The following is a 57,671-nucleotide window of genomic DNA, read 5'->3' on the forward strand; positions in this document are numbered from 1 at the left end:
TCCGTCCCCCTCCACCATTATTTATCTCGTAAGAGATCGAAAAGCCAATTCAGAAATGAATTGGTTTTTTTGTGTCTGTAAGAAATAAAACGTCTGATTCTCTTTTTATTTCTTGCTAAAACTACTGTCCAAATATACAGTTATTTTATTTTCGATAATATAAATAGAGGCATTAAAATGCACATAGCACAAACTCAAAAGCAGCAAGAGCCTTCACAATGGAAAACCTGTAGCTTATGTAATAAAGAGGCTCTTTGTAACCCATCGACTAGCGTAACAATGGCATGGATAAAAGCGGGCTTTGGACAACAGAAATGCACATGGCACTGTGATACATGCAAGCCTACGGCTAAGTTAATGAATTAACTTCTCTATCAAATTAATGGTAATATCATTGTATTAAAAGATCCTTTCTTCATAGGATTCAAAATAAAAACAAGGATTTTAACCATAATGAAAGTAATCTCATTCAACATAAATGGCCTCCGTGCTCGCCTTCATCAACTTCAAGCGATTATTGATAAGCACAACCCTGATGTTATTGGTCTTCAAGAGATCAAAGTACATAACGAAATGTTCCCTGTCGAAGCTGTCGAGGCGATGGGCTATAAAGTGTACTTCCATGGCCAAAAAGCACATTACGGTGTTGCTATGCTATGTAAAAAAGAGCCTATCTCTGTTCAGTATGGGTTTGATACGGATACCGAAGAACATCAAAAACGTATGATCATGACAACACATCAACGTGAAGATGGCTCACAATTCACGGTTATGAATGGTTATTTCCCACAGGGTGATAACATCAAGCATGAAACTAAATTCCCGTACAAACGCCAGTTCTATAAAGATCTCATGACTCACCTAAACACTCACCATAAGAGCGATGAAGAACTGATCATTATGGGTGACATTAATATCAGCCCTATAGATTCAGATATTGGTATTGGTGAACCAAATGCGAAGCGCTGGTTAAAAACAGGTAAGTGTTCATTCCAGCCAGAAGAGCGTGAATGGTTACAAACATTAAAAGACTGGGGTTTTGAAGACACCTTCCGTAACCTTCATCCAGAAGTGACCGATCAGTACTCATGGTTTGATTACCGCTCTAAAGGCTTTGTTGATAACCGTGGCCTTCGTATTGATGTGGTAATGGCTACACCAACACTTGCAGCTAAATGCACAGAGTCGGGTATTGATTACGAACTACGTGGCATTGAAAAACCGTCTGATCACGCCCCAATCTGGTCTACATTTAAATAACGATTTAAAGCCCTACCTTATATTCTAGCGTGGGGCTTTTTTAATAAGGAAGTAGTATGAAATTATTCTTATTTGAACATTGTCCGTTTTGTATGAAAGCTAAAATGGTTGCTGGTATTAAAAATCAGCCTATTGAATTCATCTATATGCAGAATGATGATGTAGATAGCCGAATTGAGAAAGTCGGTGCAAACATGGTACCTATTTTAGAGAAAGAAGACGGCAGCTACATGGCGGAAAGCTTGGATATCGCAGAGTTTCTGGATAAGCATGATCATCACTCTGTTATTGAGCAAGCGACTCACGCCGATGAGATTTCTGAGTGGTTAGATACAGCTCGTCCTTTATTCTTTAATCTTACCTTCCCTCGCTGGACTCAACTAAATTTACAAGAGTTTCAACGACCTGAAGCAATTACTTGGTATACAGAGAAAAAAGAAGCGTTTATTGGTATGCCCTTTGAGCAAGCGCTAACTCAAAGTAATGATTATATTAAACAATTAAATCCATTATTGGTTGATGTTAATTTCATTACGCTACCATCAGAAAAAGGCAATAAAATCACATGGGATGATATTAACTTTTTCCCATTTATTCGTAATTTGACTGTCGTTAAAGGATTAGACTTCCCACCTCATTTAAAGAATTATCTTGATGAGGTCAGTGAACTGACTGGTGTTAATTTATTTTTTGATGACGCAATATAGCCATCATTTTCAGTAGTGGTTATAAAGTAAAAAAGAGCACAGGACAGTGCTCTTTTTATACTTAGAACCAACGTTGGTACCAAAGAATTTCGCCATACTCAATAAAATCAAAAACGCTTAAAAATACAGCACAGATAATCGCTAATTTAACTAGTCTCACCAATAAAAACGATAATCCCATAATCACCACCTCAAAAGTATAATCTGACCATACTATCATGATATCTATCTGGATAAATATCTGACTATATACTTATGCGATTTGCTCTCATGGCACGAGTCTATATGAACAAAAAAGGAACACTTTTATATATTATTTATAAAAAAGGTTTAATGATAAGGCTAACTTAACGGCCTCATAAATCTAAGCAGTCGAGTTTCTAATTGCTTAAATACAAAAATGATAATAAACGTTAAGCACATATAGAATAAACCTGCCGCTATATATGACTCAAATGGCGCGTAGTATCGTGAATTCACTAGGCGAGCAGCACCTGTTAAATCCAATAAAGTAACGATACCTGCAATCGCTGAACCATGGAGCATAAAGATCACCTCATTACTGTAGGCAGGAAGCGCTCTACGCAAAGCACTTGGTAAAATAATGCGTTTATAGGTCTGAAATTTACTCATGCCATACGCTTTTGCTGCTTCTATCTCACCTTGCGGTAACCCATTAATTGATCCACGAACAATTTCAGCTGTATATGCGCCCGTATTTAATGCAAATGCCACTAAGGCACAAAATGATGCGTGCTCCCATAGTGTATCTTTTACCGGAAAAAACTGATCCATCCCATAATAAATTAGGTATAACTGAATAAGTAATGGTGTCCCACGGAAAAAGTAAATATACGCCCAAGCTGGCACCCAAATTAATGGATTATTACTGTTTCTCGCTATTGCTGAAGGGACAGCAATACATAAGCCAACAACAAGAGAAAGTGTCACTAACCAAACTGTAGTCCAAAGCCCTTCTAAATAAATAGGTAGGCTCTCAATAATGATTGAAAAATCCATGCTTACCTCATATGAATGCTGAACTTACACTCAACAAGTTTTAAAGCACCTGTTGATATAGCAGTAAATAGTAAGAAAATACACGCGACGGACATATAGAAAGTAAATGGCATTTTAGTCGTACCAGCAGCCATTGAACTGACTCGAACCATGTCTTCTAAGCCAATAATTGAAACCAGCGCAGTGGTTTTTAATAACACTAACCAATTATTACCAAAGCCCGGTAAGGCATGGCGAAGCATTTGAGGAAAGAGGATACGACGAAAAGCCATCGCTCCACTCATACCATACGCTTTTGCAGCTTCCATCTCACCACGGTCAACCGCCATAATGGCACCGCGAAATGTTTCAGCCATGTAAGCACCAAAGATAAAACCAATAGTTAAAATACCTGCAATAAACGGACTGATTTCAATATAATCTGGGAGGTAAGATATCCATTCATGGTCAGGATTAGAGTTGGTCATCCACTCATTAATCCATTCATTAGTTGCGTATAACCCATTATTAAGCAGCATTTGTCCGCCAAAAAATAACAGCATCATCAAAACAAGATCAGGAATACCACGAACAACCGTAGTATAGATAGTTGCAATACCTCTAGCCCAACGATAAGGTGCAATTTTAGCGAGCGCCCCTAATAGGCCTAAGAAAACGGCTAAAATAAGAGACAGTATAGCTACTTGAAGCGTAACCATGGCTCCGTCTAGGATGGAGGATTCATATCCTTGCAAATCTAACATACTGCTTCCAAGCTTTCGCTTTAATACCTACCCCAATACATTAGAGTTGCTCGATATATATTGGTGTAAGTATGACTATTAGAAATAATGGAAGAGACACTAAGTGTGCCTGCTCCCTTTAAAACTTAGTTTACATGTTTACTCACCATAAACATCATAGTTAAAGTATTTAGCGGCAATCTCTTGATAAATACCCTTTTCACGTAAAGATTGAATTGCTGCATTCAGCTGCTTAGTTAAATCTTTATCTTGCTTACGAGTTGCAATACCAAAACCGTCGCCAAACCATTTTGGATCGGTCAATGATGGACCAACAAACTCATAAGCTTTGCCGCCTGGTTTATTAATCAGCCCCTCTTCTAATGCTGACGCATCACCAAGAACCGTATCAATACGACCCGCTTTAAGATCCAAATACGCTTCATCAAATGAGCCGTAACGTTTAAGTTCAACACTTTCACCAAAATTATCAGTTAAATATTTATCGTGTGTTGTCGCACGCTGAACACCAACAGTGACGCCTTTAAGGCCCTCTTTAGTCATTACTAAATCAGTGCCTTTCTTAGCTACAAATTTATTTGGGATCAGTGCGTATTTTTCTGTGAAATCAATTTTCTTTTTACGTTCTTCAGTAATCGACATAGCTGCAATGATTGCGTCATATTTACGAGCCAGCAATGATGGAATAATGCCATCCCAATCTTGTGCTACGATTGTGCAGCGTGCTTCCATCTCTTTACATAAGGCATTTGCCATATCAACATCAAAGCCTTTAAGCTCACCTGATGGCTCTGTCCAACTAAAAGGAGGATAAGCTCCTTCAATACCAAATCGAATTTGCTTCCATTCTTTTGCTTGAGCTGCGCCAGTAACGGCTGTAGATGCAACAACTGCTGCTAATAACCATTTCTTCATTTCCTTGCTCCTGTAACTAACGATTTTATATTTATACTGTTTATTGTGTTTCTTTTCTTGCTCTGGCGTTTCTCGACTTCTAATAAATAGATGAGACAAACTGCTTTAAACGTTCAGATTCTGGATTCGTGAATAGCTTCGCGGGATCGCCCTGCTCTTCTACTAAACCCTGATGTAAGAACATCACATGATTTGATACATCACGAGCAAACGCCATTTCATGCGTCACTACTAGCATAGTTCGACCTTCTTCAGCAAGATCTCGCATAACCCCAAGAACTTCACCAACTAACTCAGGATCAAGTGCTGAGGTTGGTTCATCAAATAACATCACTTCAGGATCTACCGCTAATGCTCGTGCTATTGCTGCACGTTGCTGTTGGCCTCCTGATAAGTGCCCAGGATAATAGTCCCTACGCTCGTAAAGACCGACTTGTTTTAAAAGTTGTTCCGCTTTTTCAATGGCTTCGGCTTTCGGCACACCCAAAACATGTATTGGTGCTTCGATTACATTTTGTAAAACAGTCATATGTGACCATAGGTTAAAGCCTTGAAAAACCATAGCAAGACGTGAGCGTATTCGTTGAACTTGTTTTTCATTGGAGGGGATTGCTTCACCTAAACGATTGTTTTTCATCTCAATCAATTCACCATTGACCCAAATTTCGCCATGAGTTGGTGTTTCAAGTAAATTGATACAACGTAGGAAGGTACTCTTACCTGAACCAGATGAGCCAATAATCGAGATTACATCACCCTTATTAGCTTCTAGCGAAATACCTTTTAAGACTTCATTTTGTCCAAAATGTTTATGCAAGTCTTTCACTTCTAGCGCGACAGTATCCTTCATGCGCCATGACTCCTACTTCAATATACATTAATCGTTTGCTTTTCACTTCACACTTAGAATTTAACACTCAAAACCATCATAAGCAACAACTGATTAACCAAACTATCCACAACAGACAAAAACTAGACATGTATAAAATTTAAATTTAAATTTAAAGTAATATCATTCACTCTTGACCGTTATTTCATAACTTCCACTCAACTTTAGATTAACAATATTAAAGCATTTATTTTCTTTGTATTTATGTTTAAGTACAGTAAAGCTAGCACATAGTATATGTAGTACATGTAAACGAATTACTGCTATAATTTGTTTTTATTAAAAATTATTAACACATTCAATATTGTTGATACCATTGGTAAAATGCATCAAAAACACTGTAGAGAGTTGTTATTAAAAGATAAATTTAATAACAGCTCCATAATTAATGTAATAGCACCAGAGTATTAACCGTCTCATTTTGTAGTTTTCTTTCATATACAATTATATAGTGATCAAGATCAATCATTGGCTTAATTTTCGTATGCTACACTCGGCGAAAATAACGAGAACAACATCAATATCTACTTATTAATTTTTTAATACTTAAAATTCTATTATGAGGATTCTATGTCTATAGACAAAGAACAGAACGAAAAGAGCTATAGCGAGTTACATCGCCCAGCTTCTGAGTTCGATAGCCGTTCAGATTATCTAGATCATGAACTACAAATTATGAAACCACGTCGCTTTGCTTTAAACCTACCCGGTCGTGACTTTCGCTTTGAACTTGAAGATCTTGTTCCTGCTTTAGCCGGAACTATCGGTATCATTGCAATGTACTCTGCGGTAATGATGTCTTGGGCTGATGGCCTTACTCAAGCATGGCCACATATCAACTTAGGTAAAGAATTTGCCATTGAAGTTGCTCGTGTAGAAATGCTCATCCCTGCTTTTTTATTCTGTATTCTAGCCTCTGGTTTCTTTAATCCTCGCGCTAACCTTGCTGGTAACCATGGCCCAATGATCCCACTTATCGGTGCGATCGCGTTAGCTGGTGCACACCCTCTTGCTCTTGCCATTTTATTAGGTGTATTCGGCTTACTATTGAGTTATTTCAAAGGCGGTTCCAAGTTAGTCAACTTAACCTCTGAAGGGGTTGCCGGTGGTCTTCTTGTTTTCCTTGGCTTCAGTGGAGCAATGGGGCAGATTAGCAATATACAAGCTTGGTCTACCGGTCTTGAAGGCGAGTTAGGTTACATTGGCTTAATCGTATTAGCAGTAAACATTGTTCTATACGCTTACCTTGCTCGTATTAACAAACGCTGGTTAGCAATCCCTGCTTGTGCGTTTGCTGGTTTAGCCGTTGCGCTTGCTCTTGGTGCTGGTTTTGATCTTAAGTTTGAAACTGAGATAGGTATCCCTAACCTAAACCCTGTTTACTGGTGGGGTTCAACTGAAGAAGGTTGGATGCTTGGTTTACCAAATCTGCAGCATTTCTTAGCTTCTCTACCTTTTGCTATCCTAGCGGTTGCAATGTGGTCACCTGATTTCCTTGGTCACCGTATCTTCCAAGAACTTAACTACCCTCGTCGTACTGAAAAAGTACTAATGGACGTTGATGACACTATGACTATGTGTTCTATCCGTCAAATGGTAGGTACAGCTGTTGGTGGTGGTAACATCACATCTTCTTGGGGTACATATATGATCCCAGCAGCAATTGCTAAGCGTCCCATCCCTGGTGGTGCAATCCTTCTTGGTACAATCGTAATGATTATTGCTATCCTTGGCTTCCCTATGGATGTTGCGGTGTGGCCACCAGTAATGTGTATGGCTTTATTAGTGGGTGTATTCTTACCAATGCTTGAAGCCGGTGTTCAAATGGTTAAAGAGAACAAAGACGCGCAATCTGCAGGTATTTGTATCTTTGCCGCAGCAGTAACGAACCCAGTTTTAGCTTGGGCCATGACTATGCTTCTTGATAATAACGGTTTGATTGGTGATAAAGAACGTCCTAAGACGCTTTCTTTTGTTGACCGTATCGTTATTCCTGGCGGTGTATTAGTAATTTGTTTAATTGCAATGCTTGCAGTTGGCATGCTTGAAGGTCAATACGGCATCAAGGCACTACTATAATAGCGACACCTCACATATAATACTTATGGGGTAATAAAATAAATTACCCCATTTTATTAAAAAAATTGAAGATTTATTGATTTAGTTTAAGGTTTGCAAGAAAAGTTTAAGGTAGTATTGAAAAATCGAACGGTTAGTCGCAATATAAATGCTTATAGGCTAAATTTTATAATCATTTATATTGTTATTAAATTGAGTGTACTGTTTTACCTCTAACGAGGATGTGGGCAGCTCAAGCCCATTATAAATAGTACGTATTTTTTCTACTAAAAAGGTAGGTATATCATGGCAGAGCAATTTGCTAAAGCTTGGACAGGTTTTGCAGACGGTGAGTGGCAAAACGAAGTTAACGTTCGCGATTTCATCCAAAAGAACTATGCACCTTATGAAGGTGACGAAGAATTCCTAGTTTCTGAAGGTACTGAAGCAACTAACAAGCTTTGGGCTAAAGTAATGGAAGGCATCAAACAGGAAAACGCAACTCACGCACCTGTTGATTTTGATACTTCAGTTATCTCTACCATCACATCTCACGATGCGGGTTACATCGAAAAAGACCTTGAAACAATCGTTGGTCTTCAAACAGAAGCGCCTCTAAAACGTGCAATCATCCCTAACGGCGGTGTGCGTATGGTTGAAGGTTCTTGTAAAGCATACGATCGTGAACTTGATCCTATGGTTTCAAAAATCTACTCTGAATACCGCAAAACACACAATGCTGGTGTTTTCGATATCTACACTAAAGACATTCTAAACTGTCGTAAATCAGGTGTTCTAACAGGTCTTCCTGATGCATACGGCCGTGGTCGTATCATTGGTGATTACCGTCGTGTTGCACTTTACGGTATTGATTTCCTAATCAAAGACAAGCTAGCTCAATTCGCTTCTTTACAAGAACGTTTTGAAAAAGGCGAAGATCTAACTGCTACAATGCAACTTCGTGAAGAAATTGCTGAGCAACACCGTGCTCTAGGTCAAATCAAAGTTATGGCAGCTAAATACGGTTGTGATATCTCTGAGCCAGCAACTACTGCTCAAGAAGCAATTCAGTGGACATACTTCGGCTACCTAGCTGCTGTTAAATCTCAAAACGGTGCTGCAATGTCTCTAGGTCGTACTTCGACTTTCCTAGACATCTACATCCAACGTGATATCGACGCTGGTCTTCTAACTGAAGAACAAGCTCAAGAAATGATTGACCATTTCGTAATGAAGCTACGTATGGTTCGTTTCCTACGTACTCCTGAATACGATGAACTATTCTCTGGTGACCCAATCTGGGCTACAGAATCTATGGGTGGTATGGGTCTTGACGGTCGTACTCTAGTTACACGTACTAACTTCCGTTTCCTAAACAGCCTTTACACTATGGGTCCTTCTCCAGAGCCAAACATCACTGTTCTTTGGTCTGAGCAACTGCCTGTAGGCTTCAAACGTTTCTGTGCAAAAGTATCTATCGATACTTCTTCTATCCAGTACGAAAATGATGACCTAATGCGTCCTGACCTAGGTTCTGACGATTACGCAATCGCTTGTTGTGTATCTCCAATGATCGTTGGTAAGCAAATGCAGTTCTTCGGTGCTCGTGCTAACCTTGCGAAAACTATGCTTTACGCAATCAACGGCGGTGTTGATGAGAAGCTAAAAATCCAAGTTGGCCCTAAAGAAGCGCCAATGACTGATGAAGTTCTTGATTACGCTAAAGTAATGGATCGTCTAGATCACTTCATGGATTGGTTAGCAACTCAATACGTTACAGCATTGAACTCTATCCACTACATGCACGACAAGTACAGCTACGAAGCGTCTCTAATGGCTCTTCATGACCGTGATGTTCGTCGTACAATGGCTTGTGGTATTGCTGGTCTATCTGTTGCAGCCGATTCTCTAGCTGCAATCAAGTACGCTACCGTTAAACCAATTCGTGACGAAGATGGCATCGCTATCGATTTCGACATCGAAGGTGATTACCCTAAATTTGGTAACAACGACGCTCGCGTTGATGATATCGCATGTGAACTAGTCTCTACGTTCATGGGTAAAATCCGTAAGCTTACTATGTACCGTAATGCTATCCCTACTCAATCTATCCTTACTATTACATCTAACGTTGTATACGGTAAGAAAACTGGTAACACACCAGATGGTCGTCAAGCAGGTGCTCCTTTTGCTCCTGGTGCTAACCCAATGCACGGCCGTGATGAGAAAGGTGCTGTAGCATCACTAACATCAGTAGGTAAACTACCGTTTGCTGATGCACAAGATGGTATCTCTTACACATTCTCTATCGTTCCTAACGCACTAGGTAAAGACGATGACAACCGTCGTTCTAACCTTGCTGGCCTAATGGATGGTTACTTCCACCACGAAGCTAACGTAGAGGGTGGTCAACACCTTAACGTAAACGTTCTTAACCGTGAAACTCTAGAAGACGCAGTTAAGCACCCAGAGAACTACCCACAACTGACTATCCGTGTATCGGGTTACGCTGTGCGTTTTAACTCTCTAACTACTGAACAACAAAAAGACGTAATCGCACGTACTTTCACTGAAACTTTATAATTTCAGCGTTAATTAAGTAGCATTGAGCCCTGCCATTTTGGTGGGGCTTTTTATTTCCACTTTCCTTATAATTCACCTATTTCTCTCTGGTTTACCCTACTTAATTAGTTAAAAGTGTAATAAAATGACTACATAATTATAGTTCGGAGAAATGTCGTCATGTCTGTAGGTCGTATTCACTCTTTTGAATCTTGTGGTACCGTTGATGGTCCAGGTATTCGCTTTATCATCTTTTTACAAGGCTGCTTAATGCGTTGTATGTATTGTCATAACCGCGATACTTGGGATACCCATGAAGGTAAAGAAGTTACCGTTGCTGAATTAATTGAAGAAGCTAAAAGCTACCGTCACTTTATGAAAGCGTCTGGCGGCGGCATTACTTGTTCTGGTGGCGAAGCGATGCTTCAACCTGAATTTGTTCGTGATTTCTTCCGTGCAGCACAAGCTGAAGGCATGCATACTTGTCTTGACACAAATGGCTATATTCGTAAGCACACCGATGTAATCGATGAAGTATTAGAAGTATCTGATCTTGTTATGCTTGACCTTAAACAGATGAAAGATGACGTGCATAAAGAACTAATTGGTGTATCGAATACTCGAGTTCTAGATTTTGCGCGTTATTTACATAAAGTTGGCCAGAAAACATGGATCCGCTACGTTATTGTTCCTGGCTATACTGACGATGAAGAATCAGCACACCTACTTGGTGAATTCATTAAAGACATGGATAATATCGAGAAAATTGAACTACTTCCTTACCACCAATTAGGTGCGCATAAATGGGAAGCAATGGGACTTGAATACCCTCTTGATGGAGTAAACCCTCCTTCTAAAGAAACCATGGAAAAAATGGTAGAGATCCTGAGCCAATACCATAACAACGTGAAATTCTAAGCTCGAACTTCACCCTAAATTTATTCTAAATGCCCGACTATCGGGCATTTTTATTGGAAAAAATCATGTATCAATTAAGCTTTTCACTACAAGAGTTTCTCTCAGAATATTGGCAGAAAAAACCCGTTATCATCAAAGGTGGTTTTGAAAACTTTCAAGACCCAGTAACGCCTGAAGAGTTAGCCGGTTTAACACTAGAAAATGACGTAGATTCTCGCTTTGTTTCTAACTTAAACAACGAATGGAAAGCAGAACACGGTCCATTTAGCGAAGAACTATTCGATACGCTGGGTGAAACCAATTGGTCTATTATCGTTCAAGCCGCGAACCATTGGCACGAAGGTGCTGCTGAGCTATTTAAACCATTCAAACAAATGCCGAACTGGTTATTTGATGACATCATGATCAGCTATTCTGTGCCAGATGGTGGCGTTGGTCCACACATTGATCAATACGATGTTTTCATTATTCAGGGCCAAGGTAAGCGTCACTGGCGTGTGGGTGATATCGGTGAATATCAAGAAGAGCACCGCCATAGTGCATTAAAGCAAATCACTGGGTTTGATCCTATTATCGATCAAATCTTAGAACCTGGTGACATTCTTTATATTCCACCAGGCTTCCCACATGACGGCTATGCATTAGAACCATCAATGAGTTATTCTGCGGGCTTCCGCTCCCCAAAAGAACAAGAGCTAGTGAGTAATTTTGCGGATTTCATTATTGAAAATGAAAAAAGTGATGTGCATTACCACAATCCAGAGCTTAAAGCACAAACTCACGGAACAGAGATTACAACGCAAAGCTTTGAAGACTTAAAAACCATGATGTTAAATGCCATGTCTGATGAACAGAATCTTAAACAATTTATGGGTGAATATTTAAGTAACTCTCGCCATCATTTAAATATCCTTCCTGATTCTGAAAAATGGACAACTGAAGAGTTACTTGGTTACTTACAATCAGGTCAAGCTCTGATCAAAGTTGCAGGTCTTCGTGCTTTCTATCATGAAACAGAAGCTTGTGAAGATAACATGACGCTTTATGTTGATGGCGAAAGCTATGTTTTCCCACTAGCGGTAAAAAATGATGTCATTGCTCTATGTGAAACATCAGAATTTACACTACTTGACATTGAGAATTTACTGCAAGATCCACACTCAGTATCTAACTTACTGCAGTTTGTTAATATCGGCTACTGGTTCGTAGAATCAGAAGACGAAGAATAGCAATCACTATGCTAATCTGATTTTTTACCAATGTAATTAATTATACAGATTAAACAACAACGCCCATGAGTTTAACTTCATGGGCATTGTTATTTTCATAGCACAAAGCCCTAGACTTTAAACTGTGACATCAGCTCTTTTTGTTGCGTAGATAAAGAAGACAGTTCTAAACCAACCTCTTCACCTAAGTTCGCTTGCTCTAGCATCTTTTGGCTTGAATCTCTGATATTACTGACACTTTGATTAACTTCATTGGATACCGCTTGTTGCTCTTCTGCTGCTCTTACAATTTGCATATTCATGTCTTGTATCGTTACCACCGCATCACTGATTTGCTGCAAACTTTCTACTGATAATTTAATGGTTGATGCTCCATCTAGCGCTATTGTATTTCCTTCTGTTATTGCAGAAACCACGGATTTAGTTCCTGATTGCAACTGCTCAATAACCGTACGGATCTCATCAACAGAATCCCCAGTACGACTTGCAAGTTGACGAACTTCGTCAGCGACAACAGCAAAACCTCGCCCTTGCTCACCTGCTCGTGCTGCTTCAATGGCTGCATTCAATGCTAATAAATTTGTTTGCTCTGAAATACCTTCGATAACCGATAAAATCGTCGTAATATTAATGCTATTACTTTCTAATTCTTGGGCTACGGGAACCGCTTTTTCCATATTAGCGACTAAAGATTGGATCACCGACTCAGTTGTGAGTATTAACTCTTTTCCTTGGTTTGATGCTGATTCTGCTTGTTTAGCCGCATCAGCTGCTAATGTAGAGTGATCAACCACTAAGCTTGCTGTTTGAGTTAACTCCTCAACAGCAGTTGCAACCATATCAACTTCTTTAAATTGAACATCACTTCCTTCTTTAGACTCACTTGCAATAACACTCGATCGCGCAGCAACATTAGATAGCTCATCACTACTTTGAGCGACATCTTTAATTGTAAATTGCAGTTTTTCTAAGAAAGCATTAAACCAATGTGCCAGTTGCCCTACTTCATCTTTACTCTGTATAACCAAACGTTGGGTTAAATCCCCTTCACCAGAAGCAATATCTTTTAAGCGTGCCGCGACTAATGAGATAGGTCTAATAATCTGCTTTGTTGCAAACCATAAAGCCATCAACACTAAAAAGGTCAGCCCTAGGCCAGCACCAGCCTGCATAAATAAGAATTCATTGCCTTGGTCTATAAGTAATTGATCTAATTTCTCAGCATCAGAAAAAACAGTCTTTCTATCAACTTCAATAATTACTCCCCAATTTTGTGATTTTAAATTAATCGGCACAAAGACAAATAATTTATCCTGACTATCTGACCATATTAATTGTGTCGTCCCTTGGGAGACCCAAGAAGGCACAGAGGATAATGTACGATTGTAAGATCCAAGACTCTGACCAAAGGCTGCCTCTTTCTGATCAGATAAAATGAGTTGCCCTTTTCCGTTAACCACATAGATCGCCCCTTCACCATTAAATATCGCTTGATCGGCTTGAGTAATTAATCCCGATAATCGAGCAATATCAAGATCAATACCAACCATACCAATAATTTCATTCTCTTTGATTAATGGCGCAGTAATAGAACTAATTAATCTTGTTACGCCATCGCTGTCGTAATAATAAGGGTCCATAATACATAATCGATTTTCCTTTAAACTACAGGTAAACCAATGATTCGCAGCGTCACCATTAGACTTTGCAGCTGTATTACCTAGCTCTTTCTCTGTAAATACACGCATTTGAGCTTTATCAGAGGCCGATTTAAACCAGTAAGGAGCAAAGCGCCCTACTTTATTTGAACTCGCATAAGCGGCATCATGATAGTTAAAATCTTCGCCATCTAACATGTCAGGTAAATAAATACTGTAAGTACCGTAGATATTAGAATATTGCTCAACAGGCCATTTCATCATCTCACTTAAAGATTGGCGTAAATCACTGCTACCCATAAAGGTATCTTCTGCGCTCTTTTGAAAAAACAGCGCACTTTCAGCAAGCATCTCAGCTCGAAAAATAGCCTCATCTAAGTAAGTCTGTACTTGCTTCGATTGATTTTTTGCTTCTGCCATCAACAGCATTTGAGTTTGTTGAATAACAGAGTCTGACGTTTGTTTTTGCACAATCTTCTGGTTCTCAATAGAAGAATAGATTGAAAAACCAATCAATGATGATGCGAGCGTAATAAGTCCAATTGCAGCAGCAATGGTTATCTTCCACTGAAGGGATAACGAATGCATATAATATCCTTTTAATATGAGTTCATTTTTATATCGGCATCAATTAAATAATACTTAACTAATTTTATACATTTATACCATTTGAGTTTTAAATATAAAAAAAGCGCGATATAAATAGATTATCGCGCTTAAGCCTGTCACAGGCTGAATGATTAAAAACTGAAATTGCCATCATAATTAATCAATTTATAATGGCTTTTTACATTAGATATCGGTTACCGCTAAACAAGAAACGGCGTGTACATCTGTTCCTTTTAGCTCTGGTTTAGTCTGTGCACATATATCTGTAGCTTGAGGGCAACGAGTACGGAATACACAACCAGATGGTGGATTAATAGGTGAAGGTAAATCCCCTTCTAGCATATCAATCACTTTTGCTCTCTCAAGCTTTGGATCTGGAATTGGAACCGCTGACATCAGCGCTTTAGTGTATGGGTGCTTAGGGTCACTAAATAGCGCATCCGACTCACCTAACTCTACTTCATTGCCTAAATACATAACCAATACGCGATCTGAGATATGCTTAACGACAGATAAATCGTGGGCAATAAATACTAAGCTTAAGCCAAGCTCTTTTTGCAACTCTTTAAGTAAGTTTACTACCTGTGCTTGAATCGATACATCAAGTGCAGATACAGGCTCATCACAGATGATCATTTTAGGCTTTAGAATTAGTGCACGAGCAATACCGATACGCTGACACTGACCACCAGAGAATTCATGAGGGTAACGGTTGATTACGTTTGGTAATAACCCCACCTTTGCCATCATCTCTTTTACTCTATCTTTCACTTCATCTTTTGTCAGTTTTGGATAGAAAGTCTGTAGTGGCTCAGCAATGATATCGCCTACCGTCATACGTGGGTTAAGAGATGCCAATGGATCTTGGAAGATCATTTGGATCTCTTTACGTTTTTGACGCAAAGGCTCGTCATCTAATTTAGTTAAATCTTCACCCAGCCAAACTACTTCGCCTTCTGTTGCTTCTACCAAACCGATAATTGCACGAGCAAACGTTGATTTACCACAGCCGGACTCACCTACGACACCCAGTGTTTCGCCTTCATATAAGCGAACATTTACACCATCTACTGCTTTTAAGCTCGCAGGTTTAACCCATGGCCATACTGATTTTGATGCAATGCTAAAGTGAACTTTTAAATTCTTTACATCTAAGATTAAATTTTTATCTGCTGACATTACCACGTCTCCTGATCAGAAAAACAAGCACGTAATCTATCTTGACCAAACGGCAATAAGATCGGAGCTTCTTGCTTACAACGGCTCATTACTCGATGGCAGCGCTCTTGATAAGGGCAACCCGTAGGTAAACGAAGTAAGTTAGGTGGATTACCAGGAATCGTTGGTAAAATCTCACCTTCTTGATCTAAACGCGGAATCGCTTTTAATAGACCTTCTGCATATGGGTGACTTGGTTCATAAAATATTTCATTTACTGTGCCGTATTCCATTGTACGACCAGCGTACATTACAAGCACTTTGTCACATGACCCTGCAACCACACCCAAATCGTGGGTAATCATAATAATTGCCGTATTAAATTCACTCTTCAGCTCATTCAATAATTCCATGATTTGTGCTTGTACAGTTACATCAAGAGCGGTTGTTGGCTCATCTGCAATAAGTAACTTAGGACGACATAATAACGCCATTGCTATCATCACACGCTGACGCATACCACCTGAGAATTCATGTGGGTACATAGTAATACGCTTACGAGCTTCTGGAATTTTAACCGCTTCTAGCATTCGGACAGATTCTTCAAACGCTTCTGCTTTACCCATGCCTTTATGTAGCATTAATACTTCCATTAGCTGGTCGCTAACTTTCATGTATGGATTAAGCGATGTCATTGGATCTTGGAAAATCATCGCCATCTGTTCAGCACGAATACTGTTTAGCTCTTTTTCAGGAAGGTTAAGAATTTCTTTGCCTTCAAACTTTGCACTACCCGTAATAATACCGTTTTTAGCTAATAGGCCCATTAGTGCAAATACTGTCTGTGACTTACCAGAGCCAGATTCACCAACAATGCCTAATGTCTCACCTTGTTGAAGTGAGAAGTTTAAGTCGTTTACTGCGGTTACGTTACCATCTTGAGTTGTAAACTCTACACGCAGATCTTTTACATCTAATAAACTCATAATTCTTTCCTGCTCAAATTTGTTTAATAATTAACTGTCCACACAGAGAGTTATCTGTCTTTTGGATCCAGCGCATCACGTAAACCATCACCCACATAGTTAAAGCAGAATAAGGTAACGACCATAAATAAAGCGGGGAAAGTTAACTGCCAAATTGCCACTTCCATTGTTTGAGAGCCCTCTTGAAGCAAGGCACCCCAACTTGTCATCGGCTCTTGAACACCTAGACCTAGGAAAGATAGGAAAGATTCAGTTAGGATCATACTTGGAATAAGCAATGTTGAATAAACAGCAACAATACCTAATACGTTTGGTACGATATGGCGAGTGATGATGCCCCACTTACTCACACCACACACATGTGCAGCTTCGATAAACTCTTTGCTACGTAAACTCAGTGTCTGGCCTCGAACGATACGAGCCATATCTAGCCAAGCAATCGCACCGATAGCAACAAAGATAAGCACGATATTACGACCAAAGAATGTCACTAATACGATGACTAGGAACATAAATGGAACCGCGTATAAAATCTCAATGAAACGCATCATAACTCGGTCAACTTTACCGCCAACAAACCCTGATGTTGCGCCATAAAGAGTCCCGATAAGTACCGCAACTAACGCACCTAAGATACCAACCATCAATGAGATGCGGCCACCAACTAAAGTACGAACAAACAAATCACGACCTAAGCTATCGGTGCCAAATAAATGCTCTGCACTTGGAGCAGCATGCAGCGCATACCAATCGGTATCATCATATGCATATTGACTGAACATCGGCAGAAAAATAACCGCTAACGTCATTAAAGTAAGAATAAAAAGACTGATCATCGCCGCTTTATTTCGCATAAAACGCAGACGAGCATCCTGCCATAAACTTCGACCTTCAATCTCAAGATTTTCTGAGAACTTTTCGATCGCTTCTAAATTTTCTTTTTTAGTTAACATACGTCCGTTCCCTATTAATAACGAATTTTCGGGTCAATTATTGCGAGTAACACATCAACAATGGCGTTGAATAAAATGAATAGGAAACCAATTAAGATGGTCACCCCCATTACTAACGAATAATCACGGTTAAAGGCTGCGTTTACGAATAACTTACCAATGCCTGGTAGACCAAAAATAGTTTCGATAACGACTGAGCCGGTAATAATACCTACAAACGCAGGACCCATATAAGAAACAACAGGCAGCATTGCTGGTTTTAACGCATGTTTTAGAACGATATAGCGGTAGCTTAATCCCTTTGCTCGAGCTGTACGGATAAAGTTACTGTTAAGCGTTTCAATCATGCTACCGCGGGTAATACGAGCGAAAGTTGCAACGTAAAGAAATGACATACCCAAGATTGGTAAGAACATGTATTTGAATGAACCATCATGCCAGCCACCTGCAGGGAACCAACCAAGTTCAATTGAGAATAAATAAATAAGGGCTGGTGCCAACACAAAGGATGGCATTACCACCCCGACCATGGCGGTGGACATGATACTGTAATCGAGCCAGGTATTTTGCCTTAATGCTGCTAAGGTACCAATAGACACACCAAGTACAACGGTAAAGATAAAGGCAAAGAAACCCACTTTTGCAGATACAGGTAACGCCGCTTCAACTAGCTCATTAACTGTGTAATCTTGGTATTTAAATGATGGCCCGAAATCACCTTGCAGAATGTTACCAAGGTATGTTGTGTATTGTTCAAAGACAGGCTTATCTAAACCATACTTTGCATTGATGTTCGCCATTACTTCAGGCGGAAGTGGGCGCTCGGTAGAAAATGGGTTACCAGGAGCAAATCTCATTAAGAAAAATGAGATAGTGATCAAAACCAACATAGTTGGGATTGCTTCAAGAATCCGTTTGATAATGAATTGAAACATAATTCACTCTTCCAGTCTGTGACAAAAAATAAAATAAAGGTAGATCTAGCCACTACACGCAATTTTGCATGCAGCGGCTTTTTTATAGTTTTATTTGCTAATGATTACTTAGCTTTAATATATAGGTCTTTCGAGTAGATTTTCTCTTCCGCATTTCCTGTTGGGAAACCACCTACTTCTGGAGACAATAGACGAGAACGAACATACTGATATATAGGTGCGATTGGCATGTCTTCTGCTAAAAGCTGTTCAGCTTGTAGATAGATAGCAGTACGCTCTTCTTCAGATGTTGATTTTAGTGCTTTGTCAATTAATGCATCATACTCAGCACTTAGGTAGTGTTGACCACCTGTTGTGTTCTTACTTACCATTAAAGTTAAGAAAGAAGACGCTTCGTTATAATCACCACACCAACCGGCACGGGCAACTTCAAATTGACCTTGATCTTTTGAGTCTAGGTACGTTTTCCATTCTTGGTTTTCTAGTGAAACTTCTAGACCAAGCGTCTTCTTCCACATAGAACCAGCGGCAACTGCGATCTTTTTATGGTTTTCAGATGTGTTGTATAGAAGGGTAAATTTCAGTGGGTTTTCAGGACCGAAACCTGCTTCTGCTAGTAAACGTTTCGCTTCAGCATTACGCTCTTCTTGAGTCATCTTACCGTAAGCAGGAAGCTCAGGATTAAAGCCCGCAGTGATTTCAGGAGTTAAGAAGTAAGCCGGTTTTTGACCTTGACCTAAGATAGCACCTGACACGATATCACGGTCGATAGCGTAAGAGATTGCTTTACGAACACGTACATCATCAAATGGTTTCTTTTGAGTATTGAACGAGTAGTAATAAGTACACAGGCTGCCTTCAACAGATACAGACTCTGGTTCTTCTTTTTGAAGACGCTTAAAGTGCTCTGTTGGAAGCGTAGAAGTGAAACTGATTTCACCAGATAAGAAACGGTTCATTTCAGCTACTGGGTTTTCGATTGGTAAGAACGTTACTTTATCAAGTTTTGTATCTTTATTATCCCAGTACTGTTCGTTACGAACTAGCTCTAAGCGCTCGTTTACAACCCAGTTTTTAACAACAAATGCACCATTACCAACAAAGTTACCTGGTTTAGTCCACTTATCGCCAAATTCTTCAACTGTTGCTTGATGCACAGGCTTCACTGTTGTGTGGCCCATCATCATTACAAAATATGGTACTGCTGTATCAAGCTGAATCTCTAATGTATTTGCATCAATCGCTTTAACACCTAATTCACTCTTATCTTTTTTACCAGCAATGATGTCTTTTGCATTTACCATCTTAGTATATTCCATATACCAAGAGTATGGCGATGCTGTAGCAGGATCAACAGCACGTTGGAAACTGTATACAAAATCATCTGCTGTTACAGGATCGCCATTTGACCATTTAGCATCTTTACGTAAATGGAAAACAAAATTTTTGTTATCTGTCGTTTCCCAGCTTTCAGCCACGCCTGGGATCGTATTACCGTCAGCATCTTGATTTACAAGACCTTCCAGCAGATCACGGATTACGTGGGATTCGGGAACACCTTGCGATTTATGAGGATCAAGCGTTGCAACTTCAGTACCGTTACCACGAGTCAGTTCTTGAACGTCAGCGTAAACAACTTCTGTTGATACTGGTTTTTCAGCAGGTTTTGTTTCTTTCACTGGTTGCTCTGCAGGTTTATCTCCACAGCCAGCTAGTGTTAGTGACAGGCCACCAAGCAAGATTGCTTGTGTAATTTTATTCTTATACATGCATTAACTCCAATACATTCTATTTTGCATCCATGACATACTTCGGGCAGAACGACTTGCCAATCATTTATCATCTAAAAAACGTTAAATGCGTCTTAAAAAAGATAAATCCATCGAAGATTCGAGGGCAACATTATCAATCATTGAAGGAATTTGCCACATTTTTGTCACAAAACACCTGATAATTTTTAAAAATATCACAATTAACAGCATAAATGACCAACTTTTAAACTTATTGCGGATTGAATATATAGAAAACTATAAAAATATAGAATCCATCGCTAATCAACCTAAAAAACACTCATCATTTAGAATAAAAACCCAACAAAAATGCTACATGTCGCATTAAAAAACAATATAAATAAACACAAATCAGACAGATATTTATATTTTTAGAAGCGAAATAAGCCTAATGCATCTAATGCAATCTTTAAAAATCATAATTTAGAACCACCCTTCAAAAAAAATCATCGCTTACAAATTAACCTCTTAAATACTTTTAGGCTGCTGCCAAACAGCCACAGCCAACTGGAAGTTTATAAAATATGAATAATTATAAATAGCACTGCGAATATTTTGCGGTAATCCGTTTTTGGATTCATTATCAAGGATGTTATTTATGTTAAAGAAAAAACTTGGGTTTTGTTCTGGAGCTGTCGCTCTTGCTCTATCAATGCCTACCTATGCTGCAGCACCAGGCCAAGCGATTATCTCTTGGATGGAAACCGATTTTGCCATTATTGAAGTTGATCAAGCCGCAACATCATATAAAAATCTTGTCACAGTAAAAGACTTTGCTGAAGTCCCTGTTACTTGGGATCGCTGGTCTGGTGAATCTGCAGAAAAATGGCGCGTGTTATTAAATGGCGTTGTTGTTCATGAAGAAGCGATTTCTCCTACTGCTTCACAAAAAGCCTCTACGGTTCTACAAGTTCGTCAAGGTGGCCAATACGAAATGACGGTAGAACTTTGTAATGGTTCAGGTGCAACAGAAGAATGTAGCACCAGTGCAGCCAAAGCAATTGTTGTTGCCGATACTGATGGTAGCCATTTAGATCCGCTACCAATGAATGTCGATCCTGCCAATGGAAATTACACCACACCTGATGGAATGGTTTCTGGAGCTTATTTTGTTGAATGGGGGGTTTATGGTCGTAAATTTGCCGTTGACCAAATTCCAGCACAGAATCTAACGCATATTCTTTATGGGTTTGTTCCTATCTGTGGCCCTAACCCTTCTTTAGGTGAAATTGAAAATGGTAATAGTCTAGCTGCATTAAACCGCGCTTGTGCTGGGACGCCTGATTATGAAGTCGTTATTCATGACCCATGGGCTGCAGTTCAAATGCCACAACCTCAATCTGGCCATTCTTTTAGTACGCCTTATAAAGGGACTTATGGTCAAATGATGGCACTGAAACAACGCTATCCAGATCTTAAAATTGTTCCATCAATCGGCGGTTGGACTTTATCAGACCCTTTCTACGACTTTGTTGATAAATCCAAGCGAGATATTTTTGTCGCGTCAGTTAAACAGTTCCTTAAAACATGGAAGTTTTATGATGGTGTAGATATTGATTGGGAATTCCCTGGTGGTGACGGTGCAAGTGCAACCGGTGGTGACCCTGTTAATGACGGCCCTGCTTATGTTGCTTTAATGCAAGAACTAAGAGCAATGCTTGATGAATTAAGTGCCGAAACAGGAAAAACCTATGAGTTAACTTCAGCAATCGGTGCTGGTTATGACAAAATTGAAGATGTTGACTATGCTGCTGCATCGCAATATATGGATTACATTTTTGCAATGACATACGATTTCTTCGGCGGTTGGAATAATGTTGTTGGTCACCAAACAGCGCTAAACTGTGGAACACATATGTCTCAAGCCGAATGTGATGGTACAGGTCTTGATGATAAAGGCGAACCTCGTAAAGGACCTGCTTATACAATCACTAATGCGATTGACTTATTACTTGCTCAAGGTGTTGATGCTAAGAAGCTGGTTGTAGGTGCTGCTATGTATGCACGTGGTTGGACTGGTGTTACACGTGATAGCATGACCGATCCGACAAATCCAATGACAGGAGTTGGTAACGGTAAAGTTGCAGGCTCATGGGAAGCTGGCGTAATTGATTACAAAGATGTGGTGACTAATTACGTAAATAAAGCAGGCGTTGAAGTGGGTTATGATGATATTGCTCAAGCCGCTTACGCTTATGATCCAAGCAATGGTGACTTAATCACTTATGATAATAAACAATCTGTACTCGCTAAAGGTGAATACGTTCGTTCACTTGGCTTAGGTGGTTTATTTGCATGGGAAATCGATGCAGATAATGGTGACATTCTAAATGCGATGCAAGAAGGTCTTGCTGGCGACGGAACGGTTACGCCTCCTGCAAACAAAAAACCTATAGCTAAAGCCGGCGTAGATCTTTCAGTGACTGCACCTGCATCTGTACAACTTGATGGTTCATTATCATCTGACAGTGACGGTTCTATCGTTTCTTATGCATGGACACAAACTTCTGGACCAAAAGTGACATTAACTGGTGCAGATTCAGTTAACCCAAGCTTTGCTACTGATACCTTTGCTCAATCTGAAACACTTCAGTTCACGTTAACCGTTACAGATGATAAAGGTGCAGCGGCATCTGATTCAGTAGCAGTCTCAGTAACAGTTGAAGGTACAGGACCAGTAAATACCGCGCCTGTAGCTGTTATCGTTGCTCCAACATCGGTAAACAAAGGCGATGTTGTTACTCTTAACGCATCAACATCAACTGACGCAGACAATGATCCATTAACCTATTCATGGGTAATCCCTACTGGTATTGATGCTACTGTTGTTGGTTCTCAAGTAACCTTTACAGCAGGCTCTTATACTGTAGATACGCCTTTCACCTTCTCTGTAACAGTTAATGATGGTCAAGCATCAGATACTTCAAATGTTACCGTAACTGTTCTGAAAGATGCTGGTGACCCACCATTAACTTGTGACAACGCATGGGATGCTTCAGCCGTTTATACTGGTGGTGATCAAGTATCACAAGCAGGTAAAGTATGGGAAGCGAAATGGTGGACAAAAGGTGATGAGCCATCAAAATCTGGTGAGTGGGGAGTATGGAAAGAAGTCGGTATTTCTACTTGTAACTAGCCTTCGACATTAACCTTATAAATAATAAAAAGACCAAGTTCATTCATCTGAGCTTGGTCTTTCTTTTCAAAACAATAGAATTACTTAAGTAAGCTTTACTTACCTAACGCTTCTTTATAATGCAAACGGCAAACTGATACATACAATTCATTACCACCAATAGCAACCTGATCGCCATCAGCAATAGCAACCCCATGCTCATCAGTACGAATAACCATATTCGCTTTACGCCCACAATGACAAATCGTTTTTAACTCGACTAATTTATCTGCCCAAGACAATAAGTATTTACTGCCTTCAAACAACTCACCTAAAAAGTCCGTTCTTAAACCATAACACAATGCTGGAATATCTAATTTATCAACCACTTCAGTCAATTGATAAACCTGCTCTTTCGTTAAGAATTGGCATTCATCGATTAAGACACAATGAAGCTTCTCTTTTTCATGAAGCGTTTTAATTGCTTCAAATAAATTCATATCAGTATTAAATAAATGCGCATCAGCATCTAGACCAATACGAGAGCTTACTTTACCCACACCGTAACGGTCATCAATAGCTGCGGTAAAAATAGCAGGATTCATACCTCGTTCTTGATAATTAAAAGACGATTGAAGAAGTGTCGTTGACTTACCCGCATTCATTGCTGAGTAATAAAAGTACATTTGAGCCACAAATGTGTCCTCTATTAAAGTTTAAAAATTTATAAAATTGGCAATAAAAAAGGCTGGAAAACCAGCCCCTTTAATAAAATTAGTTAAGATTACTTACGACGCCATGTCGTCCCTTCAGGGCCATCTTCAAGTACAATATTTAGTGCAGCAATTGCATCACGAGCCGCATCAGCAGCTGCCCAATCTTTTGCGGCACGAGCGTCATTACGTGCTTTAATTAACGCTTCAATTTCAGCGACTTCATCATCACTACCATTATTACCTTGTAAGAAAGCTTCTGGCTCTTGTGATAACAAACCTAACACATCAGCAAGTTCGCGCATTAACGCACCCAATTTAGAAGCGGCTTCTACATTTTCAGTCTTCAGGCGGTTTACTTCACGAGCCATTTCGAATAATACCGAATAAGCTTCAGGCGTATTAAAGTCATCATTCATTGCCGTAGAAAAACGGGTAACAAACTCTTCGCCACCAGCAGGAGTTACCGTTAAATCAAGACCACGTAATGACGTATATAAACGCTCTAATGACGCACGAGCTTGGTTCAAGTTATCTTCACTGTAGTTTAATTGGCTACGGTAGTGACCAGACATTAAGAAATAACGAACCGTCTCTGAATCGTAGTGTGCTAACACATCACGGATAGTAAAGAAGTTACCTAATGATTTAGACATCTTCTCACGATCAACCATAACCATGCCACTGTGCATCCATGTATTTACATACTTAGAGTCATGAGCACAGCATGATTGCGCAATTTCATTTTCGTGGTGTGGGAACATTAAATCAGATCCACCACCATGAATATCAAAATGATTACCCAGAATAGAAGAGTTCATCGCTGAACATTCAATATGCCAGCCAGGGCGACCAGGTCCCCAAGGTGATTCCCATGTAGGTTCACCCGGCTTAGACATTTTCCATAAAACGAAATCCATACCACTGCGTTTAACGCTTGCTTCTTCAATGGTTACACGAGAGCCCGCTTGAAGCTGTTCAAGATCTTGGCGAGAAAGGCGACCATATTCATCGTATTTTTTCACTTCAAACATTACATCACCATTTGATGCAACATAAGCAAAGCCGCGTTCAATTAGACGATCAACCAATTCAATAATTTCTGAAATGTATTCAGTCGCTCTTGGTTCAACATCTGGACGTTTCATATTTAACGCATCAAAATCAGCGTGCATATCGGCAATTAAACGCTCAGTAAGTGCATCACATGTTTCACCATTCTCAGCAGCACGCTTAATGATCTTGTCATCAATATCGGTAATATTACGCACAAAAGTAAGGTCGTAACCTAAGAAACGTAAATAACGAGAAATCACATCAAAAGAGACAAACGTACGGCCGTGACCAATGTGGCACAAGTCGTAAATGGTAACCCCACACACATACATACCGACTTTACCTTCGGTAATTGGTTTAAATTCTTCTTTTTGACGTGTAATTGAGTTATATATTTTCAACATGCTCTTTTTTTACTCATTATTTGTTTAAAGGATATATAAAGGCTATTAAACCTATATTAAGTAATGATAGCAAGAAAATTCCCTGTAGATCCTCGTTAATCTTAGGTAAAATCAAATTCTATTTAAATACAATTACAAAGGTAATTTCATGATCATCCTTCACACATCATTTGGTGACATCACAGTCAAGCTTCATGAAGATAAAGCACCTGCAACTTGTGCTAACTTCCTACAATACTGTCAAGATGGTTTTTACGACAATACACTTTTCCACCGTGTAATTGATGGCTTTATGGTTCAAGGCGGCGGCATGACTTCTGGTCTTGAAGAGAAAACAGGCCGTGCTACGATCAAAAATGAAGCAAATAATGGCCTAAGCAATAAAGTAGGTACATTAGCAATGGCTCGTACTATGGAACCGCATTCAGCAAGTTCTCAATTCTTCATCAACGTAAACGACAATAAATTCCTAGATTTTAAATCTGAGTCTATGGATGGTTGGGGTTACTGTGTATTCGCTGAAGTAGTTGAAGGCATGGACGTAGTAAACAAGATCAAAGGTGTTGCTACTGGTAACTACGGTTACGTACACCAAGATGTTCCAGTTGAAGAAGTATTCATTACTGGTACTACAATTACAGAATAATTCTGTTTATGCTGGCTCTTATTCCTTAAGGGCTAGCATCTTCATCACTCCAAAAAAAAGCATTCTATGACTATTTTATTTATTTCTGATCTTCACCTCTCGCCTCTTCGCCCTGATATTACTGATTGTTTTTTAGACTTTATGAATACAGAGGCCATTCATGCAGAGAAACTGTACGTGTTAGGTGATTTGTTTGAGTTTTGGATCGGTGATGATGATAACTCACCCTTTAATGTGGTAATTAAAGAGGCATTTAAAGCGTTAACCCAACATGGTGTTAAGTGTTACTTCATTCAGGGTAATCGTGACTTTTTATTAAATAAACGTTTTTGTAAAGAAACAGGGGTTCAACTCCTAGCCGATCACACGGTGATTGATATCAATAACGAAAAAGTACTTATCATGCACGGTGATACCTTATGTATTGATGATATCAAATATCAAGAGTTCCGCGCTAAAGTCCATCAACCATGGTTACAATGGATATTTAACCGTATTCCTCTGTTTATTCGCCAGCGTATTGTTAAAAATGTGCAAGATAAAATCAAAGAAAAGAAACAGCACAAAAAACTCACGATTATGGACGTTACTCAAAGTGAAGTAGAAAGAGTAATGCGAGAAGAAGGCGTTAAAAGGCTGATCCACGGGCATACACATCGTCCCAATGTGCATACTTTTAATCACAACTCAGAAGAAATGACGCGTATAGTGCTTGGTGATTGGTACACTCAAGGATCTATTCTTGAATTTAATAACAATACATATACACTTCAGAATAAAAGTTTTAAATAAATCACATTAATTACCGCTCCTTATCTATCCAATAAGGAGAGTTATGGTCTTTTTACAACAAAGAGACTATGATGGCGCAATTTTCGATTCATCACGCTGTAGAGAATAGTTGTTATGTACTCATATGTTGCTCGTCAACCTATCCTAGACTTGAAAAAAAATACAATTGGTTACGAATTATTGTTCCGTGATGGACCCAAAAACACCTTTCCTGCGGTAGAAGCAGAAGCAGCAACGAGCCGATTACTGTCAGACCATTTTTTAAGCTCTCAGTGTAATGCGACAAATAATAAACTTGGATTTGTCAACTTTCCTCACCAAAGCTTAATCAATTTGGTACCGACACTATTCAACTCTAATAACTTAGTGGTTGAAATCCTCGAAGATTGCATTCCAAACCAAGAACTGCTTGATGCCGTCAAAATATTATCTGAACGTGGGTATAAGTTAGCTCTAGATGATTTTGAACCAAATCCACAATGGACACCTTTTTTACCTTATATTGATATCATTAAATTTGATATTCAAGCAATCCCTATTTTAAAAGCAGAGTTATTTATTCGTCATTGTGAGAAATATAACGTCACATTTTTAGCTGAAAAAGTAGAAACTTACGAAGAATTCGAACAAGCCAAAGAAGCTGGCTTTACTTATTTTCAAGGATACTTTTTTAGTAAACCAGAAATGTTGCAACAGCGAGCGATTCAACCAAATCAATTGTCAATAATGCAGCTATACAAAGAAATCTCAGCACCGATTGTTGACTTTAATGCCGTTGAAAAATACTTAGTTCAAGATGTCTCATTATCTTATAAATTACTGCGCTTTGTTAATGCATCTTCAGTCATTGATAAACCAATCACCTCTTTTAAGCAGGCTCTTGTCTATTTAGGTGAAACTAAGTTACGTCAATTTATCTCTTTAGTTGCCGTTGCTCATGCCACGCAACATAAACCGCAATCACTGTACACATTGTCGATTCATAGAGCGAAATTGTGTGAACTGATCGTAACTAAAACAAACATTAAACTTGAACCAAGCCAAGCATTCTTAGTCGGATTATTTTCATTATTAGAGCCATTATTAGACCAACCTTTAAATAGCTTAATTCAGCACTTACCTATTTCAACAGAAATAAAACTCGCTCTTACTGAACGTAAAGGTGCACTTGGTATGCTCATTTTAGCCATTGAAAGCTATGAGAAAGCGAATTGGAACGTCGTTTCAAAATGCTGTGCCACCTTGAAGATTACCGAAGAAGAATTTACAAACTGCTACAAAGAATCTGCCGAATGGGTAGATGACATGGAAAATTAAAGAGCAAGTATTATCAATGTCTAAATCGAATCATTGCCCATGTGGTACTAAAAAAAATTATTCAGTGTGTTGTGAGCCTCTCCACAACAACCATGCTTTAGCAATAACACCAGAGTTATTGATGCGTTCACGCTACAGTGCTCATGTAAAGAAACTTACTCAATATATTATTGATACTTATCACCCCACTTGTAACGCCGAAGAGTTTAGGGAAGGTATTGAAGATTCAATCCAACTCGATTGGCGTAAGTTAAAAGTAATCTCTGCATACCTATCTGATCAAATTGATAATGAAGGTTTTGTCTCATTTAAAGGAACCTATTCTGAAGATGGTCAATTACATCAATTAAAAGAACACTCTCGTTTTTTAAAGGAAAATGGTAAGTGGTATTATATTGATGGTGAAGTGGAATAACCTAATTGAACATGCGCACTAAAAATAACAGCCTGATTACTTATCAGGCTTTTTTATGTTTGTATAAATAAAAGTAATACCATTCTTGATAAGTCGTTGTTCAGATAATTGCGTAGGAAAAATCGATTAGAACAAGGCATAAATTACAGTAACTAGTGGGTCTAATTACAAAATTTATAACGCAGATATAATCGATTTTAACAAGCAAGAATGATCAAATACTTATATAGATTGGTCTAAGAGCTTAGGCGACATTACCATCATCTACTATTGATTAAGATCCCTTTATTTAGGTATAAAAAAACGAGAACCACCAGGCTCTCGTTTCTATTTATTTCTTTACTGGTTATCTCAAATTAAAACTTCTTCGAGATTAACGCTGATCCAGCAATAATAGCTACACCTAGTAGCATGATAGGGCCTTTACCACTATCAAAACCAGATGAGATACCCATTAATGCTACGATTGCGATTGCAACAGGGATAATGTACTTAACTAAAGCGTACCATAAGCCGAACAGTGGGAACTTCACTTCGCCGCCGTTGGTCACTTCATTTTCTAAATCTTCACGCTTCAATCTCCAGCCAGCAAAGATACATACCAACATACCTCCTACCGCTAAGAAGATCTTATCTGTTAGAAGATCGAAGATATCAAATGCACCAGTATCAAACAATGTTGGCCCAACACCACCTAAAGATAGTGAAGCAAATATACATAGAATTGCCATCACTGAACTTGCAGTAATAACCGCTTTAATTCGTGATAAACCTTTCTCATCAATTAAGTAAGAAACCACAACTTCCAGTAATGAAACAGAAGATGTTAATGCAGCCACACTTAAACCAATGAAGAACATCAATGCAAGTAAAAGACCAATAACACCACCCATTTCAGCAAACAGCTGAGGTACAACTACAAATACAAGACCTGGGCCTGCTGTTGGTGCCATACCAAACGCAAACATTGCAGGAAACATTGCTACACCAGCAAGGATCGCAACACCCGTATCCATTGCTGTAACCATTGCCGTTGTTTGAACTAGGTTCTCTTTCTTCTTCAGATAAGAGCCGTACGTCATCATACAACCCATACCAAGAGATAATGAGAAGAATGCTTGACCAAGCGCGGCAAGAATAACGTTACTATCAATTTTAGAAAAATCAGGACTGAACAAGAATTCAAGACCCGCCATCGCTCCAGGGAGCATTAGTCCTTTAACAGAAACAATAATCAGGATAATGAAAAGTAACGGCATTAATACCTTGCCAGCTTTTTCAATACCGCCTGAAATACCCTTCATTACGATAACGATGTTTAGAAGTAAATATACAGCCATCCACATTAACGGTTGAACCGGATCAGAAATGAATCCACCGAAACTATCACCAATCGCCTCAGGAGCATCTAAAAGACCTGCCCCTACTTTACCGATATAAGCAATTGCCCAACCACCTACAACCGGGTAAAAGCCCATGATTAATAAGCCACTAGCTACACCAATCACACCAGCAAACGTCCAACGACGATCCGTCGACTTAAATGCACCAACTGCCGATTTTTGAGTACGACGACCGATAGCAAACTCGGTTAGCATTACGCTAAAACCAATAAAAATCACAAAGAATAGATAAATAGCAACAAATGCACCACCACCATTCTCACCCGCTGTATATGGAAATTTCCAAATATTACCTAGACCAACAGCAGAACCTGCTGCAGCCATTACAAATCCTAATTTTGAACCCCAGGTATCACGGGGCTTAGTGGTATTACTCATAGCCACAAATTCTCCAAATATTCTATATTGTTGTGTATGCACTGTGTTTATATATGAGCATCAAAATGGTGTATAAAATTATGTACACTCTAAAATTGTTGAATTACGCTCAATATTTGCAAGTAAAACAGTTTGAGAATAAAATTGAAACCCCAGCGATCATATTTTTTAACGTACAACCCTCTTTTTTAACTTAAGTGTTTACAAAACCATCAATACGCTTTATTTTGTAAATATTTTGCTTATACCCTACTTATTTCCTTCGACTCCTGATTTAATATAGATTAACTTACCACTCTGCGATCAAGGTTAATGGATAAATTTTATCAAGCGCTTACTCTTATCGGTTTCATCTTATATTGGTTATTAGTAGCAGGTGTAACTATACGTGTAGTTTTCAAACCAAGACCTGTTGCCGTCTCACTTGCCTGGTTAATGATCATATATATCATTCCTGTTCTTGGTGTAATCGCCTACTTTCTGATCGGTGAGTTAAACTTAGGACGAACAAGGGGGGAGCGTGCAAAGGCTATGTTTATGCCTTATGAGGAGTGGTTCGCACAAATCCACCATTGTCAACACCATCAACCACAATCAATCTCTCATCGAATTTCGTCAATACATAATCTCTGCTCAAATCGGGTAGGCATACCCGCTCTCAGTGGAGATACTTTATCTTTACTCAATACGCCATCAGAGATCCTCACTGCTATTGTTCGTGACATTGAAAATGCAGAACATGAAATCAATATGGAATTTTACATTTGGCATCATGGTGGATTAGCGGACAGCGTTGCTAGTGCATTAATCAAAGCAGCAAAGCGAGGAGTAACAGTTAACGTGCTTTTGGATTCGGCAGGTAGCATGGAATTTTTCAAAAGTCATTGGCCAAAGCTGCTTAAAGATTCAGGTGTTAACCTAGTAGAAGCATTAAGTGTAAGTCCATTTCGTATGTTCTTCCGTCGACTGGATCTACGCCTACACCGTAAAATTGTGGTTATCGATAATAAGGTGGCTTACACTGGCTCAATGAATCTCGTCGATCCACAATACTTCAAACAAAACTCAGGAGTTGGGCAATGGGTTGACGTTATGATCCGCATTACAGGTCCTAACGTTGCTGTTTTAAATACGATTCATGCCTGGGACTGGGAAGTAGAAACAGGGAAGCGTGAATTACCAGCCCTACCTGAATGCACAATATCGATTGACCCATTTAACCATACTACACAAGTTGTTCCATCGGGCCCTGGGATGCCTGACGATATTATTCAACAAGTTTTGATTACCACGATTAATCAAGCAAGAAAATCAATCACCATCACTACCCCTTATTTTGTACCGAGTGAAATATTACTACATACATTACGAACTACGGCTCATCGTGGTATAGAGGTAAAACTGATTTTACCAAAGAAAAATGACTCTTTAATGGTCAGTTGGGCATCTAAATCATTTTTTGAAACGCTATTAAAAGCAGGCGTTCATATTTATGAGTTTAATGGCGGTCTGCTACATACGAAATCAGTAGTGATTGATGATAGCTATTGCATTATTGGTACCGTAAATTTAGATATGCGTAGCTTTGGGTTAAATTTTGAAGTCAGTTTGATCGTTGATGACCCTGAATTTACCAAACAATTATCACAGCTATTACACGGTTATCTAGAACAATCTACCCAGATAGAACTCGCAATATGGCAACAGCGCAACTTACCTCATCGCTTTACTGAACGCTTCTTTTCAATGTTCAGCCCTCTACTTTAAAAATACACAATAAAATAAGCCAGTGCCTTATTAGCTAAGTCACTGGCTTTTCTGTCTACATTAAAATGATATTTAACGAATACCGCTTAAAAACTCATGTCTTGTTGCTGGATTTCTCTTAAAGATCCCACCAAGCGCTGTCGTAGTCGTACTACTTGTTGCATCCATAATACCACGAGACTTAACACAATAGTGTGTCGCTTCCATTGTAACAGCCACATCATCACTGCCTAATAGGGTCTGTAAAGCCACTAATATTTGTTGAGTCATACGCTCTTGTACTTGAGGGCGTTGAGCAAAAAATCGAACAATGCGGTTGATTTTAGATAATCCGATGATCTTTCCACGCGGGATATAAGCAACCGTAGCTTTACCATCAATCGTCACTAGATGATGCTCACAAGTACTGGTTAGCGTAATATCGTTAACGCGCACCATTTCATCACAATTCATTTTATTTTCGATCACTGTGATTTTCGGAAAATTTGCATAATCTAAACCAGAGAAAATCTCATCCACATACATCTTTGCAATACGGTGTGGTGTTTCCTCTAAGCTATCATCACTAAGATCAAGGCTTAATAGCGTTAGGATTTCACGCATATGAACTTCAATGCGCTCTTTTTTTTCTTCTCGACTAACACCATTTTCTTTCATTGGCGTCTCAAGACCACGTGCAACAAGGGCATCACGCACTAATACGGCTGATTCACTAAGTGATGACATCGTATACTCCAAAATTCCATAATCAATTGAACTTCGCTAAGGATACCTGCTCTGTCAAATAAATACACCCTGATTTTATTAGGTCTATTAGATGTTAAAGGTCAAAATATGGTAATGTTCAATCATTATTACGATTAATGTAGAGAGTACCCTAATGGATTGCTGCGCAACTCAAGGTTTAATTCCAGTAGAAACCGCTTTAGAAACCTTATTATCTCAAGTTTCTCCAGTATCACAGACCCATTCTTTAGCGCTTGCTGACGCAATTGGCTTTGTATTAGCTGAAGATATTCGTTCTCCTATTAATGTTCCCCCATTTGCTAATTCGGCAATGGACGGTTATGCGGTACGTATTGCAGATTTAGAGCAATCTTTAACCTTACCTGTCGCTGGTAAGTCTTTTGCTGGTGTGCCATTTGAAGGTGAATGGCAAACACAAACTACCATTCGCATTATGACAGGAGCTAAAATCCCTGAAGGCTGTGATGCGGTGATTATGCAAGAATTAACAGCAGAATCAGATGCCGGCATTACCTTTGAACTTAATCTTGCAGATGTAAAACCACAGGCGAACATTCGTCCGATTGGTGACGATGTATCTCAAGGTCAAACTGTCCTTGCTAAAGGTCATCGTTTAACGCCACGCGACATTCCGTTAATTGCATCATTAGGTATTAATGATATTCACGTAGTAAATAAGCCAAAAGTCGCTTTCTTCTCAACAGGTGACGAGCTTAAGCCCCTTGGCCAACCACTAGAAGATGGTCAAATCTACGACAGTAATCGCTACGGTATTAAAGTATTAATTGAACGTTTTGGTTGCGAAGCGATCGATCTTGGTATTATCCCTGATTGCCCAGAAACACTAAAAGAAGTATTCTTAAAAGCTAACAAAGAAGCCGATGTTGTTGTTACTTCTGGCGGCGTAAGTGTTGGCGAAGCGGATTATACTAAAGATATTTTGGATGAATTAGGTCAGATCGGTTTTTGGAAATTGGCGATTAAACCAGGCAAACCTTTTGCGTTTGGCCAGTTACCTAACGCTTACTTCTGTGGTTTACCTGGAAACCCAGTATCAGCAATGTTAACCATGTATGTACTTGTACAGCCAATGCTTGCAAAACTTGCGGGCCATACAAAATGGGAAGCACCAAAATCAATCCCTGCAAAAGCAACATCTGCATTTAAAAAACACCCTGGCCGTACTGACTATCAACGTGGCATTTATTCTATTAATGAACAAGGCCAATTTGAGGTATCGACGACTGGTAATCAAGGTTCTGGTGCCTTCAGTTCAATGAGTGTTGCCAATTGCTTCGTCGTATTAGAACGTGAGCGTGGCCGTGTTGAAGCGGATGAAACGGTTAACATCGAACTTTTCAACGCATCACTATACTAAGAGCTTATTCATGAGTGAATTAACTGATAATGAAATGCTTCGTTATAACCGTCAGATCATCTTACGTAATTTTGATTTTGATGGCCAAGAAGCATTAAAAGCAAGCTCTATACTTATTATTGGTGCCGGTGGCCTAGGTTGCGCATCCAGTCAATATTTAGCAGCGGCGGGCATTGGAAATCTGACTCTGGTTGATGATGACAGCGTTGAGCTTTCAAATCTTCAGCGACAAGTATTACACTGCGATGAAACTATCGGTGTAAAGAAAGTTGTATCTGCTAAAATGGCGTTAAATCGAATTAACCCAAACTGCCACATCAACACGGTAGATAAGCGTCTATCTGATGACGAGTTACGCTCATTAATTGCCTCTCATGATCTTGTCCTTGATGGCACCGATAATGTCGATACACGTAACCAATTAAACCGATTATGTTTTGAATCTAAAACACCATTAGTTTCTGGTGCTGCAATTCGTATGGAAGGTCAAGTCAGTGTTTATACTTATCAAGATGATGAGCCTTGCTACCAATGTTTAAGCAGCTTATTTGGCCAACAAGCATTAACTTGTGTAGAAGCGGGGGTAATGTCTCCTGTTGTTGGAATTATTGGCTCAGTCCAAGCCCTAGAAGCGATAAAAGTATTAGCCAATTACGGTCAACCTTTAATCAGTAAACTGCTAATTCTTGATGCCCTATCGATGAATTGGCGAGAAATGAAGTTGGCTAAAATGCCTAATTGCTCTGTTTGCAGTCATTAAAAACACATTTAATTATTTATTTAAAGGCGGTGAAACCATAAAAGGTTACCGCCTTTTTTATTTTCAATGTCCATAAAATCCCCAATAAAAACAACTACAAATATAAACCTTCCCCCTCGAAATGGTAAGAATCAGAGTTAACCTTTCTTCTCATGTAATACACATTTAAGAAAACTGAAATATAACTGTCACATAATTTTCCTAAAGTGATCTCGTCAACTTAATTACGGCATGAATGCCAGACAAAGGAAATGAAAATGAAAAAGTCAGTAATCGGCGCACTAGCAATTATTAGTTCAGTAGTAGCAGCACCAACTTTAGCAAAGGAAACCATTTCTGCAGTAGGTTCAAGCAGTGTCACTCCTCTTATGGAAGTGTTTTCTGAAACTTACATGAAAGACCATTCAAACGTATTTATCGAAGTCCAAGGTCCAGGCTCCTCTGCTGGTGTAAAAGCAGCAAAAAATGGGTCTGCTGATTTAGGTATGTCTTCACGTAATCTAAAATCATCAGAAAAAGAACCAGCACTTAAAGAGCTGATTGTAGCCCATGATGGTATCGCTGTTGTAGTGAACCCAAGTAACAAACTTAAAGGGTTAACATCAGAGCAAGTAACGGCTATCTACAAAGGTGAAGTGAAAAACTGGAAGGAAGTAGGCGGCGCAGACAAACCTGTTGTTGTAATTACTCGTGATACTGCATCTGGTACTCGTGGTGCATTTGAAGACATCATGAGCCTGAAGAAAAAAGTATCAGGCATGAAAGTATCAGCGATTTCACAACGAGCTCAAGTTGCTAACGGCAACGGTGCTCTAAAAACAATGGTAGCAAGTAACCCATACGCAATTGGTTACATCTCTTTAGGTACTGTTGATAGCTCAGTACACGCGCTAGCAATTGATAATGTAGAGCCAAGTATTGCAGATATCAAAAACGGCACATACAAAGTATCACGTCCATTCCTTGTTCTATACAAAGAAGGCCAACCATCAGCAGAAGCTCAAAAATTCCTTGATTGGATGACAGCTGAAACCGCTCAAAACCTTGTTGAAAAGAAAGGCTACATCTCAGTTAACTAATTTCTACCCTATTGCCTGACCTGCGAAGGTTGGGCATTTTTCCATTTCGAATTTTTCGACATGTGAGTATTTATTATGACCATCGCAATGAATAATCAAAATACAGAAAATCAAGTAAAAACATCTAACAGCCCATTACGAGAAAAGAAACGAGTAGATTGGAGAGAGCGCATTTTCCACGGTTTATTTTTAAGTTGTGCTGTTATTGGTATTGTTTCACTAGCGACTATCGCTTATTTCATCATTAAAGAAAGTATCCCTGCATTTCAGCAAGCTGGTGTGAGTGGTATTGTATTAGGCCAAGATTGGTTGCCACCTGCACTGTATGGTGTTTTCACCATGATCGTTGCCTCTGTTGTGTCTACTTTTGGCGCGGTATTAGTTGGGGTTCCCGTTGGTATTCTTACCGCTATTTTTATTGCTGAAATTGCACCTAAACGAGTCGCTGATATTATTCGTCCAGCCGTTGAACTTCTCGCGGGTATCCCATCAGTTGTCTATGGCTTCTTTGGCCTTGTTATTATTGTTCCATTAATTCAAGATATATTCCAAGTCCCTGCTGGTAACACTATTCTTGCTGGTATTATCGTTCTTGGTATCATGATTCTGCCAACGGTAATTGCGGTATCTGAAACATCCATCCGTGCGGTTCCATCAACATACAGAGAAGGCTCACTGGCACTTGGCGCTTCTAAAATATTTACTATTTTCCGTATCCTTCTTCCTGCTGCTCGTTCAGGTATCATGACTGGTGTTATCCTTGGTATCGCTCGAGCGCTGGGTGAAACCATGGCAATCATCATGGTAATGGGTAACGCCCCAGCAATGCCGGAAGGAATTTTAGATTCAGCTCGAACATTAACCGCAAACATCGCAATTGAAATGTCATACGCAAGTGGCATTCACGCCAACGCCCTATACGCAACCGGTGTAGTATTGCTTGTATTTATCATGTCTCTTAATGGCATTCTTCTTTACTTAAACCGTGAAACAGCGAAATAAGATCATGAATAAATTAAAGAAACAGCGTCAAATTAAAGACCAGATTGCTTCAGGATTCATTTGGTTATCTGCTGCAATTACCGTAGGTTTCCTATTTTGGATTATCTGGTACATCCTTTCGAATGGCATGCAACACGTAAGTTGGTCATTCATCACTGATGATTATACTCGTACTGGTGAAGAGCACGGTATCTTCCCTATGATAATCGCAACCTTATACATGGTTCTTGCTTCTATTGCTGTTGCTGCCCCGCTTGGGATCATGACGGCAATTTACCTAACCGAATATGCAAAGATAGGCAGTAAACTGGTTAAAGTGATTCGCTTTTGTACTGAGTCATTAGCGGGTATTCCATCGATTATCTTTGGTTTATTTGGTATGACTTTCTTTGTTGGTATTCTAGGTCTTGGATTCTCTATCCTATCTGGCGCTCTAACACTGAGTATTTTGATACTACCAGTAATAATTCGTACAACAGAAGAAGCGTTAATGGCTGTGCCTCAAACATTTCGTGAAGGTTCATACGGACTTGGCGCATCAAAAATTTATACGATTTGGCGCTTAATCTTACCAAGCGCAATGCCAGGTATTTTAACTTCCGTTATTTTGAGTATTGGTCGTGTTATCGGTGAATCGGCGCCTGTATTTTTAACAGCTGGTATGGTGGCTCGTATTCCTGATTCATTACTGGATTCAGGTCGTACTCTAACCGTTCACCTTTATAAGCTAACGACAGAATTATTTACTATCGACGAGTGGAACCAAGCATACGGAACGGCAACCGTACTTATCGTTCTTGTTCTTGTCATTAATATGCTAACCAAGCTATTGGCTCGAAAAATCAATAAAGCATCTTACTAAAATAAATTAAATCAGTGGCACGACAATAAGTTGCGGCTGATAAGGAAAATACAATGAATAAATTTAATATTGAAAACCTAGACCTTTTTTACGGACAAAACCAAGCGCTTAAAAACATCAATTTGCCAATTCCTGCAAAGCAAGTAACGGCACTTATTGGTCCTTCTGGCTGTGGTAAATCAACCCTTTTACGTTGTCTAAATCGCATGAATGATTTGATTGAAGGCGTAAAAATCACAGGTCTTGTCAGTCTAGATGGTAACGATATTTACGGTAACATTGATGTTGCGGACCTACGCATCAAAGTTGGAATGGTTTTCCAAAAGGCGAACCCATTCCCAATGAGCATTTATGAAAACGTCGCTTACGGCTTAAAAGCACAGGGCGTTAAAGATAAGAAAGAGTTAGATGCTGTAGTAGAGACATCATTACGCAGTGCAGCCTTGTGGGATGAGGTGAAAGACCGTCTAAAATCACATGCTTTTGGATTATCTGGTGGTCAACAGCAACGCCTATGTATTGCACGAACGATTGCAATGCAACCAGACATTATTTTAATGGATGAACCAACATCAGCACTTGATCCAATAGCAACGCATAAAATTGAAGAGTTAATGGAAACCCTAAAGAAAGATTACACCATTGTTATTGTGACTCACTCAATGCAGCAAGCGCGCCGCATCTCAGATAAAACGGCTTTCTTCCTAATGGGTGAATTGGTTGAGCACGATGACACTCAAATTATTTTCTCAAAACCAAAAGATGACCGCACACAAGGCTATGTAAACGGTGACTTTGGTTAATTGATTCAAAGAATAATAACAAAGCGATGGAAACTCTTGCCCCTCTAGCTAGGGGCTTTTTTGTTTTCCACATTCTCTTTTATAACCATTTCCTTATCTTCATAATCTAAGTACACTTGGTTAAAATTATTATGATGAGGTGTACTCAATGAAAATTCATTCTCTTTTTGCTGCTAGTTTCTGTCTTCTTTCATCCATTTCTGCTAACGCTGCCATTCAATTAACGGTGCCAGACAACGTTGAACTATTATTAGTTGATAACCAAGAAGTTGAGCTTAAGAGCTCTTTTTTCTCAACCACATCAACTCTTGAGTTAGAAAATGGCGAGCATCAAATTGCATTCCGATATAACCCTGTATTTAAGCAGGGTAAAGATAACATTATTGTATCTAGTGATATTATCGTCTCTAAATTTTCAGCTTCAGATAAAGAGTTAGCCTTTAAATTCCCTATTTATAATTCTCCAGAGAAAGCCGAAGCCTTTAATACTGAACTGAATTGGAATTTAATTGACCAAAATGGCGAAATCGTCCCATTTACTCAGGCGCAATTAATTCATCATGGTGTTCAAGTAGGTCGAAATATTCAATTTGAATTAGCTCAATTTAATTCCACTGATGCACCAGCAGCCTTTAAAGAAGGCATGGTAACAGTAACTCATAAAGAAATTAAAAACGAACAAGGCGAGAATACTGCTGAACAAATGCTGCATTATTGGTATGAAAAAGCAGATAAAGAAACAAAAGAACGCTTTGCCTCTTTTGTATTAAAAGCGAAATAATAGTTATTATTCTTATTGCTGAATAAACTAATACCGATTTAACAACAGTAACCCTAAAGCACCAGAAACAAAAAAGCCTACCATTAATGGCAGGCTACTGTTTTTATAGCTGAAATCGTTTTAACAAAAATAAACTTAGTTTTTATTACTGAAAAACTGCTCAATTACCAATACTGAAGATTCGTAGACTTTATCAAGTTCTTCTGAAGTACAACCAGAAATATCTCCTTTCTTACCATTATCTTCATAAATATGGCAAAGCGCATGAAGTTGCATTAGTCCTAAGCTTCCTGCTGAACCTTTTAATTTATGTGCTAGTTGATTAACTTGATGAGTATCAAAACTGACTATTGCTTCTTTTAGTTTAAGTACATTATCTTTAGAAGACTGTTTAAATAAATTAATGATTTTAAGCATTCGCTCTTCACCTAATACTGCCAAATCACTTTGAAGTACTTTCTCGTCTAATATCATTGCTATTGTCTCTTCTACATCATTATTCATTTGAAGTACTTTTTCTTGTTCAAAATTCTCATTCAGCTCTGCAATTTGGTAAGTATCACCCAAGAAACGATTCAACATTTTTATAAGTTGATTTTCCACCAATGGTTTTGCCAAAAAACCATCAAACCCTGCCGCTAAATAGCCCTCAACATCTTCATTAAATACGTGTGCAGAAACAGCCAGTATTGGTGTGTTTCCTTCAATATCCTCTTTTGATCTTTCTATTTCTCTTAATCGTTTTTGTAATGATACGCCATCAGTGTCTGGTAAATTAATATCCAGAAGCAACATATCAAATTGCGTCTCTTTCACTGCTTTTTCCGCGAGAGCTCCGGTATCTACCACCGTTACTTTATGGCCTAAACGCTCAAGAAAACCAACCGCGACTATTTGATTAACTGGGTTATCCTCAACTAAAAGTAAATGAGCAGCGGCCACAGTAGGTTCTATTCCTTCATCATTAGAGGATTTAATACTATGTCCCTCTTCTAAATCTAAAGAGAACCAAAAAGTACTGCCTAACCCTTCTTTAGAGTCCACCCCAATTTCACCACCCATTGCTTCAATAAGGCGCTGGCTGATAGCTAGTCCTAATCCTGTCCCGCCATACACTTTCTGGCCTTCTTCTGCTTGAGTGAAGGCCTCAAATAAACTATTAATTTCATGCTCAGCAATCCCAACACCAGTATCCACCACTTCAAATAATAAAGTACTGTCTAAAATAGTATGCAACTGGATAGTCACGCTTCCGGTATGGGTAAATTTAACCGCATTTCCCACAAAATTATTAAGAACTTGCCTAATTCGAGTGCAATCCCCTAACCACCATGCTGGGATATCAGCAGGCACGTCAAATGATAAGGTTATTCCTTTTTGTTGCGCTCTTGAGCTAAATAAATGATGGACATCGGTGATCATTGAATGGACATTAAAGTTCACCGTTCGGATCGATAAATGACCCGCTTCTATTTTTGAGTAATCCAAAATGTCATTTAATAAATCAAGAAGGTTTTCACCACTGCGATTAATGATATCTACATATTGCTTTTGCTGTGCTGTTAAACCACTGCCACGAAGGAGTTCTCCCGTACCTAAAACGCCATTAAGAGGTGTTCTAATTTCATGGCTCATTGTGGCTAAAAAAGCAGATTTAGCTCGGTTAGCTTGTTCAGCTAAATCTCGCGCTTTATCATGATTAATGATCTCAACATTTAGTCTTTCATTACTTGATTTAAGCTCTTGTGTTCGCTGAGCAATTTGTAACTCTAAACTGTCTTTATAATCTTGAAGCTCTTGAGCGGTATCGCGAGCAACTAAGATTGATCGTCCCATTTGTGCTAATTCATCATCACCGGAGGTATCTAATTCAATATCAAGCTGTCCATTAGCAACATCCGTAATCGCTTGTTCATATTGGTTCAACCTCATGATCACTCTGGCATATACATAACGCCACATGATATAGATAACTAAACAGAGCCCTAACAAAGTAATAGAGATAAGCAGTTGTTGCACCACTTTAAGAACAAAATTCACATCAGCAACCGCCTGCTGAGTCACATCATTAGCTTGGTCAAGTAGTTGAGCAATCGTAAGGTTTAACTCTTGAAATTTATGTATGTTTTCATCACTTAATGCTTTCAATTTTTTATTAATATTAACTAGCTGAATAAGCTCACTAAAAAGACGTTCACTTTTTGTTAGGTTATTTGCCAACGTTAACATTTGTTGAGTACGACTCGGATCTTCAACCGCTTGCACACGACGAGTAATAATGGTCATATCGCGAGTAAAGTCTTGGCGCAATTTTTCTACTCTAGCAATATCATTACTGTTTCTTGCATCATCAAGAGTATTAACGACTTTGAACGTTAATAAACGCAATTCATGCAATCGTTCCGCTAGGTCTAGATCGATTTCAACAAGTGTATCAAGCGCTCTATAAACAGAGTCTTTATCTCCGTTATCGACTAAATCATAAATCTTAACGACATTAGCAATAGTGATAGTATTAGAGTTCAACACTTGAGACCGAGATAACTCCTCAAGCTGTATTGCTGCTTTTGTTAGTTTTTTGCTTTTTTCTTGGATGAGGCGATGTAAAACCACCTTTTCGCCAACGTTATTACCCATTGTTGCTAAGTTATCGACAATATCCTGAACTTGATGATCCAACCGCGTCAGTAAGGCTTTATCAAACGGATAAACACCTAACCCTTTTAAGCGATCGTATAAGCTTTCAATTGAGGTGAATAACTCTTTTCCATAAGTCTTTCTCTCTTTTTCAGAATCAACTTGAGAGAGCAGTTGAGAGGTAGAAATAATCTTGGTGCTTAAATCTGAAATATATCGCGCTTCAATGACGGCTGGAATTGCAGAATCAATTACGGTCCTTTCGGTTTTTTCAACGTATGAGAAGCCTAATACCCCCACGACTGACCCAAAAGCCATAAGGGCAATCATTACCATAAAAGTAAGAAACAGCTTGCGACCGATCCCTGTAGAAGCAAATAACATAATCTTGAATGCACTTTAGAAAAGAGAGTAATGCGAGTATCATATCACCAACCTAAAGTCAGTGCGAAGAGACCATGAAACTTACTTTTCATTCCATAGCAATTTTATTACTTTCCATTTTATTATCCCCTATTGCCTCTGCAAAAGAACCTTGGAATATATGCGCTATTTATCCTCATTTAAAAGACTCATATTGGCTATCAGTTAATTATGGGATGGTAAAAGAAGCAAAACAAAATAACGTTGAACTCACCGTATATGAATCAGGTGGATACCCAAATGTTAACCGCCAAAAAGAACAAATTAAACAATGTGTAGCTATTGGTGCAGACGCGATCATTTTAGGTACCGTTGACCCTGTTGCCTTTCAATCAGACTTAAAAAAACTAACTAAAAATATCCCTGTCTTTGCTAGCGTAAACGAATTAGTAAGTTCACTTCCACCTCGCCCTCCTATTCATCTTGGTGAAGTGGGAGTAGATTGGTACAACATGGGGTTTAAAGCCGGCGAGTTTCTAGCAAAGCAGCACCCAAAAGGGTCAGGTATTACCTATATTGGTTGGTTACCAGGACCTAAAACTCGAGGTGGAACAAAGCCTGTGACCCAGGGGTTTAACGATGCGATTAAAGACAGTGACATTATCATTAGCGCTACCTATTGGGGAGATAACAGCAAAGAGTTACAGCGCAATTTAATTCAAGATGCACTTGAAAATGAAAAGCTAGATTACTTAGTCGGTGGAGCCGTTGCTATTGAAGTTGCTATCAGTGAGTTAGCTAGCAGAAAATGGCAAAATAAAGTCGGGTTAGTTTCAACTTACCTAAGTCATGCAGTATATCGCGGTTTATTGCGAGAACGTGTGTTATTTTCCCCTACAGATCAAATGGTACTGCAAGGTCGATTAAGCATTCAGCAAGCTATTGGCTATTTAAACCACCACCCCTTGCCTTTTAAAATATCACCAACGATTGAAACGTTAACACCCGATCATTTACCTAAAAATATATTGCAAGATTCTTTATCTCCAGCGGAATATCGACCTACATTCTTTGTTGCTGCTCAAGATTAGTATGATTGTCATGTAATTGAGATGAAGAAACACTAGGCTAGGTTAAAGTAAAACTAAATAAGGAACCTTAATGAAAAAAACAACACGGATTATCCCTGCACATAAAAATATTGCACTTGTCGCTCATGACCATTATAAACCAGAGCTACTGCGCTGGGTTAAGGAGAACAAAGACGCATTGCAGGGACATTTTTTATTTGGGACAGGGACAACAGGAAACCTACTCAGCCGTGAAACAGGACTTGCTATTAAGAGTTTATTAAGCGGCCCTATGGGAGGCGACCAACAATTAGGTGCATTAATCTCTGAAGGTAAAATCGACATGATGATTTTCTTCTGGGACCCTTTAAATGCAGTACCTCATGACCCAGATGTAAAAGCATTACTACGTATTGCAACGGTTTGGAATGTCCCGGTTGCCATGAACCGTGCTAGCGCAAAATTAATGATCACATCCCCTAATATGACGCAAGAAGTTGAAATTGAAATTCCTGATTACGATGCTTATTTAGCTGAACGCTTATAAATATTAGTGGAAATCAAATACAAAAAATCCCTTACTGCACCAATAGCTCAGTAAGGGATTTTTTATTGGTTTCTAGTTCATTATTCAATGATCACTGGATAATCTTTATCAACTAACTCTTGAACAAAAGGAGAAGGCTTACCATGGTATACCACCCACACTTTTCTTTTTGCTCTAGTTAGAGCTACATAAAATAAACGACGCTCTTCTGCATAACTAAAATCTTCTTCATGAGGAAGCAGTGCGCCATCCAATGACTCAGCTCTTGATTTCATTGGGAACTGGCCATCGGTCATCTCCACAATAAAGACGTAATCTGCTTCTGTTCCTTTACTGGCATGACAGGTTTTATATTCTAAGTTTAAGCCTGGATAATACTTTAACCATTCATCAAAATTATCTGGCTTATGGTTGTGATTGCGCCCTAAAATAACGACATTTTCACCTTTGCGCGCATTTTTAGATAAAGACAGTAACTCTTTTTCTATTGAACAATGCTCAATAACTTTAACTGCCTTTCTCTTCTGCTTAGTAAAACTAATCAGCTCTTTTTTAAGCTGCATAGGGTTTTCTTGAATAAAGCGATTCGCGACTGCACCAATTTGATCATTAAAACGATACGTTGTAGATAAATGTGCAATTTGAGTCGATTGAAAACGTTTCTCAAACCCAGTTGTTAATGATACATCTGCCCCGGCAAAACGATAAATAGCTTGCCAATCATCACCCACAGCAAACAACGTCGCTTTGGTATTGTGCGTATTTTCGTTATGACAAATCGCTTCAATTAAATCTAAGCGTTGAGGTGAAATATCTTGGTATTCATCAACCATGACAAAAGACCAAGGCAAATCGTATTTTTTATCATTAATGTACTGCTTCGCTTTTGATATCATCAATTCATAATCAATCGCATCTTCATGCTTTAACGTTCGCTCATACGCTTTGAAAAATGGCCAAACAATATTTAGCTCACTTTTTAAACGAGCAGCATCTATATGCGTTTCTATTCGTTCAATGATCTCTTTTTTATCAAGTTGTAATGCATTCAATTGGCATATTTGCTTATATAGCCATTCTTGCAATTTCTCATTATGCGATTCTTCTTTTAAATCGACATCCCCTCTCAAATAAGCAATTGACCACTTTTTAAGATGTTTTTTCCAGCGATTACTTGCTGTCGCATTTTTCCATTCAGAATCAAGTACATGGCTAAACCACTCTTTACGCGATTTAACATCCGTTACTAAACAAGAAAGTCTTGGCTGTTGATATTCAACATGGCGAATAATATCCAAACCCAGTTGGTGAAAAGTGGCGACCTTTACTTTTTGTCCAATGTCGAATCCCAATTTTTCGATAATACGAGCTGACATTTCTTGTGCCGCTTGACGACCAAAAGCAAGTAATAAAATTTCGTCTGCTTGTGCATGGCCACTTTCAATTAAATAGCGCACTCGTGCTACAAGTACACTGGTTTTTCCAGAGCCTGCGCCTGCAAGTACTAACGTATGGTCTTCATTTAATAATAGCGCGCTTTGCTGAGATTCATTTAATGGCTGAGGCTCACACTCAGAAAAGAAGGTTTTCCACTCTACTTTCTGTTCTTCTAACCATACTTCATTTAACTTTTTCAACTGCTCTTCAGGCTCAGTTAACCAATTTAATACTGGTGCAATACTGTCTGGTTGCAGTTGCTCAGCCAATGGTATTGAAAGACCTGTTTGCTCAAAAAGATCGTACAGTTTTTCGACCATCATTAAGGCTTCGGTTTGTTTAAGAAAACGGCGTTGAGAAACAAAATCATCAACCAATTCTAACATTTGTGGTTTTAATTGATTTAACATTACTATCTTTGATTCTTTCCAATCGGCATACGCATTTAAGACGTTATTAATAATAGCGTCACACTCTTGCCACGGTAGCCCTGAAACTCGCCAGGCGACCTGATCATTTCGATTGTAAAAACAAAGAGAACTCCAAACCAACCCTCTTTGAAAAGTCACCTTCCCACTCCATTTATCAAATGGGACTGATACTTGGAATTTATGTGAGGTAAACAACAGCTGCTCTGGTTCTAATTCAAGTTGATAATAATCACCCTGAACTAACCACTGAGCGAAAGTGGTTGCTTTGATCTGCATTATTCAATACTACCTAAAGAAAATTTAACTCGAAGAGTGCCTAGGATATCAGGTTCTTTTTTTGTTGTCCCAGATCAGTATTAAGACAATGATCTTGTCGCTTATACTTTTTTATCGATAGGACTTTGTTATGATAGATTTTTTCCACTCGTTAGATGCTGCTTATTGTGACTTATCGTCAAATTTTTCGCCAATACTGGGCTAATAAAACCATCAACTTTAGTGTTCGTGTATTGCTCGCTTTAGTCGGTGCCGTCATTCCATGTTGGTATTTGGAACAAAACACAGCGATTACTCCTTTAATTCTGGGGATCATCGCTGCTGCTTTAGCTGAGACAGAAGATAAATTATCAGGCCGACTTAAAGCATTATTTTTAACCTTTATCTGTTTTGCTATTGCCGCATTTTCTATCGAGTTGCTTTTCAATACGCCTATTTTATTTGCGATTGGTCTCTTCTGTTCAACCGTCTCCTTTATCATGCTTGGTGCATTAGGGCCTCGTTACGCCAGTATCGCGTTTGGTTCATTATTAATTGCTATTTATACCATGTTAGGCGCAGCCGACAGCCCAAACCTTTGGTACCAACCAATGTTATTATTGGGGGGGGCTGCTTGGTATTATTCGATATCCCTAACTTGGCAGATTTTCTGGCCTCTGCAACCGGTACAACAAAATCTAGCGACCGTATTTGAAACAATGGCAAGATATTTAGATATTAAAAGTGAGCTGTTTCACCCTGTCACTAACTTAACGCCTCAGCCTTATCGCATTCAAGAAGCTAAGAATAACGCACAAATGGTAACGGCATTAAACAACAGCAAAGCCTCATTGCTTACTCGAGCTCAAGGCGGGCATGTTGTCGGTGCTAGCGACCGCTTTTTAAAAATATACTTCATTGCTCAAGATATTCATGAACGTGTTAGTTCTAGCCATTACCGCTACCAAGACCTTGCGAATACGTTTAATCGTAGTGATATTCTTTTTCGTTTTAAGCATTTACTTCATAGCCAGTCTTTAGCCTGTAAAGAGGCCGCTCGCTGCTTATCGCTTGGCTTGCCTTATCAACATACCCAAACTTCAATTTTTGCGCTAGACGAATTACAACAATCGTTAATTGCATTGAAAGAACAGCAACGACCTGAATGGCGACTCTCCGTTATTCAACTTGAATATCTGTTTAATAACTTAGCAACCGTTGAGCGTCAATTCGCTAATATTAGTAATCCGGAACGTAGTCTTGATATTGAAGAAGATACGGTATTAGCAGACCAAGGAGCGCACACACCAAAGGCAATGTGGCAACGCTTAAAAGCCAATATAACCACTGATTCCGTTCTATTTCGCCACGCTATTAGAATGGCTCTCGCACTAACTGCCGGTTATGGCATTATCCAAGCGTTTGATTTAGAACATGGATACTGGATTTTGTTAACCACTCTTTTTGTGTGCCAACCAAACTACAGTGCAACTAAAGAGAAATTAGTCGCTCGTGTTGCAGGCACGATTATTGGTTTATTGGCAGGAACGGCACTCTTAGTTCTGTTTCCCTCTCTTGATAGTCAACTGGTTCTCATGGTTATCGCTGGAGTATTATTTTTTGCTTTCCGTCTTGCTAACTATGGCTTTGCAACAGCCTTTATCACCATTTTGGTTTTGTTCTGTTTTAATCAATTAGGTGAAGGTTATGCGGTTATCCTTCCTCGTTTAGGAGATACGATTGTTGGCTGTATTTTAGCGGTTATCGCTGTCACTTATATCCTACCCGACTGGCAATCAAAACGTTTGCATAAGGTAATGGCTGATACAGTGAATGCCCATCAGGATTATTTAGCTAACATAATTTCGCAATATCGAGCTGGTAAAAAAGATTCCTTACAATATCGATTATCCCGCAGACAAGCACATAATAATGAGGCGGCACTCAGCTCTGCCATCAGTAATATGTTGATTGAACCGGGTAAATATCAAACAGCGGTGGATGAGTCATTCCGCTTTCTTTGTTTATGTCATGCCATGCTGAGTTACATTTCGGCACTTGGTGCTCATAGAACCCGTTTAAAAGATGAAGAAACACATCAGTTAGTCGCAGAATCTCATCGCATCATCCATTCACATTTGAACCAAATTCAATCCCAACTCAGTAATACGGATTGTAATGATAAATTGAATATTATTGCTGAAGAAAGTATTGAACAACGCCTCTCAGAATGGCGAGATGAGGATGAAAATTCAGTAAGAATGGTGCTGCAGCAACTGCATTTAATTCATCAAATTTTACCTGAAATGCATTCACTCTCTGAAATACTAAGCTCACGTACTAAAGAGGTAAAAGTAGAGCAATAAAGTTTGAAGTAGATCATTGTCTTACCTCGGTAAGTTGATACTTATCAAACATTTTTCTACTTAGACGTCTACACTAAATAGTAGCTACTCTTTACTATAAAAAGATAATAACTCTGTTGGAGGCGTCACTATGAAAAGTGTATTTATTGCTGCGTTTGTTGGTATTTCTAGCCCTGACTTAATTAAGCGCCTTGCTTCTGTAACTCATGAAGAAGGAGGAAAGTGGTTAGTCAGTAAAGTTCATTATCTTGATGCGCATATTTCAGCGGTCATTAAAATTGAAGTACCTACAAGCCGCAAAAAAGCCGTGCAAGATTATTTTTCTTCTCAAGATGATCTCATCGTTACGTTTAGTGATGCCTTAGAAACCATTGTAGAGCATCAACACACTCGCCTAAAAGTTGATGCCGAGGACAGAGCTGGTATCGTAAATGACATCAGTAATATACTGCAAAAAGAATCTGTTGAATTGATAGATATGGACAGCCATCGTATTGGTGTTCCCGCAAATGGCAGCAGCGTGTTTACGGCAACATTAAGTTTAAAACTACCAATCAGCGCCAATATTAATGACTTAGCCGCTGAGATCGAAGCGCTAAGTGAGGATATGGTTGTTACCGTTATCTAATGCTAACCATCGTAGCTCTTTGATTATTTTTGTTAACTCATAAAAAATGACCGCCTAAAAACGGTCATTTTACTGTGTTTGATACTTACACCAATTCCATTAATTATCTGATCTATTTAGCTACATTGGTATTATAATTTACGAGCTTACCGCCCATTGGGATAAAGAACGTTTAAAATCAGTGTAACCAAACTCATTTAATTTTTCTATCTTTTCTGTTGTAAGCTCACAGTACACTGATGGCATTTTCAAACCGTTAAACCAATTTAGCTTCACCATAGTATAACCTGCACTGTCTGCTAAGTGTAGCTTTTGACCAATGGCTAATGGTTGATCAAATTGCCTTTCGCAGAATTGAACGCTAGCTAAACATGAAGCAATAACATAATGGTGCTGCCCCTTCTCTATTTTGCGAGAAGCAATTGTGATATTACCCAGTGTGTCATTATTTTGGGCTGCTTTATGTGCAATAACCCATCCAACACCACCTGCACCAATTTATAGAATAGACATTATTGTTTTACCCTTATTTTTTCTTGTTCAATTACTAAGTTATCAATTTGCTTCAATAAAGATTCAAAATCTGACATCTTCAAACATGGATTTAAGATGGTGAGTTTTAACGCGACATTATGATTAACGATCGTTTCGCCTCATACGGCTATCCCACGCCTTAACGCTTCTAGTCTGACCGTTTTATTTAGATCATCTAACTCTTTAATCGTTTTACTTTTAGACCGGAATAATACGGTTGAAAGTGTGGTTCTGCCAGTAATTCAAACGATCATTATTTTGAATTAAGGTTGCAACTTGCTTGGCTTGAATTAGCAGATGGTCATACATTTGTCCTAATTGTTCTGCCCCTACATTTTGCATTGTCATAAACACTTTTAAGGCGTCAAAACGTTTTGTTGTCGCGATGGATTTATCGACCAAATTGGGTAGTTCATCATCTTCACGATTTAGATAATCAGCATGAGTAGATAGCCGAAATTAGATTTATCTTTTATTAAGATCGCACCACAACTGACAGTTTGATAAAACAATTTATGAAAATCGACACTAAGAGAATCAGCATGTTCAATACCCGTTAATCGCCGCTTGTCCTGACTTAATCTTAACGCTCCACCATAAGCAGCATCTACATGAAACCACATACCTTCAGCCTGTGCTATGGAAGACAACGTAGATAAATCATCAATAGCCCCATGATCTGTTGTACCAGCGGTCCCCACTAAAACAAACGGAATTAACCCTTCTTCTTTCAATTCACCAAGTGTTTTTTCTAATAAACGGACATCATAGTGCCATTTGAGTTTGATTCAACACAACATACAGAACGCTCACCTAACCCTAATAAAGAGGCCTGTTTTTGTACTGTGAAATGTGATTTATTAGAACATATCATGTGTAATTTAAGTGTATTCAATGTTGGGTTTCCCATAAATATGACGTTCCCGTCACTAGTATCCCTTCTATCAACAAACTTTTGTTGATACCTACCCTACGTATTCACTCTTTAAATTCAGAAAAATATAAAGGTAAAACGCGTCTCCCCCAGAACAGTTCCGAGATTGTGAAGAAAAATAACACAGCTGTTCATATTTTGGAGATATTTATTCATAATCATGAAATTATAAACGTAAAAAAGCCTGTTCATTTCTGAACAGGCTTTCTTGTTTGGAGCGACACACGAGGCTCGAACTCGTGACCTCAACCTTGGCAAGGTTGCGCTCTACCAGCTGAGCTAGTGTCGCATGCTATATTTTTCAATATAGGCTTTTATCGATGGTGCCCCGGGCCGGACTTGAACCGGCACAGCGCGAACGCCGAGGGATTTTAAATCCCTTGTGTCTACCAATTCCACCACCAGGGCACGCAATTCTTTATTGCGATGCTCCTAACCAATGTGTTCTAAAAAGAACGGTTAGACACCATCTTTAAAACAGTCTGCCAATGTTACTTGACTGCCTTTTACAAATTTGGAGCGACACACGAGGCTCGAACTCGTGACCTCAACCTTGGCAAGGTTGCGCTCTACCAACTGAGCTAGTGTCGCAAAAATCATCTCTAAGAGAGATTGGAGGCGCCTCCCGGAGTCGAACCGAGGTCCACGGATTTGCAATCCGCTGCATAGCCACTCTGCCAAGGCGCCAATGACTCAACTGGTCAGCAATTAACGCCTTCCTCTTGGGTACGGGATGCATTTTACTGAATCAGTACTTAGAGTCAACACTATTTTCCTATTTTTGTTTCGTTTGGATAAAATGCGATCAAAATGAATATAAAACAAACGAAAAGACGTATTTCTTAGCATAAATAATACTAGATAAGTTAAAAAACAGGCTCTAACCATTCTAATTAAGATACAACAAAAGTAAGCAATATCAACTCACTATAAAAGATAAAATGCATTAACATAAAAAAAGCGAACCTAAGTCCGCTTTTCATTTAAATTTGAATCAATCGTCTGCATTAAGCAGATCATCTTTCGCTGCTGATAAATATTGAACCATAGACCAGTACGTTAAAATAGTTGCAATATACAGAGCAACATAGCCGATCCAAACCATCCAATCATCATAGCGCCAGATTAGCATCCACAATGCAAACATTTGAGAAACCGTTTTAACCTTACCGACCCAAGAAACAGCAACACTTGCTCTTTTACCAATCTCAGCCATCCATTCTCTCAATGCAGAAATAATAATTTCACGCCCAATCATAGTAATGGCAGGTATTGTGATCCAAATCGAATGATAATGCTCTGTAATTAAAATTAAAGCAGCAGCTACCATAACTTTATCAGCAACTGGATCTAAAAAAGCACCAAAGCGAGATGTTTGACCTAACTTTCTTGCTAGCAGTCCATCTAACCAATCAGTAAAACCGGCAACCCAGAAAACCATTGCAGCGGCAACAGCCGACCATTCATAAGGCAAATAGAAAACAACAACAAACACTGGAATGAGTGCAAGTCGGATAAACGTGAGTATATTTGGTATCGTTAATCGCATAATAATTCTTTAGTTTTGGTCCGCTGGGCCTATGGTGCGCTTTTTTTATCCGTGTTTCAACGCATCCTGTATTTTTTCTGCCAAAGAACGGCTAATTCCGGGGACTTTGGCTATTTCTTCAACACTTGCACTTTTTAATTCTTGTAGACCACCTAAATACTGCAATAATGCTTGTCTTCGTTTTGGACCAACGCCGTCAATGTTTTGCAACGTACTGGTTTTTCTCACTTTAGCTCGTTGAGCTCTATGCCCACTAATCGCATGATTATGACTTTCATCCCTAATGTGCTGTATTAAGTGTAACGCAGAAGAATCACTCGGCATAGAAAACTCTTCACCAGATATTTTAACTAACGTTTCAAGTCCATGTTTACGTGTTACCCCTTTTGCTATACCTAGTAATAATGGTTGCTTTGGCCAATCAATCCAATGCTGAGAAATAACATCATAAGCTCGGTTTAATTGCCCCTTCCCCCCATCAATAAAAACGATATCTGGGATTTTATCTACATCAAGTTGCTTACTATAGCGACGTTCAAGTACTTGAGCCATTGCAGCGTAATCATCGCCTCCAGTAATACCGGTAATATTATAACGTCTATATTCCGCTTTTATTGGTCCTTCCTGATTAAACACAACACATGAAGCAACGGTTTTTTCTCCCATGGTATGGCTAATATCAAAACATTCCATTCGTTGAATTGAATTTAACGAAAGTGCTTCTTCTAATTGTTTAAATCGTTGATGAGTCGTTAACTTATGGTTTAATTTACTGGTTAGTGCCGTCAATGCATTGGTATCAGCTAACTTTAAATAGCGCCCTTTCATTCCTTTAGGGTTTAACTGAAATTGCACTTTACGACCAGAAAGCTCGGTTAATGCTTGCTCTAGTCCTTTTTCATCAAACTCAAAACTGGTTACAACACGATTAGGAATGGTTCGCCCTTGTGAGTGATTCAAATAATACTGAGTTAAAAAACTTGAAAACACTTCCTCTTTATCTGTCTTAGCCGGTATTTTAGGAAAAAAGCTTCTGCTTCCAAGTATCTTACCTTGTCGGATCATTAATAAGTGTATGCAAGCCAAGCCATTTTCAATAGCAAAACCTAATACATCCAAATCATCACCGCTGTCGTCTGATACGTATTGCTGCTCTTGCATGCGTCTCATTGCTTGAATTTGATCACGAATAATCGCAGCCTTTTCAAATTTCAGCGACTGACTTGCCTCTTCCATTTGTTCTACAAGAGTTTGAATCACCTGCCGATCTTTGCCTTGTAAAAACAAACGAATAAACTCGGTTTGCTCTTTATATTCATCGTCACTCACAATGCCTTTTACACACGGTGCTAAACAACGACCAATTTGGTGCATTAGGCAAGGACGAGCACGATTCGAATAAACAGAATCTTCGCATTGACGAATAGGAAACAATTTTTGAATTAAATGAAGACTTTCTCGCACAGCTCCCGAGTCTGGATATGGACCAAAATATTCTCCTTTCTTTCGTTTCGTACCACGGTGGATTGAGATCCTAGGATGCTTATGGTTTGAAATAAAGATATAAGGATAAGATTTATCATCTCGCAGTAACACATTATATTTTGGTAAATATTGCTTAATATAATTATGTTCAAGAATAAGAGCTTCAGTCTCTGTATGCGTTACTGTCACATCAATATGTTCAATATGACTAACTAAGGCTTTGGTTTTTTCTGATGGGATATTGCTACGGAAATAGCTAGATAATCGTTTTTTTAAGTCTTTTGCTTTACCAACATAAATAACCTCAGCCTCGGTGTTATACATACGATAAACACCGGGCTGATGTGTTACAGACTTTAAAAAAGCATTTGAATCAAAAGAAGGCACTAAAGCGTCTCAGCATCTAAAATACCATGACGAATAGCTAGATGCGTTAATTCAACATCTCCACTTATATTCAATTTACTGAATAAACGATAGCGATAGCTGTTTACCGTTTTAGGGCTTAAGTTTAATTGCTCGGAAATATCCGTCACTTTTTCGCCTTTGGTAATCATCATCATAATCTGCAATTCACGCTCTGAAAGCTCCTTGAATGGATTTTCAGAATCAGGTGTAAATTGACTTAATGCCATTTGTTGCGCGATTTCTGGTGATAAATAACGTTGCCCACTCTGAACCATTCTAATGGCATTAACCATTTCGTCCGGACCAGCCCCTTTTGTTAAGTAACCAGCAGCTCCGGCTTGCATTACTTTTGTTGGGAATGGATTTTCAGTATGAATAGTTAATACGATTACTTTCATATCTGGGTTGAAGCGTAAAATCTTTTTCGTGGCTTCTAAGCCGCCAATACCAGGCATGTTCATATCCATTAGGACAATATCTGCCTGCTCTGTTCGACACCATTTTACGGCGTCTTCACCGCTGTGAGCTTCCCCTACTACTTTAATTCCACGGACGTCTTCAAGAATACGTCGAATCCCTGTGCGAACCAGCTCATGATCATCTACAAGGAAAACTTTAATCACAACTGACACTCCGATATAAATCTACAGCAACCTCTACTGAGGTTCATTTCATTGGCTATTTTACCTTAAAAAATAAGGCTGTCGCATATTGATTATGCGTTAAGGCGCAAATTTTTACTATTAAAATCCTATTGACTTTATAACCGATTGTTAAAACAGACCTAATTGGGACGCAGATAGCTCAGAAAAATCCAAACCAATAAAAGGAAGTATCCCATCAGCAATCGGCTTTAATTGTTTTTCCACATAGTGGTCATAGTCTATCGGATTCTTTCTATATTCAATTGGTTCAGGACCTGCTGTTGTAATCACATATTCAATCCAACCACCATATTGATATTGCGCAGGTTTACCAACTTGTTGATTATAGTAGTCTGCTAACCGTGCAGCCTTAACATGAGGAGGAACATTTTTTTGATAATCATCTAGCTTTCTTCTAAGGCGCTTACGGTAGATGAGTTGAACATCCAATTTTCCTGATTTCGTATCATCAACATAGGTACGGATATACTCTTTTACTTCTTGTTGATGGAATACTTTATCGAAAAGCACTTTCTGAAAAGTTTGTGATAAAGGAGTCCAATCAGTACGAACCGTCTCTAAACCTTTAAAAACCATCTTCTCTATATCATCTTTTCGAATTAATCCTGCATAACGTTTTTTGGAACCCTTGTCAGAACCACGAATAGTCGGCATTAAAAAAGTGCGGTAATGGGTTTCATATTCAAGCTCTAGTGAAGACTCTATAGCATAGGTCGAAAGTAAGTATTCGCTCCACCACTCATTAATATGTTTCACTAAATCATGCCCAATGGAGTCAGCCTCCTTAGAGGACATTTCTTTTCCTAATGTAACAAACGTTGAGTCCGTATCACCATAGATCACCTCATAGCCTTTCGCTTCTATCAGTTCACGCGTGGCTTTCATGATCTCATGCCCTCTCATTGTGATAGAAGAAGCTAAGCGATGATCAAAAAAACGACAACCTGACGAGCCTAAAACCCCATAGAAAGAGTTCATGATAATTTTTATCGCTTGAGAAAATGCTTTCTCATCATTCTTTTTAGCGACATCTCGTGCTGACCATAAAGATTCAATTAAACTCGGTAAGAAATGCTTTGTTCGATGAAAACGTCCACCTCTAAAGCCATCAATCGCTTGATCTTTTTCTATTCCAACTTCCTGCTTTAACCCCTCTATAAGACCGAGAGGATCAATCCGAAAGGTTCTAATTATTGAAGGGTAAAGTGATTTAAAATCGAGCACCAATACAGAGTCATATAACCCTGGTTTTGAATTCATCACATAGCCACCAGGGCTAGCAATCCAATTTTCACTTTCAAGATTAGGCGCAATATAGCCCGAGCGATGCAATCTTGGTAAATATAAGTTCGTAAATGCAGCAACAGAGCCACCAACGCGATCCAGCTCTATTCCTGTTAGTTTTGTTCTTTCAATCGCAAACTCTAACAAATGGGTTTTATCAAAAATTCGTGACACTAAAACACAATCTTGAAGATTATAATTGGCAAGCGCTTGCTTATCTTCTCGATACATACGGTTAATTTCACCCATACGATCGCTTGGATCATGTATTGATTTACCTTCATTAAGTAACTCTTGCGCAACATTCTCTAGAGACCAACTCGAAAAGTGATAAGTCGCTGTTTTTAAAGCATCAATACCATCAAGAACCACTCGACCAGGAAACGAAAGAAAACCTTGCTGGCGATTCTTATCTGAATCCCGCCAATACAAATTACTGTTGCTTCGGCCTAATCGAAATGAGAGGTTATGCCATTTAGCACGCTGAATAAGCAAACGAAAATCAAAATTAACGACATTCCAGCCAATAACGATATCGGGGTCAAAGGTTTGAAACCAACGCTCTAATGCAAGTAATAATGCTTTTTCATTTTCTACCCATTCAATTGATAACTCAGTTTCTTCTGGTTTTCCAACCATAATGATACGAGTGTCTAAGTCGCTATGTAGAGCAACGGAATACAGAATACCTTTTTCAGAACACTCTATATCCAATGATACTTTGCTGAAAGACGGGGTTACCTCGGCGGCTTTAATTTTGACATTTCGATACTCAATATGGTTTTTCCGTTGTATAGGAGTTCCTATAAAAGAAAGCCCTCCACAGATAAATCGCTCCATTAAATAGCGATCAGCTAATCTAATATCGTTTTCAAAAATGGGTAATTCGGCTTGCTCAAAATACTGAGCGACTTGACGCTTTTGATGTGTGCTTGTGAAATAAATAGCAGTGACGGCTTGATGATGAAAAGTACTTAATTGTGTTTCTTTAAGTGTGTATGAGATCTGTTGGCTATGTAAAACACGCTTATACTCAGATAAACGCTCTGTCAAAATAAAAGCGACAGCAAGTTCACTCTCAATTAAAAGATGTGCAATATGGTCATCACACTTAACCCATAAATCGACCACGCTTTGTGAATTTATTTCTTTGTTTTGTCGAGTAAGTAAAAAGCCTGTCTGATGTGAATTCAATCTTTAGCCTATTCTTCTTTCTATTTTATTAAATTCACTAACAACCCAACCACCAAACTCTTGTAATAAAGCGATG

General features: G+C 38.9%; 46 protein-coding genes, 4 tRNA genes and 1 pseudogene (1 of these 51 running past the window's edge). 24 read left to right on the top strand and 27 right to left on the bottom strand.

What is annotated here, in order from left to right:
• The first annotated feature begins 177 nt into the window (after positions 1 to 177).
• The 3 genes from F8B77_RS10205 (at position 178) to grxB (ending at position 1,967) form a co-directional block, all read left to right on the top strand.
• Positions 178 to 366 carry a hypothetical protein gene (locus F8B77_RS10205; RefSeq protein ID WP_151655264.1) on the top strand — a complete coding sequence of 63 codons (189 nt, stop codon included), beginning with the start codon at positions 178 to 180 and terminating at the stop codon, positions 364 to 366.
• 87 nt (positions 367 to 453) lie between these two features.
• A complete protein-coding gene (gene xthA / locus F8B77_RS10210) occupies positions 454 to 1,260 on the top strand; it encodes an exodeoxyribonuclease III (protein ID WP_151655265.1) in 807 nt (268 codons plus the stop codon).
• Between the two features lie 56 nt (positions 1,261 to 1,316).
• On the top strand, positions 1,317 to 1,967 hold the full coding sequence (grxB, locus tag F8B77_RS10215) for a glutaredoxin 2 (protein ID WP_151655266.1): 651 nt from the start codon (positions 1,317 to 1,319) through the stop codon (positions 1,965 to 1,967).
• Between the two features lie 342 nt (positions 1,968 to 2,309).
• On the opposite strand, the gene F8B77_RS10220 is transcribed toward grxB, so the two are convergent.
• The 4 genes from F8B77_RS10220 to F8B77_RS10235 all read right to left on the bottom strand — a co-directional run bounded on the left by F8B77_RS10220 (position 2,310) and on the right by F8B77_RS10235 (position 5,495).
• Positions 2,310 to 2,987, bottom strand: coding sequence for an ABC transporter permease (locus F8B77_RS10220; protein WP_151655267.1), 678 nt, complete (start codon positions 2,985 to 2,987; stop codon positions 2,310 to 2,312).
• A 2-nt stretch (positions 2,988 to 2,989) separates the two neighbouring features.
• Entirely contained in the window at positions 2,990 to 3,730 is a 741-nt protein-coding gene (locus tag F8B77_RS10225; RefSeq protein ID WP_151655268.1) for an ABC transporter permease, read from the bottom strand.
• Positions 3,731 to 3,868: 138 nt separating this feature from the next.
• The gene (locus F8B77_RS10230; RefSeq protein ID WP_151655269.1) at positions 3,869 to 4,645 is read right to left on the bottom strand and encodes an ABC transporter substrate-binding protein; all 777 of its coding nucleotides are present in this window, start codon (positions 4,643 to 4,645) and stop codon (positions 3,869 to 3,871) included.
• A 79-nt stretch (positions 4,646 to 4,724) separates the two neighbouring features.
• Positions 4,725 to 5,495: an ABC transporter ATP-binding protein gene (locus F8B77_RS10235; RefSeq protein WP_151655270.1), complete on the bottom strand. Its 771-nt coding sequence runs from the start codon at positions 5,493 to 5,495 to the stop codon at positions 4,725 to 4,727.
• A 609-nt stretch (positions 5,496 to 6,104) separates the two neighbouring features.
• Between F8B77_RS10235 and F8B77_RS10240 the strand changes: the two genes are divergently transcribed.
• From F8B77_RS10240 to F8B77_RS10255, 4 genes are all read left to right on the top strand, one after another.
• Positions 6,105 to 7,613, top strand: coding sequence for a DUF3360 family protein (locus F8B77_RS10240; protein ID WP_151655271.1), 1,509 nt, complete (start codon positions 6,105 to 6,107; stop codon positions 7,611 to 7,613).
• A 285-nt stretch (positions 7,614 to 7,898) separates the two neighbouring features.
• Positions 7,899 to 10,175, top strand: a complete 2,277-nt coding sequence (pflB, locus tag F8B77_RS10245; RefSeq protein ID WP_151655272.1) for a formate C-acetyltransferase — start codon at positions 7,899 to 7,901, stop codon at positions 10,173 to 10,175.
• Positions 10,176 to 10,334: 159 nt separating this feature from the next.
• Entirely contained in the window at positions 10,335 to 11,072 is a 738-nt protein-coding gene (gene pflA / locus F8B77_RS10250; protein ID WP_151655273.1) for a pyruvate formate lyase 1-activating protein, read from the top strand.
• Between the two features lie 65 nt (positions 11,073 to 11,137).
• Complete coding sequence (locus F8B77_RS10255; protein WP_167512802.1) at positions 11,138 to 12,301, top strand: cupin domain-containing protein; 1,164 nt, start codon at positions 11,138 to 11,140, stop codon at positions 12,299 to 12,301.
• Between the two features lie 110 nt (positions 12,302 to 12,411).
• Here F8B77_RS10255 and F8B77_RS10260 read toward each other — a convergent pair whose 3' ends face one another.
• The 6 genes from F8B77_RS10260 to F8B77_RS10285 all read right to left on the bottom strand — a co-directional run bounded on the left by F8B77_RS10260 (position 12,412) and on the right by F8B77_RS10285 (position 20,369).
• Complete coding sequence (locus F8B77_RS10260; RefSeq protein WP_151655275.1) at positions 12,412 to 14,547, bottom strand: methyl-accepting chemotaxis protein; 2,136 nt, start codon at positions 14,545 to 14,547, stop codon at positions 12,412 to 12,414.
• Between the two features lie 204 nt (positions 14,548 to 14,751).
• Positions 14,752 to 15,747 (bottom strand): murein tripeptide/oligopeptide ABC transporter ATP binding protein OppF, encoded by a 996-nt coding sequence (gene oppF, locus F8B77_RS10265; protein WP_151655276.1) that lies wholly within the window; start codon positions 15,745 to 15,747, stop codon positions 14,752 to 14,754.
• A complete protein-coding gene (gene oppD / locus F8B77_RS10270) occupies positions 15,747 to 16,712 on the bottom strand; it encodes an ABC transporter ATP-binding protein (protein WP_130047444.1) in 966 nt (321 codons plus the stop codon). Before oppD ends, oppF begins: the two co-directional genes overlap by 1 nt.
• 50 nt (positions 16,713 to 16,762) lie before the next feature.
• Entirely contained in the window at positions 16,763 to 17,665 is a 903-nt protein-coding gene (gene oppC, locus F8B77_RS10275) for an oligopeptide ABC transporter permease OppC (protein WP_130047443.1), read from the bottom strand.
• A gap of 14 nt (positions 17,666 to 17,679) precedes the next feature.
• The gene (gene oppB / locus F8B77_RS10280; RefSeq protein WP_130060003.1) at positions 17,680 to 18,600 is read right to left on the bottom strand and encodes an oligopeptide ABC transporter permease OppB; all 921 of its coding nucleotides are present in this window, start codon (positions 18,598 to 18,600) and stop codon (positions 17,680 to 17,682) included.
• A 104-nt stretch (positions 18,601 to 18,704) separates the two neighbouring features.
• Positions 18,705 to 20,369, bottom strand: a complete 1,665-nt coding sequence (locus F8B77_RS10285) for an ABC transporter substrate-binding protein (protein WP_151655277.1) — start codon at positions 20,367 to 20,369, stop codon at positions 18,705 to 18,707.
• A gap of 619 nt (positions 20,370 to 20,988) precedes the next feature.
• On the opposite strand from F8B77_RS10285, the gene F8B77_RS10290 reads away from it, so the two are divergent.
• Positions 20,989 to 23,526, top strand: coding sequence for a glycosyl hydrolase family 18 protein (locus tag F8B77_RS10290; RefSeq protein WP_151655278.1), 2,538 nt, complete (start codon positions 20,989 to 20,991; stop codon positions 23,524 to 23,526).
• A gap of 95 nt (positions 23,527 to 23,621) precedes the next feature.
• Here the strand turns inward: F8B77_RS10290 and F8B77_RS10295 are convergent, their stop codons facing one another.
• Together F8B77_RS10295 and cysS are read right to left on the bottom strand one after the other, a co-directional pair.
• Complete coding sequence (locus tag F8B77_RS10295; protein ID WP_122033096.1) at positions 23,622 to 24,200, bottom strand: thymidine kinase; 579 nt, start codon at positions 24,198 to 24,200, stop codon at positions 23,622 to 23,624.
• 89 nt (positions 24,201 to 24,289) lie between these two features.
• A complete protein-coding gene (gene cysS / locus F8B77_RS10300) occupies positions 24,290 to 25,678 on the bottom strand; it encodes a cysteine--tRNA ligase (protein WP_130047439.1) in 1,389 nt (462 codons plus the stop codon).
• Positions 25,679 to 25,826: 148 nt separating this feature from the next.
• On the opposite strand from cysS, the gene F8B77_RS10305 reads away from it, so the two are divergent.
• From F8B77_RS10305 to F8B77_RS10320, 4 genes are all read left to right on the top strand, one after another.
• On the top strand, positions 25,827 to 26,324 hold the full coding sequence (locus tag F8B77_RS10305; protein WP_130047438.1) for a peptidylprolyl isomerase: 498 nt from the start codon (positions 25,827 to 25,829) through the stop codon (positions 26,322 to 26,324).
• 66 nt (positions 26,325 to 26,390) lie between these two features.
• Complete coding sequence (lpxH, locus tag F8B77_RS10310) at positions 26,391 to 27,116, top strand: UDP-2,3-diacylglucosamine diphosphatase (protein WP_151655279.1); 726 nt, start codon at positions 26,391 to 26,393, stop codon at positions 27,114 to 27,116.
• A 114-nt stretch (positions 27,117 to 27,230) separates the two neighbouring features.
• Positions 27,231 to 28,433: an EAL and HDOD domain-containing protein gene (locus F8B77_RS10315; RefSeq protein WP_151655280.1), complete on the top strand. Its 1,203-nt coding sequence runs from the start codon at positions 27,231 to 27,233 to the stop codon at positions 28,431 to 28,433.
• Positions 28,417 to 28,848 carry a YchJ family metal-binding protein gene (locus tag F8B77_RS10320; protein ID WP_244298247.1) on the top strand — a complete coding sequence of 144 codons (432 nt, stop codon included), beginning with the start codon at positions 28,417 to 28,419 and terminating at the stop codon, positions 28,846 to 28,848. The genes F8B77_RS10315 and F8B77_RS10320 overlap by 17 nt, the downstream gene beginning before the upstream one ends.
• A gap of 356 nt (positions 28,849 to 29,204) precedes the next feature.
• On the opposite strand, the gene F8B77_RS10325 is transcribed toward F8B77_RS10320, so the two are convergent.
• Positions 29,205 to 30,635 carry a sodium-dependent transporter gene (locus F8B77_RS10325; RefSeq protein WP_167512803.1) on the bottom strand — a complete coding sequence of 477 codons (1,431 nt, stop codon included), beginning with the start codon at positions 30,633 to 30,635 and terminating at the stop codon, positions 29,205 to 29,207.
• A gap of 306 nt (positions 30,636 to 30,941) precedes the next feature.
• Here F8B77_RS10325 and cls point away from each other — a divergent pair, with 306 nt between their 5' ends.
• Positions 30,942 to 32,396 (top strand): cardiolipin synthase, encoded by a 1,455-nt coding sequence (gene cls, locus F8B77_RS10330; protein ID WP_151655282.1) that lies wholly within the window; start codon positions 30,942 to 30,944, stop codon positions 32,394 to 32,396.
• A 72-nt stretch (positions 32,397 to 32,468) separates the two neighbouring features.
• On the opposite strand, the gene folE is transcribed toward cls, so the two are convergent.
• The gene (folE, locus tag F8B77_RS10335; RefSeq protein ID WP_151655283.1) at positions 32,469 to 33,122 is read right to left on the bottom strand and encodes a GTP cyclohydrolase I FolE; all 654 of its coding nucleotides are present in this window, start codon (positions 33,120 to 33,122) and stop codon (positions 32,469 to 32,471) included.
• Between the two features lie 154 nt (positions 33,123 to 33,276).
• Between folE and moeA the strand changes: the two genes are divergently transcribed.
• The 7 genes from moeA to F8B77_RS10370 all read left to right on the top strand — a co-directional run bounded on the left by moeA (position 33,277) and on the right by F8B77_RS10370 (position 39,808).
• Positions 33,277 to 34,521 carry a molybdopterin molybdotransferase MoeA gene (gene moeA, locus F8B77_RS10340; protein WP_151655284.1) on the top strand — a complete coding sequence of 415 codons (1,245 nt, stop codon included), beginning with the start codon at positions 33,277 to 33,279 and terminating at the stop codon, positions 34,519 to 34,521.
• A gap of 10 nt (positions 34,522 to 34,531) precedes the next feature.
• On the top strand, positions 34,532 to 35,281 hold the full coding sequence (gene moeB, locus F8B77_RS10345) for a molybdopterin-synthase adenylyltransferase MoeB (protein WP_151655285.1): 750 nt from the start codon (positions 34,532 to 34,534) through the stop codon (positions 35,279 to 35,281).
• Between the two features lie 257 nt (positions 35,282 to 35,538).
• On the top strand, positions 35,539 to 36,360 hold the full coding sequence (locus F8B77_RS10350; protein ID WP_130046078.1) for a phosphate ABC transporter substrate-binding protein: 822 nt from the start codon (positions 35,539 to 35,541) through the stop codon (positions 36,358 to 36,360).
• A gap of 75 nt (positions 36,361 to 36,435) precedes the next feature.
• On the top strand, positions 36,436 to 37,362 hold the full coding sequence (gene pstC / locus F8B77_RS10355; RefSeq protein WP_151655286.1) for a phosphate ABC transporter permease subunit PstC: 927 nt from the start codon (positions 36,436 to 36,438) through the stop codon (positions 37,360 to 37,362).
• A 4-nt stretch (positions 37,363 to 37,366) separates the two neighbouring features.
• Complete coding sequence (gene pstA, locus F8B77_RS10360) at positions 37,367 to 38,224, top strand: phosphate ABC transporter permease PstA (RefSeq protein ID WP_151655287.1); 858 nt, start codon at positions 37,367 to 37,369, stop codon at positions 38,222 to 38,224.
• Positions 38,225 to 38,277: 53 nt separating this feature from the next.
• Positions 38,278 to 39,027, top strand: a complete 750-nt coding sequence (pstB, locus tag F8B77_RS10365) for a phosphate ABC transporter ATP-binding protein PstB (RefSeq protein ID WP_151655288.1) — start codon at positions 38,278 to 38,280, stop codon at positions 39,025 to 39,027.
• Between the two features lie 148 nt (positions 39,028 to 39,175).
• Positions 39,176 to 39,808: a YccT family protein gene (locus F8B77_RS10370; protein ID WP_151655289.1), complete on the top strand. Its 633-nt coding sequence runs from the start codon at positions 39,176 to 39,178 to the stop codon at positions 39,806 to 39,808.
• Between the two features lie 135 nt (positions 39,809 to 39,943).
• Here the strand turns inward: F8B77_RS10370 and torS are convergent, their stop codons facing one another.
• Positions 39,944 to 42,829 carry a TMAO reductase system sensor histidine kinase/response regulator TorS gene (gene torS / locus F8B77_RS10375; RefSeq protein WP_151655290.1) on the bottom strand — a complete coding sequence of 962 codons (2,886 nt, stop codon included), beginning with the start codon at positions 42,827 to 42,829 and terminating at the stop codon, positions 39,944 to 39,946.
• A 74-nt stretch (positions 42,830 to 42,903) separates the two neighbouring features.
• On the opposite strand from torS, the gene torT reads away from it, so the two are divergent.
• Both torT and F8B77_RS10385 read left to right on the top strand, forming a co-directional pair.
• A complete protein-coding gene (gene torT, locus F8B77_RS10380; protein ID WP_151655291.1) occupies positions 42,904 to 43,899 on the top strand; it encodes a TMAO reductase system periplasmic protein TorT in 996 nt (331 codons plus the stop codon).
• A gap of 70 nt (positions 43,900 to 43,969) precedes the next feature.
• Complete coding sequence (locus F8B77_RS10385; RefSeq protein WP_130046070.1) at positions 43,970 to 44,425, top strand: methylglyoxal synthase; 456 nt, start codon at positions 43,970 to 43,972, stop codon at positions 44,423 to 44,425.
• Between the two features lie 80 nt (positions 44,426 to 44,505).
• Here the strand turns inward: F8B77_RS10385 and helD are convergent, their stop codons facing one another.
• Positions 44,506 to 46,569 carry a DNA helicase IV gene (helD, locus tag F8B77_RS10390; protein WP_151655292.1) on the bottom strand — a complete coding sequence of 688 codons (2,064 nt, stop codon included), beginning with the start codon at positions 46,567 to 46,569 and terminating at the stop codon, positions 44,506 to 44,508.
• A gap of 167 nt (positions 46,570 to 46,736) precedes the next feature.
• Here helD and yccS point away from each other — a divergent pair, with 167 nt between their 5' ends.
• Both yccS and F8B77_RS10400 read left to right on the top strand, forming a co-directional pair.
• On the top strand, positions 46,737 to 48,914 hold the full coding sequence (gene yccS / locus F8B77_RS10395) for a YccS family putative transporter (RefSeq protein ID WP_151655293.1): 2,178 nt from the start codon (positions 46,737 to 46,739) through the stop codon (positions 48,912 to 48,914).
• Positions 48,915 to 49,044: 130 nt separating this feature from the next.
• Positions 49,045 to 49,542, top strand: a complete 498-nt coding sequence (locus F8B77_RS10400) for a glycine cleavage system transcriptional repressor (protein ID WP_151655294.1) — start codon at positions 49,045 to 49,047, stop codon at positions 49,540 to 49,542.
• A gap of 138 nt (positions 49,543 to 49,680) precedes the next feature.
• Here the strand turns inward: F8B77_RS10400 and F8B77_RS10405 are convergent, their stop codons facing one another.
• The 11 genes and pseudogenes from F8B77_RS10405 to F8B77_RS10455 all read right to left on the bottom strand — a co-directional run.
• Entirely contained in the window at positions 49,681 to 50,040 is a 360-nt protein-coding gene (locus tag F8B77_RS10405) for a saccharopine dehydrogenase NADP-binding domain-containing protein (protein ID WP_151655352.1), read from the bottom strand.
• 14 nt (positions 50,041 to 50,054) lie between these two features.
• Positions 50,055 to 50,959, bottom strand: a pseudogene (locus tag F8B77_RS10410) (pyridoxal phosphate-dependent decarboxylase family protein); the annotation flags it as partial.
• A gap of 264 nt (positions 50,960 to 51,223) precedes the next feature.
• A tRNA-Gly gene (locus F8B77_RS10415) sits at positions 51,224 to 51,299 on the bottom strand.
• A gap of 32 nt (positions 51,300 to 51,331) precedes the next feature.
• Positions 51,332 to 51,418 (bottom strand) — tRNA-Leu (locus tag F8B77_RS10420).
• Positions 51,419 to 51,525: 107 nt separating this feature from the next.
• A tRNA-Gly gene (locus tag F8B77_RS10425) sits at positions 51,526 to 51,601 on the bottom strand.
• 22 nt (positions 51,602 to 51,623) lie between these two features.
• Positions 51,624 to 51,697, bottom strand: a tRNA-Cys gene (locus F8B77_RS10430).
• Positions 51,698 to 52,004: 307 nt separating this feature from the next.
• Positions 52,005 to 52,559 (bottom strand): CDP-diacylglycerol--glycerol-3-phosphate 3-phosphatidyltransferase, encoded by a 555-nt coding sequence (pgsA, locus tag F8B77_RS10435; protein ID WP_151655295.1) that lies wholly within the window; start codon positions 52,557 to 52,559, stop codon positions 52,005 to 52,007.
• A gap of 45 nt (positions 52,560 to 52,604) precedes the next feature.
• Complete coding sequence (gene uvrC, locus F8B77_RS10440) at positions 52,605 to 54,431, bottom strand: excinuclease ABC subunit UvrC (RefSeq protein ID WP_151655296.1); 1,827 nt, start codon at positions 54,429 to 54,431, stop codon at positions 52,605 to 52,607.
• A complete protein-coding gene (gene uvrY, locus F8B77_RS10445; RefSeq protein WP_060991346.1) occupies positions 54,431 to 55,075 on the bottom strand; it encodes a UvrY/SirA/GacA family response regulator transcription factor in 645 nt (214 codons plus the stop codon). Before uvrY ends, uvrC begins: the two co-directional genes overlap by 1 nt.
• A 150-nt stretch (positions 55,076 to 55,225) precedes the next feature.
• Positions 55,226 to 57,595: a DNA polymerase II gene (locus F8B77_RS10450; protein WP_151655297.1), complete on the bottom strand. Its 2,370-nt coding sequence runs from the start codon at positions 57,593 to 57,595 to the stop codon at positions 55,226 to 55,228.
• Positions 57,596 to 57,598: 3 nt separating this feature from the next.
• A protein-coding gene (locus F8B77_RS10455; RefSeq protein WP_151655298.1) for a nucleotidyltransferase domain-containing protein crosses the window boundary here: on the bottom strand, positions 57,599 to 57,671 show its final stretch. It continues 704 nt past the right edge of the window; the window shows 73 of its 777 coding nt (coding positions 705-777); the start codon falls outside the window, past its right edge; the stop codon is at positions 57,599 to 57,601.

It is taken from the genome of Aliivibrio finisterrensis, assembly GCF_008933155.1.
GTDB classification, from domain to species: Bacteria; Pseudomonadota; Gammaproteobacteria; order Enterobacterales; family Vibrionaceae; genus Aliivibrio; species Aliivibrio finisterrensis.

Excerpts from the sequence above, each read along its gene's own strand:
- oppB (WP_130060003.1), bottom strand. The coding sequence starts at position 18,600 with ATGTTTCAATTCATTATCAAACGGATTCTTGAAGCAATCCCAACTATG.
- F8B77_RS10290 (WP_151655278.1), top strand. The coding sequence starts at position 20,989 with ATGTTAAAGAAAAAACTTGGGTTTTGTTCTGGAGCTGTCGCTCTTGCT.
- torT (WP_151655291.1), top strand. The coding sequence starts at position 42,904 with ATGAAACTTACTTTTCATTCCATAGCAATTTTATTACTTTCCATTTTA.
- oppC (WP_130047443.1), bottom strand. The coding sequence starts at position 17,665 with ATGTTAACTAAAAAAGAAAATTTAGAAGCGATCGAAAAGTTCTCAGAA.
- F8B77_RS10240 (WP_151655271.1), top strand. The coding sequence starts at position 6,105 with ATGTCTATAGACAAAGAACAGAACGAAAAGAGCTATAGCGAGTTACAT.
- helD (WP_151655292.1), bottom strand. The coding sequence starts at position 46,569 with ATGCAGATCAAAGCAACCACTTTCGCTCAGTGGTTAGTTCAGGGTGAT.
- folE (WP_151655283.1), bottom strand. The coding sequence starts at position 33,122 with ATGTCATCACTTAGTGAATCAGCCGTATTAGTGCGTGATGCCCTTGTT.
- torS (WP_151655290.1), bottom strand. The coding sequence starts at position 42,829 with ATGTTATTTGCTTCTACAGGGATCGGTCGCAAGCTGTTTCTTACTTTT.
- F8B77_RS10400 (WP_151655294.1), top strand. The coding sequence starts at position 49,045 with ATGAAAAGTGTATTTATTGCTGCGTTTGTTGGTATTTCTAGCCCTGAC.
- moeA (WP_151655284.1), top strand. The coding sequence starts at position 33,277 with ATGGATTGCTGCGCAACTCAAGGTTTAATTCCAGTAGAAACCGCTTTA.
- oppD (WP_130047444.1), bottom strand. The coding sequence starts at position 16,712 with ATGAGTTTATTAGATGTAAAAGATCTGCGTGTAGAGTTTACAACTCAA.
- F8B77_RS10315 (WP_151655280.1), top strand. The coding sequence starts at position 27,231 with ATGTACTCATATGTTGCTCGTCAACCTATCCTAGACTTGAAAAAAAAT.
- pstA (WP_151655287.1), top strand. The coding sequence starts at position 37,367 with ATGAATAAATTAAAGAAACAGCGTCAAATTAAAGACCAGATTGCTTCA.
- F8B77_RS10305 (WP_130047438.1), top strand. The coding sequence starts at position 25,827 with ATGATCATCCTTCACACATCATTTGGTGACATCACAGTCAAGCTTCAT.
- F8B77_RS10350 (WP_130046078.1), top strand. The coding sequence starts at position 35,539 with ATGAAAAAGTCAGTAATCGGCGCACTAGCAATTATTAGTTCAGTAGTA.
- pstB (WP_151655288.1), top strand. The coding sequence starts at position 38,278 with ATGAATAAATTTAATATTGAAAACCTAGACCTTTTTTACGGACAAAAC.
- F8B77_RS10285 (WP_151655277.1), bottom strand. The coding sequence starts at position 20,369 with ATGTATAAGAATAAAATTACACAAGCAATCTTGCTTGGTGGCCTGTCA.
- cysS (WP_130047439.1), bottom strand. The coding sequence starts at position 25,678 with ATGTTGAAAATATATAACTCAATTACACGTCAAAAAGAAGAATTTAAA.
- F8B77_RS10370 (WP_151655289.1), top strand. The coding sequence starts at position 39,176 with ATGAAAATTCATTCTCTTTTTGCTGCTAGTTTCTGTCTTCTTTCATCC.
- pflB (WP_151655272.1), top strand. The coding sequence starts at position 7,899 with ATGGCAGAGCAATTTGCTAAAGCTTGGACAGGTTTTGCAGACGGTGAG.
- F8B77_RS10230 (WP_151655269.1), bottom strand. The coding sequence starts at position 4,645 with ATGAAGAAATGGTTATTAGCAGCAGTTGTTGCATCTACAGCCGTTACT.
- cls (WP_151655282.1), top strand. The coding sequence starts at position 30,942 with ATGGATAAATTTTATCAAGCGCTTACTCTTATCGGTTTCATCTTATAT.
- pflA (WP_151655273.1), top strand. The coding sequence starts at position 10,335 with ATGTCTGTAGGTCGTATTCACTCTTTTGAATCTTGTGGTACCGTTGAT.
- pgsA (WP_151655295.1), bottom strand. The coding sequence starts at position 52,559 with ATGCGATTAACGATACCAAATATACTCACGTTTATCCGACTTGCACTC.
- F8B77_RS10260 (WP_151655275.1), bottom strand. The coding sequence starts at position 14,547 with ATGCATTCGTTATCCCTTCAGTGGAAGATAACCATTGCTGCTGCAATT.
- oppF (WP_151655276.1), bottom strand. The coding sequence starts at position 15,747 with ATGTCAGCAGATAAAAATTTAATCTTAGATGTAAAGAATTTAAAAGTT.
- F8B77_RS10225 (WP_151655268.1), bottom strand. The coding sequence starts at position 3,730 with ATGTTAGATTTGCAAGGATATGAATCCTCCATCCTAGACGGAGCCATG.
- pstC (WP_151655286.1), top strand. The coding sequence starts at position 36,436 with ATGACCATCGCAATGAATAATCAAAATACAGAAAATCAAGTAAAAACA.
- F8B77_RS10320 (WP_244298247.1), top strand. The coding sequence starts at position 28,417 with ATGACATGGAAAATTAAAGAGCAAGTATTATCAATGTCTAAATCGAAT.
- grxB (WP_151655266.1), top strand. The coding sequence starts at position 1,317 with ATGAAATTATTCTTATTTGAACATTGTCCGTTTTGTATGAAAGCTAAA.
- F8B77_RS10235 (WP_151655270.1), bottom strand. The coding sequence starts at position 5,495 with ATGAAGGATACTGTCGCGCTAGAAGTGAAAGACTTGCATAAACATTTT.
- lpxH (WP_151655279.1), top strand. The coding sequence starts at position 26,391 with ATGACTATTTTATTTATTTCTGATCTTCACCTCTCGCCTCTTCGCCCT.
- F8B77_RS10205 (WP_151655264.1), top strand. The coding sequence starts at position 178 with ATGCACATAGCACAAACTCAAAAGCAGCAAGAGCCTTCACAATGGAAA.
- moeB (WP_151655285.1), top strand. The coding sequence starts at position 34,532 with ATGAGTGAATTAACTGATAATGAAATGCTTCGTTATAACCGTCAGATC.
- F8B77_RS10255 (WP_167512802.1), top strand. The coding sequence starts at position 11,138 with ATGTATCAATTAAGCTTTTCACTACAAGAGTTTCTCTCAGAATATTGG.
- F8B77_RS10220 (WP_151655267.1), bottom strand. The coding sequence starts at position 2,987 with ATGGATTTTTCAATCATTATTGAGAGCCTACCTATTTATTTAGAAGGG.
- xthA (WP_151655265.1), top strand. The coding sequence starts at position 454 with ATGAAAGTAATCTCATTCAACATAAATGGCCTCCGTGCTCGCCTTCAT.
- F8B77_RS10385 (WP_130046070.1), top strand. The coding sequence starts at position 43,970 with ATGAAAAAAACAACACGGATTATCCCTGCACATAAAAATATTGCACTT.